General features: G+C 39.5%; 43 protein-coding genes and 3 pseudogenes. 10 read left to right on the top strand and 36 right to left on the bottom strand.

Going from position 1 to position 51624, the window contains the following annotated elements:
* Positions 1 to 552: 552 nt before the first annotated feature.
* Both AAEZ00_RS15925 and AAEZ00_RS15930 read right to left on the bottom strand, forming a co-directional pair.
* On the bottom strand, positions 553 to 930 hold the full coding sequence (locus AAEZ00_RS15925) for a helix-turn-helix domain-containing protein (RefSeq protein ID WP_124013267.1): 378 nt from the start codon (positions 928 to 930) through the stop codon (positions 553 to 555).
* Entirely contained in the window at positions 927 to 2276 is a 1350-nt protein-coding gene (locus AAEZ00_RS15930; protein WP_351089047.1) for a type II toxin-antitoxin system HipA family toxin, read from the bottom strand. The genes AAEZ00_RS15925 and AAEZ00_RS15930 overlap by 4 nt, the downstream gene beginning before the upstream one ends.
* A gap of 206 nt (positions 2277 to 2482) precedes the next feature.
* On the opposite strand from AAEZ00_RS15930, the gene AAEZ00_RS15935 reads away from it, so the two are divergent.
* The gene (locus AAEZ00_RS15935; protein ID WP_192115893.1) at positions 2483 to 2629 is read left to right on the top strand and encodes a hypothetical protein; all 147 of its coding nucleotides are present in this window, start codon (positions 2483 to 2485) and stop codon (positions 2627 to 2629) included.
* 486 nt (positions 2630 to 3115) lie between these two features.
* Here the strand turns inward: AAEZ00_RS15935 and AAEZ00_RS15940 are convergent, their stop codons facing one another.
* The 7 genes and pseudogenes from AAEZ00_RS15940 to AAEZ00_RS15970 form a co-directional block, all read right to left on the bottom strand.
* Positions 3116 to 4447 carry a hypothetical protein gene (locus tag AAEZ00_RS15940; RefSeq protein WP_351089049.1) on the bottom strand — a complete coding sequence of 444 codons (1332 nt, stop codon included), beginning with the start codon at positions 4445 to 4447 and terminating at the stop codon, positions 3116 to 3118.
* A 752-nt stretch (positions 4448 to 5199) separates the two neighbouring features.
* Positions 5200 to 5469, bottom strand: a complete 270-nt coding sequence (locus tag AAEZ00_RS15945) for a Txe/YoeB family addiction module toxin (RefSeq protein WP_124013264.1) — start codon at positions 5467 to 5469, stop codon at positions 5200 to 5202.
* Positions 5462 to 5716, bottom strand: a complete 255-nt coding sequence (locus AAEZ00_RS15950; RefSeq protein ID WP_124013263.1) for a type II toxin-antitoxin system Phd/YefM family antitoxin — start codon at positions 5714 to 5716, stop codon at positions 5462 to 5464. The genes AAEZ00_RS15945 and AAEZ00_RS15950 overlap by 8 nt, the downstream gene beginning before the upstream one ends.
* A 103-nt stretch (positions 5717 to 5819) precedes the next feature.
* Positions 5820 to 6029, bottom strand: a complete 210-nt coding sequence (locus tag AAEZ00_RS15955) for a hypothetical protein (RefSeq protein WP_351078829.1) — start codon at positions 6027 to 6029, stop codon at positions 5820 to 5822.
* A gap of 446 nt (positions 6030 to 6475) precedes the next feature.
* Positions 6476 to 6583: pseudogene (locus tag AAEZ00_RS15960) on the bottom strand (IS982 family transposase); the annotation flags it as partial.
* Between the two features lie 339 nt (positions 6584 to 6922).
* A complete protein-coding gene (locus AAEZ00_RS15965; RefSeq protein WP_351089051.1) occupies positions 6923 to 8233 on the bottom strand; it encodes a type II toxin-antitoxin system HipA family toxin in 1311 nt (436 codons plus the stop codon).
* Positions 8233 to 8514 carry a helix-turn-helix domain-containing protein gene (locus AAEZ00_RS15970; RefSeq protein WP_351078835.1) on the bottom strand — a complete coding sequence of 94 codons (282 nt, stop codon included), beginning with the start codon at positions 8512 to 8514 and terminating at the stop codon, positions 8233 to 8235. Before AAEZ00_RS15970 ends, AAEZ00_RS15965 begins: the two co-directional genes overlap by 1 nt.
* Before the next feature lie 906 nt (positions 8515 to 9420).
* Between AAEZ00_RS15970 and AAEZ00_RS15975 the strand changes: the two genes are divergently transcribed.
* From AAEZ00_RS15975 to AAEZ00_RS15985, 3 genes are all read left to right on the top strand, one after another.
* Positions 9421 to 9711, top strand: a complete 291-nt coding sequence (locus tag AAEZ00_RS15975; RefSeq protein WP_351089053.1) for a helix-turn-helix domain-containing protein — start codon at positions 9421 to 9423, stop codon at positions 9709 to 9711.
* Positions 9712 to 9713: 2 nt separating this feature from the next.
* Positions 9714 to 11042, top strand: a complete 1329-nt coding sequence (locus tag AAEZ00_RS15980) for a HipA domain-containing protein (RefSeq protein ID WP_351089055.1) — start codon at positions 9714 to 9716, stop codon at positions 11040 to 11042.
* Between the two features lie 128 nt (positions 11043 to 11170).
* Positions 11171 to 11440, top strand: coding sequence for a hypothetical protein (locus tag AAEZ00_RS15985; protein WP_351089057.1), 270 nt, complete (start codon positions 11171 to 11173; stop codon positions 11438 to 11440).
* Between the two features lie 85 nt (positions 11441 to 11525).
* Here AAEZ00_RS15985 and AAEZ00_RS15990 read toward each other — a convergent pair whose 3' ends face one another.
* The gene (locus AAEZ00_RS15990; protein WP_351089059.1) at positions 11526 to 11795 is read right to left on the bottom strand and encodes a hypothetical protein; all 270 of its coding nucleotides are present in this window, start codon (positions 11793 to 11795) and stop codon (positions 11526 to 11528) included.
* Positions 11796 to 12709: 914 nt separating this feature from the next.
* Between AAEZ00_RS15990 and AAEZ00_RS15995 the strand changes: the two genes are divergently transcribed.
* The 5 genes from AAEZ00_RS15995 (at position 12710) to AAEZ00_RS16015 (ending at position 20483) form a co-directional block, all read left to right on the top strand.
* Entirely contained in the window at positions 12710 to 13243 is a 534-nt protein-coding gene (locus AAEZ00_RS15995) for a hypothetical protein (RefSeq protein ID WP_192115886.1), read from the top strand.
* The gene (locus tag AAEZ00_RS16000) at positions 13240 to 14862 is read left to right on the top strand and encodes a site-specific integrase (RefSeq protein WP_351089061.1); all 1623 of its coding nucleotides are present in this window, start codon (positions 13240 to 13242) and stop codon (positions 14860 to 14862) included. The genes AAEZ00_RS15995 and AAEZ00_RS16000 overlap by 4 nt, the downstream gene beginning before the upstream one ends.
* A complete protein-coding gene (locus tag AAEZ00_RS16005; protein WP_351089063.1) occupies positions 14828 to 17707 on the top strand; it encodes a site-specific integrase in 2880 nt (959 codons plus the stop codon). Before AAEZ00_RS16000 ends, AAEZ00_RS16005 begins: the two co-directional genes overlap by 35 nt.
* 12 nt (positions 17708 to 17719) lie before the next feature.
* The gene (locus AAEZ00_RS16010) at positions 17720 to 18976 is read left to right on the top strand and encodes a hypothetical protein (protein ID WP_351089065.1); all 1257 of its coding nucleotides are present in this window, start codon (positions 17720 to 17722) and stop codon (positions 18974 to 18976) included.
* 340 nt (positions 18977 to 19316) lie between these two features.
* The gene (locus AAEZ00_RS16015) at positions 19317 to 20483 is read left to right on the top strand and encodes an Arm DNA-binding domain-containing protein (RefSeq protein WP_124013251.1); all 1167 of its coding nucleotides are present in this window, start codon (positions 19317 to 19319) and stop codon (positions 20481 to 20483) included.
* A gap of 127 nt (positions 20484 to 20610) precedes the next feature.
* Here AAEZ00_RS16015 and AAEZ00_RS16020 read toward each other — a convergent pair whose 3' ends face one another.
* Complete coding sequence (locus AAEZ00_RS16020; RefSeq protein WP_351089067.1) at positions 20611 to 21807, bottom strand: J domain-containing protein; 1197 nt, start codon at positions 21805 to 21807, stop codon at positions 20611 to 20613.
* Positions 21808 to 22303: 496 nt separating this feature from the next.
* Here AAEZ00_RS16020 and AAEZ00_RS16025 point away from each other — a divergent pair, with 496 nt between their 5' ends.
* A complete protein-coding gene (locus tag AAEZ00_RS16025) occupies positions 22304 to 22498 on the top strand; it encodes a hypothetical protein (RefSeq protein ID WP_124013250.1) in 195 nt (64 codons plus the stop codon).
* A gap of 61 nt (positions 22499 to 22559) precedes the next feature.
* On the opposite strand, the gene AAEZ00_RS16030 is transcribed toward AAEZ00_RS16025, so the two are convergent.
* From AAEZ00_RS16030 to rfaH, 25 genes and pseudogenes are all read right to left on the bottom strand, one after another.
* A complete protein-coding gene (locus AAEZ00_RS16030) occupies positions 22560 to 23789 on the bottom strand; it encodes a type II toxin-antitoxin system HipA family toxin (protein WP_351089070.1) in 1230 nt (409 codons plus the stop codon).
* Positions 23782 to 24108 (bottom strand): helix-turn-helix domain-containing protein, encoded by a 327-nt coding sequence (locus tag AAEZ00_RS16035; RefSeq protein ID WP_124013248.1) that lies wholly within the window; start codon positions 24106 to 24108, stop codon positions 23782 to 23784. The genes AAEZ00_RS16030 and AAEZ00_RS16035 overlap by 8 nt, the downstream gene beginning before the upstream one ends.
* Before the next feature lie 209 nt (positions 24109 to 24317).
* Positions 24318 to 24473: pseudogene (locus tag AAEZ00_RS16040) on the bottom strand (hypothetical protein); the annotation flags it as partial.
* Positions 24474 to 24570: 97 nt separating this feature from the next.
* Complete coding sequence (glmM, locus tag AAEZ00_RS16045; RefSeq protein ID WP_351089072.1) at positions 24571 to 25920, bottom strand: phosphoglucosamine mutase; 1350 nt, start codon at positions 25918 to 25920, stop codon at positions 24571 to 24573.
* Between the two features lie 456 nt (positions 25921 to 26376).
* Positions 26377 to 27264 (bottom strand): UTP--glucose-1-phosphate uridylyltransferase GalU, encoded by an 888-nt coding sequence (gene galU / locus AAEZ00_RS16050; protein ID WP_351089074.1) that lies wholly within the window; start codon positions 27262 to 27264, stop codon positions 26377 to 26379.
* Positions 27265 to 27383: 119 nt separating this feature from the next.
* Positions 27384 to 29318 (bottom strand): polysaccharide biosynthesis protein, encoded by a 1935-nt coding sequence (locus tag AAEZ00_RS16055; RefSeq protein ID WP_351089076.1) that lies wholly within the window; start codon positions 29316 to 29318, stop codon positions 27384 to 27386.
* Positions 29319 to 29624: 306 nt separating this feature from the next.
* Positions 29625 to 30173 carry a sugar transferase gene (locus tag AAEZ00_RS16060; RefSeq protein ID WP_351089078.1) on the bottom strand — a complete coding sequence of 183 codons (549 nt, stop codon included), beginning with the start codon at positions 30171 to 30173 and terminating at the stop codon, positions 29625 to 29627.
* Positions 30174 to 30182: 9 nt separating this feature from the next.
* Entirely contained in the window at positions 30183 to 31142 is a 960-nt protein-coding gene (locus tag AAEZ00_RS16065) for a UDP-glucose 4-epimerase family protein (RefSeq protein WP_351089080.1), read from the bottom strand.
* Between the two features lie 3 nt (positions 31143 to 31145).
* A complete protein-coding gene (locus tag AAEZ00_RS16070; protein WP_351089082.1) occupies positions 31146 to 32195 on the bottom strand; it encodes a DUF1972 domain-containing protein in 1050 nt (349 codons plus the stop codon).
* A gap of 54 nt (positions 32196 to 32249) precedes the next feature.
* Positions 32250 to 33368 (bottom strand): glycosyltransferase family 4 protein, encoded by a 1119-nt coding sequence (locus AAEZ00_RS16075; protein WP_351089084.1) that lies wholly within the window; start codon positions 33366 to 33368, stop codon positions 32250 to 32252.
* Positions 33355 to 34044 carry an acyltransferase gene (locus tag AAEZ00_RS16080; RefSeq protein ID WP_351089086.1) on the bottom strand — a complete coding sequence of 230 codons (690 nt, stop codon included), beginning with the start codon at positions 34042 to 34044 and terminating at the stop codon, positions 33355 to 33357. The genes AAEZ00_RS16075 and AAEZ00_RS16080 overlap by 14 nt, the downstream gene beginning before the upstream one ends.
* Positions 34045 to 34070: 26 nt before the next feature.
* Positions 34071 to 35327: a glycosyltransferase gene (locus AAEZ00_RS16085; RefSeq protein WP_351089088.1), complete on the bottom strand. Its 1257-nt coding sequence runs from the start codon at positions 35325 to 35327 to the stop codon at positions 34071 to 34073.
* Positions 35327 to 36208 carry a glycosyltransferase gene (locus AAEZ00_RS16090; protein WP_351089090.1) on the bottom strand — a complete coding sequence of 294 codons (882 nt, stop codon included), beginning with the start codon at positions 36206 to 36208 and terminating at the stop codon, positions 35327 to 35329. The genes AAEZ00_RS16085 and AAEZ00_RS16090 overlap by 1 nt, the downstream gene beginning before the upstream one ends.
* A gap of 580 nt (positions 36209 to 36788) precedes the next feature.
* A pseudogene (locus tag AAEZ00_RS16095) lies at positions 36789 to 37565 on the bottom strand (IS5 family transposase).
* A gap of 432 nt (positions 37566 to 37997) precedes the next feature.
* Complete coding sequence (locus AAEZ00_RS16100) at positions 37998 to 38633, bottom strand: DUF1919 domain-containing protein (protein WP_351089092.1); 636 nt, start codon at positions 38631 to 38633, stop codon at positions 37998 to 38000.
* 739 nt (positions 38634 to 39372) lie between these two features.
* On the bottom strand, positions 39373 to 40506 hold the full coding sequence (locus AAEZ00_RS16105; RefSeq protein WP_351089094.1) for an EpsG family protein: 1134 nt from the start codon (positions 40504 to 40506) through the stop codon (positions 39373 to 39375).
* Positions 40507 to 40536: 30 nt separating this feature from the next.
* Positions 40537 to 41766, bottom strand: a complete 1230-nt coding sequence (locus tag AAEZ00_RS16110) for an MATE family efflux transporter (RefSeq protein WP_351089096.1) — start codon at positions 41764 to 41766, stop codon at positions 40537 to 40539.
* Positions 41763 to 42854: a glycosyltransferase family 4 protein gene (locus AAEZ00_RS16115; protein WP_351089098.1), complete on the bottom strand. Its 1092-nt coding sequence runs from the start codon at positions 42852 to 42854 to the stop codon at positions 41763 to 41765. Before AAEZ00_RS16115 ends, AAEZ00_RS16110 begins: the two co-directional genes overlap by 4 nt.
* Positions 42855 to 42873: 19 nt before the next feature.
* Entirely contained in the window at positions 42874 to 43422 is a 549-nt protein-coding gene (rfbC, locus tag AAEZ00_RS16120; protein ID WP_351089100.1) for a dTDP-4-dehydrorhamnose 3,5-epimerase, read from the bottom strand.
* On the bottom strand, positions 43423 to 44298 hold the full coding sequence (gene rfbD / locus AAEZ00_RS16125) for a dTDP-4-dehydrorhamnose reductase (protein WP_351089102.1): 876 nt from the start codon (positions 44296 to 44298) through the stop codon (positions 43423 to 43425).
* A 1-nt stretch (position 44299) separates the two neighbouring features.
* A complete protein-coding gene (gene rfbA / locus AAEZ00_RS16130; protein ID WP_351089104.1) occupies positions 44300 to 45169 on the bottom strand; it encodes a glucose-1-phosphate thymidylyltransferase RfbA in 870 nt (289 codons plus the stop codon).
* Between the two features lie 75 nt (positions 45170 to 45244).
* Positions 45245 to 46324, bottom strand: a complete 1080-nt coding sequence (gene rfbB / locus AAEZ00_RS16135; RefSeq protein WP_351089106.1) for a dTDP-glucose 4,6-dehydratase — start codon at positions 46322 to 46324, stop codon at positions 45245 to 45247.
* Positions 46325 to 46585: 261 nt separating this feature from the next.
* A complete protein-coding gene (locus AAEZ00_RS16140) occupies positions 46586 to 47563 on the bottom strand; it encodes a Wzz/FepE/Etk N-terminal domain-containing protein (RefSeq protein ID WP_351089108.1) in 978 nt (325 codons plus the stop codon).
* A gap of 41 nt (positions 47564 to 47604) precedes the next feature.
* A complete protein-coding gene (locus tag AAEZ00_RS16145; RefSeq protein WP_351089110.1) occupies positions 47605 to 50100 on the bottom strand; it encodes an SLBB domain-containing protein in 2496 nt (831 codons plus the stop codon).
* A gap of 526 nt (positions 50101 to 50626) precedes the next feature.
* A complete protein-coding gene (rfaH, locus tag AAEZ00_RS16150; protein WP_351089112.1) occupies positions 50627 to 51139 on the bottom strand; it encodes a transcription/translation regulatory transformer protein RfaH in 513 nt (170 codons plus the stop codon).
* Positions 51140 to 51624 lie beyond the last annotated feature (485 nt).

Consider the following 51624-nt stretch of genomic DNA (forward strand, 5'->3'; position numbering starts at 1 on the left):
AAGAAGTCTGAAACAGAAACAAGAAATGCAGCTTAAAATTTAAGTAAAGAGTGCCAACTACCTTGAAAAACACCGGGTGCAATAAAGACACTTACAGTTACCAGAGTTAGTTCAAGCTCTCTCAAGCCTAGAATAGCAGCCATTAGCAAGAGTAATTTATTTCTATGTTTTAGCTCAGTTGTTCGGCCAAAGTTTCGGCTAATCAGTGGATCATACAGTTCACCATTAACCAGTGGTCTAACATTCATAAACGCAAATATAGTTATTAACTTGCGTTTATACTGGGCTTTATTTATCTAAATGGCAACCGATAAAGCAGCAAGGCCGCATTATTAGCGGCCTTGGGATTAGGGATATAGGAAACGTTCGTCAGAAAAAAGCTCATTAAAGGGGGTTGGGTTTAAATATTTTATTTATTCGATTTCTCTCAGCGCTTTTTTTACTTCAGTTTCAGCGCTGTCTAACTCTCTTATCGCTTTACGAATATCATAATCATCTTCTACACCGGACTCCTACAAATCATCATTTCGATATACTTTTGCGCCAGAACTGTCAGTTGCGCTTTTTATAACCGATGATTTCACCCTGTAAAAACTTATCTCTGGGTAAGACTAATAACTCCAACCCAACCCCCCTAAGTGCTTTGCCTAACACTAAAGCGCTAGCTTTCGATTTATCTCCTTCAATCTCAGATAATGCCTTCCTTGTTATGCCAACCATTTTGGCATATTGCTCTTGATTAGCGAACAGCATTTCAGTACGCAATCTCTGTAAAGCCTTACCCGTCGTGATCTGACTGGTCATAAGCTCAATGCAAATACTTTTCATAAGCTCATCTTTGACAGAGCTCGGCAATTTTTGACGCTTTGCAGCAAGTGGTAGTCGGCCATGACGATTATCTTGGGCTAGCATTTTGGCCTTTTCTGTCATAGTAATTTCCAAGTTTTGAATTTCTTCTCTAAATGTTCATACCCCATACTTGGGGAAGAGAGAATAGATTGGGGAACACCTCGGTTTCCAAGCCTTTGCTTGAGATCAAGTAATTCTATTGCTGTCTGAGCCAATGCATCTAAAAGCGCTTTTGGTTCAATAAGATCAGCAAGACTATCGGCGATGTTAACAAAATCATATTGTCCACCTAATTCAAGTCCTCCTCCCCATACAAAAGTCCTTGATATCACTTCTGGATCGGCTTTCATGGGGGCAAAGTCATAAATAGGCGCCAGGGACACACAGTTGTTCTGCTTGATGAATGACGTATTACGACCGTGATTATCGGAATTACCAAAAGCAATATTAAGCAAGTCCCTGCGAACCCACTCGATAACAAACGCTGCGATTCCATTCTCTGCATCGAGAAACGTTGTTGTTTCACTGTTATCGTTTTTTAAAGTAAACACTTCTATTAAAGCGCGGATCACCTCGCCATGCTCCATCATAGTAGCAGGAGCAATATCTAACACAGAGTAAACTGACTCCATACCAAGCAGTTGCTGTTTATTGCCTATTGTTGCAACATCAAACCTCGGCAACCAAAGTGATGGACCTCGCTCGCTCTCTATCAAGCGCATTTCATCAGTGGGTATAGTATCGAAACCAAGTGCTTTAAGTTCGTGATAGAAGTGAAACTCAGCCCTTAAAATATCGTGGTCGATACTTGCGCTTCCTCTTGGAAATTTGACTAAGTATCGGGTGTCTAGATTGCTTGGATTATCCTGAAAGGTATCGATCCACACTCTGTCATCTGGATCACAACGAAGAAGTAATTTAGGCGCAGCACCACCTGCACCAGACGCACCGCCAGCAGCGGCTCCATTGGCCTGTGCGTATTCGATAAAGTCGACTTCAAGCCTACAAACATCGTCAACGCTAAACGTTACCGGTATTGGGTTAATCATCGTTTTAGGTACCGACTCCTTCACCCTGATATTGCCTATCGGTGCGATAGTACCTTGAGATAACAAGATAAAATTCCTGGTAAACTTATCTTCATCGAGCAAGCGCAGTGTTCGTAGCCAGTATTTACGACTTGAGCCTGAGGGAATAATGTCATCTAAAAAACGAAACCAGTTTTTATGATTTCGATAGGGCATGCTGTCGTTTGGCAAAGTAACGCTGGCTGCTGTTTCTGCAAAATCATTATAGTGTCCAAACACATGATCTATTTCATAGTCCAGCCGACAAAAGCTTGGCTCAAGGTGTTCAGCAAACTCGATAGTCGCAACATCATGCCACTCAAAAGCGTAGTTAATTTGAATCGTAATTGCTTTAGACATTATGTATCCATTTCGGTTCAATAATGAGTGTAAAACCAATTTATTGAAACAATATTAGCACATTAAATAGCTATTACATCATTTATTGACACGATTTCGACTCAAAAAATTAAAACCAGTTTGTGACTACAGAGCGCCTTAAGTCACCTAGATTCTGTCAAACAATCGCAAATGAACACCGTTTAGCCCGTTAAATAAGTGCATTTGTGGGCAGTAAAAAGCAAATAGCCACTGCTCGTTGTGTTGAGGCTAACATGGAACATGCTCAATCAATCGTCTTTATCGATCTTGAAAACGCTAGAGGTGAGGAGTCTCCCGAGCCAAAGCAACAGCCCGCGCAGCTCTCGTCGTAATAGAACGTCTTACCCCAAAAGGGAAATAACAAAAAACCTTAAAATCAATAGCTTAACAAAATATTTCGAGCCTATTTTACCGATATCCCAACCATCCTCTACCATTTGACTTTATTTGCTTTTTATCCGTACTCATACACCAGTGAGACTGAAAACCACTCAAACATCAGCCATTGAGACACATTTTTCTGAGGTTGTTGGATGAGACATTCACGTGGATGGCCTCAGCGTAAGTCAGATGGGATCTGTTTTATACTCTGGTAAGCCCATTTATCGATGACTGAAAGCCATGTGGCTTCGCAGAAAAAGGCTGACGTTCAGTCACGGCAATAGATTTTTGCTGCGACTTAACGTCAGGCCGAGTGGACATCAAAACCCAGTTGGACGGAGTGAGGCCATTACTCACTGTGACATCAATCCCTCGCATAGCGCTCAATGATTATGCACACACTACAATAAATGGTTTAATGCTTAGGCACTATGACGTTAATAAGTATATTCAACGTCATAGAAGCCTAAATTCATTACATCACTTCCTTTTGATAACGGACTGAGATCAGGATCAGCCATTCGACTTTGTTCAACCGCTAACCTTCGCCATTCATCCAACGTTTTTTTATCACCATAACTTGTCGCCAAAAATTGGATATACCGATCACCTAATACGTTAATACTCGCGTCCAGCGAGGGGGTGAAACTGAAGTTAGGTATGGTTCCCCTGATCCCACCATGCAACCGCCACACTACACCACCATCACCGTTTCTCCCACCGAGGACTATTTGACCAAAAGCAATGTCATCACTGGCATTAGAAAAATCATATTGATAAGGGGCTTGTTGGCTGCGTATTGTTTCATATAATGAATATGCCTCTTTAGAAAACGCGTTATTAACATCCAATACCATTTCGCTTGAAGCATTACCTTGCTGATCCAGCTTACGAATGGCCGAATTGGCAGAATAACCCACAGTGTCGTAAACATTAATTTGTTTAGTTATATTAGATGACACGTAATAATGTCCTCCAATAGTCGGATAAATAAAGATGGGCTCATTGGCGTAGTTATAGCTATCCCAGCCACCTGAAGAATAAGCATGTATATCATCTTCACTGCTATTTATCGGATCGTTAACCATGACTCCTTCATGAGTAAAATCATTGAGACTTAAGGTGTATTCATCCAGATTGGTTAAGTCAATCTGTCCAGCTTGACTCGATTGATGATCAGCTGCCACTAACTGAATATCTATGGGCCCTTGCACATCACACCATTCAAGAAAGTAATCTGCCGTATAGGGTGTTAAATATCCCTGTCCACCGTTGATATTAAGTTTGCTATCAGGGGAGGACTCAATCAAATTTTGAACAAAAAATGTGACATCCTTGCAACCACAATCAGGTGCATAGCTCAAATTAGTGAAATGAATGACACCTAAATCTCCCCCTTTCGTATCCATAATGGTATCAATACTCAACGTTCTAAAACCATAATTGCGGGTAAAATAATTCAGCGCAACCGTAGTGATATGTTTAGCATCACTCGGCCATGCAGTAGTTAACAGACCATTTGAGTCTGTTACATGCTCTGCAATCACGTCGCCTTGTGCATTATGAAAAAGAACTTCTACACCCGCTTTGGGCGATTGTACATTACATTTATTCGTCACAACGGTATTGAGCGTAAGTTGTGTATTGATTGGATTGTTTGATGGTTCACCCGAGTTGGTGGTTCCTGCATCATCGCCGCTGCCTCCACCACATCCTAATAATAGTATTGAGGTGAATGACGAAGTTAGCATCCATTTTGTCGTTCTCATATCTCTTCCTTAATATGATCGAGCTGAACAGTGAAAGGGAAAGCCCCATCAAAAAGTTCATGTTAAGTTTATAAAAATAGGAATAACACCGATTAAATACAGAGTGGCCACACCTTCGTGGAATACAATTTAAGACTCCCTGTTTGGCGAATAATATAACTGATACTAATCGTTCACCCAAACGATTTGTTGTCAATTTGATTTCTATTTGTTAAATTCTCGTGCAGCTTGCTTCATCGTCCAGCGACTCCCGCCGATCAGTCGTATCAATTAAACCACATCACAGGTGAGGTTTAGCGGATACACACTGTCATTAAGCATAAACTGCAATGGCACTGATACTCACCTCTTCTTTATTAACCAGACAAACTGGAGTTTAACACTAGGTTGGGGCGTACCATTTGATTAATGATTACGGGCAATAAAGCGTCGGGTAAGCTTCAGGAAAGGCCGCTCCCCACAGAATTATGGTTTTCTGGTATTTTTACATTGGTCCTCTTGTATTCCATAACCAGAACAGGGTTTCCTCTGCGAACTAACTGTCATAACCGCTTCTTTCTTGTATTTAACCTGATACATAAAGGTTTAATAGATAAGAAATGTTAGATCACGCTGCTTTTTAACGATAATGCTACCATCCACTAAACTCGCTTTAGTATAGAGTAAGACTCTGTCAAAAAAGGTCGATTTTATCATGACGATAAAACCTACCGCTATCAACGTTATTTAGTTGCTTAGCGATGAAGCTAATTTTAGTAGTGGTAACGACACGAAATTAGCGTGATAGCGTGATCATCAACAGCATAAACAAGCCTATTTGTGTCATCAATACGACGCGACCAAAAGCCAGATAAGTTTTCCTTTAGTGGCTCTGGTTTACCTATGCCCTCAAATGGCGAACGTTTAACATCATTGATCAGCTTATTAATTCGCTTTAGTGTTTTCTTGTCTTGAGTTTGCCAGTACAAATAGTCATTCCAAGCATCGTCAGTCCAGGAAAGTAAACGCATGCGACTACTCATCAATTAACTCTCGTGCTGTTGTTTTACCAGCACGATACTGCGCTATGGAACGATTTAAATGCTCGGCATTTTCAGGCGAGCGAAGTAAATGAACTGTCTCCATAAGACTATTGTAATAGTCTAGAGACATAACCACTGCATCTTCCGAGTCACGGCGAGTTATTACGGTTGTGTCAGCATCATTAACGACACCGTCTAAAACGGCTTTGAGACTGTTTCTAGCTTCAGTAAAAGATACGATCTTCATATGAACCTCCACATGTACATTTAATTGCACAAGTATAGCCTTATACGTTTAAGTTGTACAGCTAATTGGACATGTGATATTGATAAGGCAACTAACGTTTTAGTCATTTATGCATTGCACTGTTTGCATCAGGCAAAAAATCATAGTTTATTTGAAGCGGTTGTGGTTCTTTCGTATAGGCTGGAATGTTTACCACTTCTACTTTAATCTTCTGTTTTGGTTGATATTTTCTCCCTGGTGAAGTACAAACAGCGTTTCTATATGTTGCAAAGCGACTTATCGATAACGTTTGCTCTATTGCTTCATGTGGCATTGAAAGTCCTAAGATCGATTAATATTGTCGATACCGTCAGTTTTGTACTAATATGACTCTGAGCGCTTTGGATATTCCTGCTTCGGCAGCCCACCAAAGACATAATAAGATAAAGATAAAGATTAAGCCTACGACTTCTGTTGTGGGTTTTTTCGTTTAAAGGGATCCAGCACCAGCTTTTCTGGCAACATGGCTTTGGCCGCTAAATGCGATAATTCATCCAAAGTAAACTCACTGAATTTTTTACTCCGACTAACCTTTAACGCAGACAGACATTCGATCGGCTTAGTTTACTCAACATTGGGTTGCAAATAACCATTATAAGTTTGTTGCGTAAGTTTACTAAAGGGTGATTTTTAATGCCTATCGTATTAAAATACTTATCAAAGTAAACTCGCTGATTTACACGAAACCAATATTCAGACGTTAAGTCACCTCAGATCGATTTAAGCCATAACAGAAATCGCATTGAAATCGACATCAGAGATATTACATTGTGGCTTACTTTCTTTGAGTGGATAGGCGATTAAACCGCCAACCACATTCAACAAAAACAACTAAACGATTGATTTAAAACTACTTTGCGCGAATAGGTTGGGCCTATTTTACCGAGAGACCAACCAAAAACTAATTCACTGATTTAAATCAACTTTTTACCATCACTCATACACCGGTGAGACTAAAAACCGCCAAAACATCAGCCATTGAGACGCCATTATCTGAGGCTGTAGGATGAGGCATCTCACGTGGATGGCTTAAGCGTAAGTCAGATGGGAGCTGTTTTGTGCTCTGATAAGCACTCTGGTGGGGTTTATTAGGCAGGCAAATGAAGCACCTATTATGTATGAGTATGTATGAGTGTTATTTAAGCGAGACCAACAAGAAGCCAATTGCTAGTTAAGTAGTCGTCTAGATCTATCCTTTAAGCCATCAATAATCGTATCTCTTATATGCACTGGAAAATCTTGAGGTAACTGAGAGTTAACTTTAGTGATGACTGAGTCAACTGAATTGGCTATCTCATTCATGATGTCCGCCATAGTTGCAGGATCAAAACCTACGGCTTTTGCGGTTTGAATAAAGTGCCTTGGGAAGATCTGTGCTATTTGGTACTTCTTACCTCTTGTCGCTTTGAGGCCCATAGCCAGCTTTGCATCGCAAATATTTACCCCTTTACCGCCGAGCACAGGATACAAAGATAAAATATCGTAAAAAGAGGTTAGTCGATATCCGCCACCCGCCTCAATAAAAAGTGAGAAATTTTTAGCGTGACCGTCGGTTGCCGCTAATAGCCAAAACAACACCTGAGACTTCATGAAGTTAACTCGATCTTGCTCTGAATTGGTGGAGCCTAATAGAGATGACATAATCTGCTCAATATCGGGGCCGCCGTGGCTTTCATATTTTCTCGCTAGCGGAATATTTAATGCTTGGCAAAAGTCCTCTTGGGGCAAACGCATAATCCATTTACCATCAGATGAGAGCCTACGGTCAAAGCGTTCCACAGCAAGCGCCTTAACATCACCCACCTCAATGACCGAGCATTGCGGTACATCTAAGCCAAACTCCCTCACAATCATCATACATAAGTATTCGTTTTCAACGCTGTCAGACATATCAAGAGTATGTGAATGACTCGGTATCGAACCTATGGGCAGCTTAATGATGTGTGTTGTCGGGGTTGCTTTAATAGGAAGCCGCCACTGTCCATCTAGATTAAGTAAGGCGGTTTTTTCTTGGGCACCTGCAATCGATATTCGAAAGTCATCTTCATCGGTTAACATGCCTAATGGAATATCCGACTGATAACCCTTTAACACTCTTTCCAATTCTTTATCTGATAAGGGTTTAGACTCAATCTTTTTGATATCAAACGGCTGTTGATCATGTGGTACAAGTTGCAATGCACCGACACTGTCTTGGCCGACTTTAGCCAATAAATCGAACGCTTGGGTCGATTTAGCATTGTGGCGAGCAACAATTCTGTTTCTCACCTCTATATTATCTGGGAGTAGATTATCGAAGAAATTGTAAACCTCATCACCTTTATACGCTTGCTTACGCAGTGGCATAGACAAAGAGATGGGACGACTACTGGAGGTATCTAACCATTGCTGTTCATACTTAAACAGATGGGAGCCTGTGGTCGATTTAGTTAACTCTCCGACTAGGTAACCATTCATATAAACATCAAGGATAGCCATTACCACTCCTCCTTCCATTCTTGCTCAGTCGGTATAGCGTTATCATCTACAAGCTCACACCCTAACTCTGGATTTCTAACGTTAATATCTAGCTCAAGGTTTAATGCCGATAATATCTTAAACAGTGTTTCTATTTTAGTAGAGTCAGGGTTCTGCTCAAAGCTAGAAACCGTATCCTGACGAATGCCGACCTTACTAGCCGCCTTACTTTGCGATAGCTTCATATTTAGCCGCGCATCTTTAAGATACGCGCTAAGCTGCTTTGAGTTCGTCACCTTCATAATCACTTTACCTATATAAACAGTTCCAATAACACTTTACACGCTATAGCAGGTAAATCGAGTTTTACACGCTATAACCGTTAAAATACTATTTACACGCTACAGCCGTTAAATATGTGATGACATACTAACGCGTGTTGCCATAAAAGAGACTGACCAAAAAATATGAATGAAAAAAATGAAATACCAAGGGGGAGTTTGCCCATAAGAATATCAGCTTACAGACCAATCAAAGTGGTACTAAAGTGGTGACTAAATGTATTTTACACAAACAAAGGCACAAGTAACATACTGAATTAAAAATACAATTAAAACTCGCACCACATTCAGAATCAGAGTATAGAGCAGAAATTACTAACCTTTACAAAGGGTTACAAGCCTTCACTTACCGTCATGTAACTATCAAACAGGGTCATGACGGTAACTCCAAACCTTCTAGAACCTTTATTAAACGTCAGTTCCCTTCAATTTTAAAAATCGAAATACAAGTCATTTGGCGAGTCCCAACAAATAGTGACATCCAAAATAGTGACTAAACAAATTAAAGGAGAAAAATTGGAGGTAATAACACATAGCGGTAGTTGTTACATTATTGAGCATAATCCAAATCTTTTCGAATTAACACTCGCTGAATTTGCAGTGATTAGAACAGGAGCGTACTCGCCCCAGCGTATAATTGAGATGAGAGACATATTAAAGCAACTCAACAAAAATCAACATTGAAATAGATTGCCGCTGTGATGATTGTTTGTTAACTAGTCAAATAATCACCACTATCGGTTATTTATTAATGATACATTTCACGAGAGTAATATAATCACCTTTATCGGTGAATATATTTAAAAGTTACTGGAATCGGTCTATAATCACTGAAATCGGTGATTAATTTTTAGTAAGGTTCGATTGATGGCTAAGAAAGTAACAGCTTCGAAAATGCCTAGCTCTGCATTCATAGATAATGCAGAAGTTCTGGGCCAACTCATCAAAGCAAAAAGAACGGAACTCGGCCTAAAATTAGCAGACTGTGCCGCGCTATGCGAAATTGGTATTAATACTTTATCACGTATTGAAAACGGAAATTCAAACTGCACTTTATCAGCGGTATTTTCTATTTTAAACGGATTAGGTATTAAGCTAACCTCTAAAGAATTAACCCCTTTAGAAAAGATATCATCACCTCACGATGACTGGGTTTAGATATGACAAAAGCTTACACATACAGGCTAGGCATCAAATACGCTGATCAAGTGATTGGAAATTTATCTTTAGATAACACTACCAACTTATTAAAACTTAGTTATTCACCGCAGTGGCAAAACGAAGGTTTTGCTATCTCACCCCATTTATCACTGGATAATCAACACTCACCAGAAGTCGCTTACAACTTTCTAGATAATGCCTTGCCTGAAGGTGAAGCAAGAAAGCTATTGGCTGAAAATCTGGGTATTTCAGAGAAAAATGTTTATTCACAAGTCCGTGCCATTGGAAATGACTTAGCAGGCGCTGTGACATTTTTACCGTCATTAGAAGAAGAACACAACCAGCCGTCTTTTAGAATACTTGAAGAAGAAGAGTTAATTACAAGACTCGACAATAAAGAAGAATTTGGCCTACTCATATGGGACGATAAGCCACGTCTCAGCGTGGCCGGAGTTCAAGATAAATTAAATGTTTTTATTGATGAGAAAGGCACTATTGGCTTTGGTGATGGCTCACTCTGTTCTACCCATATTTTAAAATTTGAAAAGAGAAACTGTCCTAATCTCGTCTTGAACGAATTCTTTTGTATGAAGCTCTCTAGTGCAGTTGGATTGCCAACTGCTGATGTTGAGTATAGACATTTTGGACCGCACCCATCGCTCATCGTAAAACGATTTGACCGCAAATATGTTGCCAACTCCAACAAAGTAATGAGACGTCATGTTATCGATGGCTGCCAAGCATTGAATTTACCAAGAGACTACAAATATGAGCGAAACTTGGGTGACGGAAGAGATGTTCAACATATTCGAGATGGAGCTAGCTTAGTAAAGCTATTTGAATTCACTGAACATATGTCTTCGCCAATTGAAAGTAAGCAATGGCTTATAAACTGGCAACTGTTTAATTTAATGATCAGCAACTACGACAGTCACGGCAAGAACGTTTCACTATTCTTTGATAGAAATAACGCACGATTCACTCCAGCTTATGATCTCGTCAATATCGCTTTGTTCCCTCAATTTAAACACATGTTGGCGATGGCTATGGGAGATGAGTTTGACCCCAATGATATTCACGCGTATCAACTGGCTGATTTCGCAGAAACATGTGGTATCGATAAGAAACTGTTATCTAGGTTATTGACTGAATTGGCAAATAAAGTGATAAAACAACTATCTACTGAATCGTTGATTGAAAGTCTGAAAACTCAATCTCATTTTTCTGCTAATGATATAAAGTATTTTCAGCAACTGAGTGACAACATACTTACAAGAACCGAGTATTTAAAAGCTCAAGCAGTTGAAATACCTTATATTGAAGTATAGAGACGTCCACTTAGTGGGATCGTGTTTTTACGATTTACTCAGTCCAATTAGTGGAATAGGTTTTTTTAGGGGGGATTACCAACGAACGTAGCCAACACTGCTGCGGATCCAATTAGGAAGGATATAACATGCAATTTATGATGCGACTCGCACCTATTACCTTTCCAATAGCCATTCTGGCAGGCCTTGGTTGGTGTATTGGCATTGCCTTACTCGAACAGCCACATGGCTTAGGCTATGCAATTACCCGATATTGCATGATGATATTTGTGGTACTCGCCCCTGGGCTTACGCTAAAGCTCACGTTCTTCGTGATTGTCAGCCTAGGACGCAAACAGAGGCTAATCGCGCTTGCACGCCCAACGTGTAGCCTGAGTTATGAAGAATCACTTTATTAGTTCAGAGTATTGGCCTTTTTCGATGGTAAACGCAGCCGTATGCCAAAAAAGCCAATCAGGAGAAACTAGCCTACCCACCATTTGCTCACTTACTGTGGGTAATTGGGACAATGGGGCAAAGCTTTATATCGCAAGCTTTAGAGGATAAATAGATGAAGCTCTCGAGCCCAATAATTTGCAGAGCCACAGCTTCCATGCCAATGACTGCCGTTGTCGGTACACGCTTAACAATGGCCTTCATCCAGTTAGTACGATTATATTTTCCTTGCCAGATAATATCTTCACTTTCATTAACAGCATGAATGTGGAAAACGTTCTTGGCTAAATCGACACCGACTCTTATCGTGTTTTTCATAAAAACCTCACTGGTTATAAAAAAGACTCCTGCTGCTAGTTTACTCTATTGTCAGCATATGGGACGAATGGGTGAGGTTGTGTCCATTCCATTGCTTACCGATCAACCATATCATCCATATCAGCCATATCAGCCATATCAGCCATATCATCCACAGTATTTAAAAGGTCAAGAAGTTAACATTATTCAACAACAGCCTAAGTAAGAAACTAATTAATAGTCTGCAATTACCATAGGCCTGTCAAAGACTCCCAAGCAAACTGGTGCACAAGATCGACAAACAAAAACAAAAAAGGTCGAGACCTTGATTTTATGTTGTGCAGTGAATTGTTGTTTGTCGTCAAATCGACTTTAACGCAGCTCTAGCGGATCTTGCGAATAATCATGCCTCGACTAGAAATACCGTAATCAATTATTCGTATTGAAAAATTTGTGCTTTTGCACGGTGCAATCCACGATTGCTAATGTTAAAAAATACTATGATGGAACCGCTTTTTCCACAATGTGATCAGGTAATTTTCGTTGTATTAGACTTTTAAAATCAACAAGGTGTAATGCCATTTCATTCAGAGATGCCAATAATTGGTTCGGGGGATACTATCAATTGACTCTCCACGACAAGCTCAATGACAATCTATAAGTGCATCCACATCAATTTAAATTCATCATCCCAATCAATTTATCTTTCGCCAAAATATGAATCAAAATCACCTAAATCGTTTATTACACAATAAAAAACAACATTTTTGTTGTGTAATATCATGAATAGTAAAGGATTTATTAATAAATATAAATAGTATATCTATTGTAATTACCAATAATTACTGTACAAATAGACAGTAAATAAGAGACGTGAAAAATTAATTTCGGTAAGCGTCATCTATATGCGCATGAAGAATAAAAATATGATAAATATGAAAACAAAACAGCGCTTAATTAACAGTTTTACCCTTGAGTACCATCCTTTGGTCGCAAGTTTACTCCGCGAGGAGATAACGGTGCCGTCCCCCGCCGGCGTGATTGACCATCTTCATGAGCATGAAATACATATCTTGCTGAAAACAATAACTCTGTATGTCATATCTGTAACTCATGAGCATTTTCTACTTTTAACGCCCGAACCATTGTTTGCTCTACTGAGACAACATCCCTGTGCTCAATCACAAAAAGTGAGCTTATGTGAATACCAACATTCAGCAGATAACATCGAGCAAACAATCACGACATTAATGTTCACCCTTCCAGCATTGCAAAACAGCTATCAATCTTCACACCTAAAAACGCTGGCTTCTAGACTCAATAATGCTAAGTCAACCCATTCGATATCAGCCAATACTCTGCCAAAGAAAAGCCGCTTAGCACTATTTGCAGGGGTATCGCCATCTGCAATACGGTTAGACAACAAGAAGCTAGCCCGCAATGACGATAAGAGCAAAGGCAAAGCATGAGTAAACTAAGTGCTATCAAACGTAAAGCACGTCAACGAAATAGCGGTGGCGTCTTCCCTGAGTCGATGAGCGTAGCGTTAACATTACTTACCGCTCTGCATCGATTAAAATCGCAAAGACACCCTAGCGTTAACAAAAAGATCAGCCCTTACGATCGACATTTGTTTTATTTTGTCTATCTTTGGCTCACTGGCGAACTTGTGGACTGCAAAACTATTGACGATATCCCCACGATAGACATTCTCACTGGCAGTGAACCATGCAGAGCCAATGCACTACGGCGAGTGCGTATGAATAATATTTCATGGGTCGAGTATGCATTGGCACACGACACACAACATGGCATTAAATGGCAGTGGCAGCCGTTACCGAACGGGCTCAATGCTTACTTTAGCCATGCCTTAACCCAGTCTATCGAGCATTGGGATCTATCCGTTCATGAAAAAGAGGCTTTTATTGATTGGGTAACGACAAAATGGCGAACCCCACCCTCATTATCAGGCCGATACCGCATGCGCCGTGATGGACTTTTTGGTTACTTCAAAACGTTAGCCAATCTTGATAGTAGCCTATCGACACTCAGTAAACGAACATTGCTCGGTGAAGCAGGATTGCATCATCATTCTGCCAGTGCCTATCAATCCCAAGACAGCGATCAGCTACGTTACGAGATCTTTCACGCACAAACTCGATATCTCGATAGACTTCGTCAAGTACTGATGGATCCGAAGCTCGAACCGATGCTCAATATACCGCTTCCTATTACCGCCAATGAGCGTTCGCTGCTACATAAAAATGATCCGCTACCCGAGCATTTACTCGTTGCAGGCCGCATTGCAGAGTTTCACCTCGATCTCACTGAAGCAACCAAAACCTATGTCAAAATGCCAGCACTTGCTATTGGTTCACAGCGGATGTTGGAGGTGGATAAAGTAAGGCATTTTTTCCGTTATTTACATCAGCAAGGGCGACAGATAACACACCCGCAGTACACCACGAGCGCCTTACGCGAGTTAGTCAATTTTCGCGCAAACGAACTTGCATTACTGTTCATCGTATTAACAGGTGCTCGCCCGACGCATGCGATTACGCTTGAACAGGCTTACTGCTTTAACTTTCAATACGCTATTGTTAGCGACAAGGGACGCTGGCGCAGTATTATGCTCCCAGATTATCTGCAGCAAGCAATCCAGCGATTTGAGTTGCTCAAACAGCAACTTAATCAATTTTTCCCAAAGTTTACCCCCTCACCAATGGTGTGGTTTGAGATCAATGAAATGGGTGAGCAGTTGCCGCTCACAGCAAGAACACTGCGTCACTTTATGATGCTGAATTGGTCTCAATGTTTCCAAAACGATCGTGTGGTGCCTTACCAACTTCGCCATTTTTTTGCTCAGCATGCGAGAGCGGCACTCGATCCAGTTTTATCCACTCAAGATGTTGATCAACTAATGGGACACTCCTCCTTCGGTGAGCACCTTGGCAGTGATATGCATTTCCCCGCATCACAAAGAAAACTCAAAAAACACCTTAACGGCATCAGTGATTTTTTACAGCTAGCGCCAATCATGGAGGAGTCGAGATATGTTCAATTACAGTACATTACAGCGCTACTATGATGACTTGGGGCTAGTGATAGAAAAACGCAGCGATATCGATTGGGTATGTCTACAGATTGAGCAACACGCCAGCCAACGTCAACTCAATGAAGTCAGTCTCAAGCAAATAAATAATGCCATAAGCGACATTCCAACTGGGCGACAACGTCGGCTCAAACGAGCAAAAGCTCAAGTCTTACAATTTCTTTATGAAGTCTGTGATTGGGTGCTGCCTCTAAAAGAAGAGGCGCGGTGTCAAGATCGTGCACTCGAGTGGATGCGTGAAATACAAATCTTCAACGACGATGCTGGCAGAGTACTACGAGGCTACTCTCAGCAACGCCAGCGCTTTCTCGCCGCCCCCAAAAGTAGATCTCAGAGTGAATTAGCTTGGTTACTGGTCGTGCTCTACATAGAAGTAGCGCCCCTGCCATTAAATTACTGGCAAGCGGTGCTCTGTAGTACTGATCCAATCACATTTTTTGAAGGTCAATATACCCTAAAGGTGCCACACCCAACGCCTATCGCGGCATTTGCTAACAACACTCAGCCTAGTTTTACCCGGTTACCACTGCCACTGTTTGCTTATCGGCTATTACAACAATATATGCTACAGCAAACTCAGGAACCAACAAAAAGTGCCCTTTTAAAAGCATTAAATAGTGCATTATCTGCGCAGCCTTATTATCTTGCTCCGCGCTCAGAAGCGAAGTGGCAACGAACGTTTCAGTCATTGTGGCACCATCATTATCAAGTACCTGCCGAACTGTTGCGCGATATTTCAGATCCTCTACGCCATGTTGCGACGTTACCTCAACATTTCAGCCCAACGTTGCCACTCGCAATCAAAAAATCACTCTACCAACCTATCGTATTTCAGCGACAAGAAAACCAAGATGCCATTCATTCAAAGTCGGGGAAGCCTCATTGGCCACACAAAGAATTAATCAAATCTTACCGCCGTAAAAAAAACGCATCCGCAGTAATCCCATTAGTGCCCAGTTGGACTCAAGATAACATCTTGCCTAAGCTTCTGTTTCATTTCTGCGAGTCGTTATTTATTGAGGGCGGAGTTAAACGTGACAACCTACCAGCAGACACAGTCGACCGCTACAGCAACTTTTACAAAAACCTTGCTCCGTTAACGTATCAAGCGGCTTGCGAGCCCGATAAATTAGCACTATGGGCGCAGCAAGCATTTGAAACCCTTAATGACAAAGACTCTCAGGCCTGGCATTTCTACCAGTTTTTACGCAGTGTGTCCCAACAGCCATTGACCGATCACCTTGATTTGAGTCAATTTGAAAAGCCTAGTTTACCTGCTCGAGTTGATCCCTTTCGGCTGAGTGTTGCTCAGTTACACCTAGTTATCGAGCACTTACTATCTTCATCAAATGGCCACGCTCTGCAACGACTGTTTGCCAGTGTCGCAGCCTTATTTGGCTTCTATGGTGCGTTACGTCGTGGCGAGGTATTACGCCTTCGTGTGGGGGATATTCGTCAAGCCTTCAATCAGAATAACCATTTTCAGCTCACCATCACAAAAACTGCTGAAGGCCGAACTAAAAATCGACAAACTCGCCATGTGTATATTGTCATGCCTGAAGTGGCAGCCAAACTTGTACGTATTGTCATTAAAATCCATGCAGAGAGTGATCACGCACAACCGCTATTGGCATTATGTGGTGAATCCATTGCGTCACGCGCAAGCCATTATTTATACCCGGTAACACAAGTGCTTAAAGGGTTGTTTGGCCAACAGGTACGCTTCCATCATTTACGTCACTCAGGTATTGAACTCACCTATCTGCAAGGATTGCATTTAGCCTATGAACGAGAAGATAACCATTTGGCCTGTTTGCTCGATGATAGAGCGATGCAAACAATGCTGACTAAACAGAACTGCTTAGCACGCTTTAGTTTTTGGCTAGAGGGGCGTGATTTTAGCGAGATAAACGACTGCTTGCTTTTTGATGTGATTAGCGCCCAATTTGGCCATGCCCACTATGCAACCACACGGCGTCATTATTTACATGGACTTGAGCGGATCATTCCACTATTTAAGCCACACAAATGTCACTACAGTCGTGATGAATTACGCTTCATTTTAGATATGCCAACCGGTTCAAATGATATATCCAGGGTGCTTGCTGAACTTAGTCCTCAATACGCCTCATTGCCTGAACAAGCTAAAAAATGTTACCGCCCCTACTATAGCGAAGCGCAACTGCTAAAAAGAATCGTCCCAAAACAGCCAGCATCCATGCTTAAACAGCAATGGGATGACAATGAATGGTTAAAAATTTGGACTGCTAACGCACCAAGACAATGGCACAACGGGCAAGTATTTCATCTTATAAATGGTCAAGCAATGCGCAAGTTAACAACTGGAGAGCTTACAATGAGGTCCCTGAGCCAAGCGTGGATGCTGTTGGGGCAACACCAAGGGTTAGTGTTGGATAAAAAGCAATGTACCGCGATGAAGCACTTAGGCGGAGCAACGATTGCTGAAGCGTTCATAAGTGAACACTTAGCAAGACCGGATGAGCCAGGCAAGCTAGATATTGTATTTAATTGCCCCTGCAACCAACGAACACTTAAAGCATTTCAGAGCTTATGTCATCAAGGGTTTCTCAAATCATTCAATGCAAAATTGACTTTAGTGCAAAATCGAAAAAGCCTTAACAGTCATAAGCTTGAATTGATCAAAAGCCACTTTGCTCGCAAGCAAGACACAGTGTTGCATAACGTTATACCAGTTGGTGACACCAGTCTTAACATCATATTGCACACACCATTTTCAGCAATAATATTCAAACGCCCACTAGCGCAGTATTTTGCTGATCTATTAACTATCACGACTTAAAAGGATCCCACCATGCCAAAACTTGAATTCAATGCAGACCGTAAACAAGGCATTAGCCACCTGGTTAACGCTATCAGTGATAGAGATCCTATTCCTTATGTCACTGTGGTGATAGAGAACAAAGAACTGGGCTATTTAATCGGAGGTCAGAGCGATTTCCCCTCTATGGTTCAATTGCCACTTAGCAGTGACTGGGGACTCAAAAAAGGTCAATGGTCGTTATGTGCAAGTAGCTTCGGTACATGGTGGCGGGCTGAACTAGATAACACGTTAAATAGAAACCCAATCACTATCGAAGTCGAGTATGGTAAACAGCAAAAGTTACCGATACTCAATGCCCTGATGGCACAAGTATCTCGTCTATACATTCAAGCTAAACCGCCAATCGAGGAGCATCTTGCTTTTCTTGAACAGCATAAAAACCAAGCTTACCAGTCACTACCTACTGATTCGGCGAGGGTGATCCTTGACGTCGCCGAGGCCCATCAGCCGTTTGATGTGTTTGAGCTCAATAAAGAGCTACAAAAAGTCCGTATTGAGCGTGACAACAATATTCAGACCTGTGCGCTACCAGAGAATATGGAAGTAACACATGGCATATTGCTGAACAAAGATAGCGTGGTACAACTAGAACGGATCTGTCATAACACTGATGCAGAACAGATCCTGTATTATCTAGATGATGAACGCGCAATATTTAGTGATGGTCACAGCGTGAACTCAAGCTCGTTAGCATCACTGCGTGAATATCGATTAAAAAAAGAAACAGCGTATCGGGTCGAGGTAAAAATTTTCATCAACATTTATGATTTTAAAGAAGATCTCAAAAAATATTTGTCGATTACGCCACTCAAAAAAGCCAATCAAGCACTACTCTATATCGATAAAGACTATGTCATGCTTGCCAGCTTAGTTGAAGAGACCGGCAGTAACCGTTTTATTCGCACAAAACACATCGATTGTCACAAGCCCTCGTTATACAGCATCAATCTGAGTCAGCTAAATCATGTGCGAATTAAAGATATTACCAATGCTGAACAAATGAAAATCGCGGTATTAATTAATGAGCAAGGAGGGCTAAAGTTGGGGTTTTATAACGACAGAGATAATGCCGAGCCTTACCAAAGTATCACAGATATCGAATATGCTTCCCCGAAAATGGAACTGGTACTGCAGTCGAAAGCCAGACTAGAGATCATGCTAAAACAGCAGAATGCTGATGGCGATACACATAGCCAGGATGATTTATTTGGTTTTAAGGATGTTTGATTTCGGAATAAAACGGGCGTGCTGCATTATGTTGATGTGTTGTTTGAATAAGTACAATAAAACACTGGACAAATACACAGTACTGGGTATATAACTGGAACTGGTTAACGAATAAGCTATATTTTTAGCCTATTGGGAAGACACACTGAGGTGATTGACTTGCGCGTTTTGTGAGTTGAGTTACCCTTAAATAGCAGTTGGGAGAGAGTGGCGGCAACCACTCTCCCCCGTACCGGCTGCACCGACCTTTAATCAGAACCCAGCCGATGGCTAAATTCTAACGAATTCCATTGGGTAGGGACAGATCTATTTAACGATCTGAGATCAATGGAGGCCTTTCATGGTCCATATTCGTATTCGCCCCAACGGGCGTATTCAGTTCGATTTTCATCTTTATGGCTGCCGTTTTCGTGAAGGCAGTCAATTGATGGCCACCCCTAAAAACCTCGCGACAGCCAAAGCCACACTCAAACAAATGAATGCGGAAATTGATTTAGGCACCTTTCAATACCGTGATTATTTCCCCAAGAGTAAAAAAGTGGTCAAGTTTGAACAACTGCAACGCGCCACTCACCCCGACCGTCAACACCCCTTCTTTGATGAATTTGCGAACCAGTGGTTTGAACGAAAAAAAGCCACCTGGAAAAACAGCTATCGAGATACGGTGCGCAGTGCATTGGATAAATACCTTATCCCCCACTTCGGCAATACATTAGTCAACGAACTATCGCTGTCACAGGTGGATTACTTCCGTCAGGACTTAAGTGAAGGAGTAAAAGAAGACGGTTCTCGTTTGTTGTCTAATCGGCGAATTAATTTTATCCTCTGGCCTTTGGTTGCCATTATCAGCTTAGCAGCAGAAGAGTATAAGTTTGAGTATCCACTGAGACGTTATAAGGCCTTCAAAGAAGAAAAAGCGGAATCGAATCCGATGACCATCGATGAGGTCCGCAAGTTTCTTGTGAAGGTTCCACAAAAATGGAAAGACTATTTTATCATTCGCTTCTGGACGGGCATGCGCAGCTGTGAGGTGCATGGTTTAGAGTGGGACCACATTGATTTTGACCATCGATTAATTCGCGTTCGTCAAAATTGGGTTAATGGTGAAGTGGGTGATGTAAAAACACCAAAATCACGCCGTGAGCTTAAGATGTGTGACACCGTATTTGATGCGTTTAAACGTATTCAAGCCGTTAAAACCGGACGATCTAACTTTGTATTTATCGCGCCGACAGGCTTACCACCTTCAACGCATTTTATAAGTCGTAAATTGTGGTTCCCCACCTTAAAAGCCGCAGGCTTAAAACTCCGTCGACCTTATGAAACACGCCATACCGCCGCAGTGCTGCATATTGCGGCTCATGAGAACCCGCTTTACATTTCGCACATGTTAGGACACAGCGACACACGACTACTGTTTGAAGTCTACGCCCCCTATGTTGCCAATGCTTCTCGCCTTGATGGTAGTGCATTTGACTCATTGATGAAAAGCGAGGGACTGGGCTAAAAAACCTTAGCCACTATAGACACTGTGACAAGGTCTATAGTGGCTTGGATTAAGACCCCATCATAATAGATGAAGTGAGTATGCCAAACGCTTAAAACGTCAGCGATGACATCTCGACAAACAAAATCTAATCCAAAAAGCCTTCAAACATTCCATAATTCATCATGTCATTCAATTCCTGTTGATGGATCCGCTCACTTAATTCTTTACGCATGGCCTGCACAGTCGAAACCTTGCCAACTTTAGCGAATAATGCTTCAGCTTCAATGATCAGCAGATCGCCATACTGTTGCAACGTTTTTGCGCGCGACGCCTTCCCGCCACCGCCAAAACGACGCCAAATTTCCGATTTAATGTCGTTGCCATGCTGCATAAATTGATGTTCTTGGTTTAATGACACTATTTTTGAATATAACGCGGCTTCAACTCGCTTTATCATGTCCTCGTCTGCTTTAAGCTTATACTCAGGCAGGTGTTCTTGCGCCATCATCAACAACGCGAGCGCATCTTTATCTTTTTTTGCTTGGGAAAGTTGCTGCATTAAGTCCTTCTTTAAGGCTTTTTGCGCAGGATCTTGCTCCTTATCGGGATGAAATTGATTGGCAAGTTGACGGTACAGTTTAGTCATCGCTTTATTTTCAAATAGCGCTGAGCTCATCGTCTGGTCAGATCCACGCTTTTCGAATGAAAAGTCATCTCCCATATTACCCCAGGCGGGCTCATCCCACTCACCTTCATCCTCACCTTCATCCTCACCTTCATCTTGTGCTTCAGCCTTATGTCTTTGGCTGAGCATTTCTTCAATATAAGCTTGAAAGTCTTCAGGATTGTGGATCATGTCAGTCAGCTCATCATCACTTAAAGGCAACCACTCACCGAACATGCCAAACAGATCTTCCCGTAGAGCCTCAAGTTCATCATCACTCACCGTTTGCTTTGGCATAGCCGATTGAAAATCAATCAATAACGATGTAAAAAGCTCTCGCAAATCAGTTGTGCCAATGGGATTAAATGGGTTGGCCTCAAGTATAGTGAGCTCTTCTTCAATCCAACCATAAAGTTCAACCCTTTGGTTACCCTTAATCGTTTTGCGTGGCACAAACGTTAGTAAATGTTGGACCCACTTTCCGGTCGCAGCACACACAACATGCTCTTTTGACTCGATTAGCGGTTTAAACTCTTCATAAAAACCATCTAATTTTGCGCGATAGCGTTGATTACGCACTTGTTTTTTCTCAACATCTTGCCACAATTTGTCGAGCTTTTGCCACTGTTTGTTAGATGTGTTGAGCTCAGAGTTGTCGATAATGGTCATTAATGTCATGCAGAGTACCGTAGTTAAACTTATTTTATTTAATTAAGTGTATTATCAAGAATGATATCGTTTCATCAACCTTGACGCTAGGTTCTTGGTGACTAAATGTATGTAACAGTTACGTACAGGGCGCAGTAATTGTCACCACCGTTTACTTTCAATTTCCCCCTTTGCAGCGCCCCATCTCCTGAACAATTAAAAGCGAACACCTGGGTTCCGGCTTTAACAGCGTTACCGGAACGACGTAATCGAGCAGCGCCCTAGAACCTAGCAGCCAAGCAGCCAAGCAGCCAAGCAGCCAAGCAGCCAAGCAGCCAAGCAGCCAAGCAGCCAATCTTATTAATTCACTTTAGTGTTTTCTTGTCTTGAGTTTGCAAGGCATAAAATGTTTGTTGAACTTGGCCGATGCCACATGGATCACTGACTGATTTACCGCCCAAATTGCATGAGCGGATAAATGAGGAAAACTTTCTTAAAATATGATCGATATAAGGGATGGTTACAGATGGTAAACGCAGCCGTATGCCAAAAAAGCCAATCAGGAGAAACTAGCCTACCCACCATTTGCTCACTTACTGTGGGTAGTTGGGACAATGGGGCAAAGCTTTATATCGCAAGCTTTAGAGGATGGATAGATGAAGCTCGAACGCCCCAAGGAATGGGGCAACCAGGGGCAATGATTGACAAAACAAGTCACTAAACATAATCTTCAACCCAATATGACCGACGCCTATGCATTTCTGTACGCGTCGGTTCTCATTTTAGCGTAGCGGTATGCTTCGTAAGTGTGTCTCGATTGCTTCAATCATCGACTTGGTAAGTGGTAAATGCGCTTTTTCTTTCGCCCATACCTCATGGAAGCCTGCTACGGTTTGCTTGGCGGTATCTAACACCAATTTTTCTGGCAGCATGGCCTTAGCGGCTAAGTGTGATAACTCATCCAACGTGAAATCGCTGAATTTTTTGCTACGGCTAACCTTGAGCGACGCACTATCATCTGGGATATAAGGAATGGTCGAGACAAAGTCATAAGCAGGTGCAATCGATGCGGTGCGCTTGTCTTTATAAATCACAGACCAATTTTTCAAATGCATATCGGCATTGCCAATTAACGTATTGAACACTAACCTGCGAGTAAATTCTGCGATGTCCTCGTCTTGACCTTCGATGCCGATAACCTGAGCAATATTCCGCATGCTCGCTTTTTTGTATTTATCTTGAGGATAGACACCAAAAACTTGCGCAAAGTCCTCAATGTGCACAGCTTGACCATCTGCACGGTCAAAACGCTTGATCGCAAAAGCCTGAGCATTTTTAAAAGAGCTGCCATATTTGCCAATGCCTTCTGGAATATTGGCAATCTGGTCAATGGCAAGTAGCTGAGTCTCTGGCACCTCCATTCCCAACATTCGAGCCAATTCCATCATCGAATATTCATTTTCTGGCACAGCCTCAAATCGAGACGACGGCAATTTCACAATCCAAGAGCCACCGGTGCCCGTAGCAGGAATGGTCAAACCGCCGTTTACTTGTTGTACGGCTGAAAACTTCAACTGCACACCCGCCAATGAAAAGCGCATTGGAGCTTCAATTTTCGTTTCACCTTCAATGTCTTGATGCACATTAGGCGGCAGCGCTTCACCATCGGCCGGTTCAACCGTGATCGCGCCAGCTAAATCCTGCCCTAGCACCCACAATAGAAAAAATTCCCGCGCAGGGTTCACACCAGCACGCTCTGCCAGGTAATTACGCATGGTTTCTTCTGGCAAAAGATTAGAGAAAAATGGGGTTAACTTGGTTTGGGTAGGTTTGAAGTTGGTCAGCAAGCCACCTAGCGAATCTTTAAAGCCAAGCCCTAACACGGGCCGTGATTCGTCATTAATGTACGGATCCATAAAGGCAAATAGCGTTCTGTCATTGCCCACATTAGTGATCGTTGCGATGGGTTCACCATAGAGCAAAACGTTTAACGTAGAGACATTATTAGTCATCGTCGTCTTCCTCTAACTGGTATGCTGGCGACATTTGCTCACTTTCATCGCTAAGACCGTTATTATGAGTACCGTTACTACTTCGAATGATCGACTTGATGGCAGGAACAGACTTTTTAGGTGCGACAAATAACTCTAGGTCGAGTACACGGGCAAGTGCAATCAAACTGGACATTCTTAAATCAACGCCACCAGACTCGATTTTCGATATATGGCTTTGCGGTACACCCGAACGAGCGCTCAGCTCTCTCTGGCTAAACCCCTTACGTACCCGAGCGTCTCGAAGGCTTTCTAATATCTGCTCTGTTACATAGCTCATTTCAATACGTCTTAATGCATCACTAAAGAAAAATTATATATAAAAACATATCACCCTAACCAAAATAACACAAGAGTGATTAGTTATTGTATATCATAAGAGCTATTATGATGCGTAATTATAGATAAACTATAGCGCACTCACTTGCTGTAGGCAGATGGGAAAATGGGCAGTCATTAGAGTAGCGAGTTTACAAAATACCTCGTTTTAAGAGCCGAGTCGTTGATCACATTCGCTCGGTGATATCCCGCTCCATCCAGGATGAGGTGCAGCTTGTGATTGAGTGGGTATTTATCTCTTAATTGCCCGAAAAATTGCACTATCGTTTCGCTATTGACAACAACACGAACAAATATCATCGTAATAGATTTTTGTTAAACAAAAAGTGCACATACAAAAACAGGTGACTGCTAAGCAAATCACCTGTTTTTATGTTTCATTTGTAGCAAGCTGTAATATAGCCTAGCCACGAACCGCTTTAGCGATATGCTCTGCTTGTGCTTTTGACATTTCGATGTCGGTAGACTCTACCATTACACGGATGAGCGGTTCTGTGCCAGATTTGCGTAGTAGTACGCGGCCGTTTTCAGCGAGTACCGCTTCAGCTTCAATTACCGCTTGTTTTACGGCGTCAGAGGCGAGGATTTCATTGGCATTGTTAGCAATTAAACGAATATTGAGCAGCACCTGGGGTAACTTATTCATGCCAGATACTATCTCGGCCAACGATTGTTCCGATTGTAATACCGCTTGCAGCACTAATAACGACGCTACTACAGCATCGCCAGTGGATGCATGATCAAGATGTAAGATATGCCCAGAGCCTTCGCCGCCAATGCGCCATCCGGTGGCTTTTAATTGTTCAACCACATAACGGTCGCCCACTTTGGCGCGTTTAAACGGAATATCCAGTGCTTTTAAGGCAATCTCAAGGCCGAGGTTAGACATTAACGTGCCAACCACACCGCCTGCCATTGTGCCTTGCTGTTTAGCCGATTTGGCTAAAATATACAAAATTTGGTCGCCGTCTACTATGTGGCCATTGTGATCAACAAACATAACCCGATCAGCATCACCGTCCATCGCAATACCTAAATCAGCTTCATGTGCCATCACCGCCGTTTGCAAACTGTCTAAATGGGTCGCGCCGCAACGGTCATTAATGTTAACCCCATTAGGTTTATCATTAATGCTAATCACCTCAGCACCTAACTCACGGTACACATTGGGCGCAATATGATAAGCCGCACCATTAGCACTATCGACCACAATTTTAAGCCCTGCTAAGGTTAAGCCTTTAGCAAACACCCCTTTGCAAAACTCAATGTAACGTCCCGCAGCATCATTAATTCGGCGCACTTTGCCTAACAATTCAGACGAAACACATTCCATCGCATTGTGATTAAGGGCTTGGTCGAGTAACGCTTCAATTTCAAGCTCCTGCTCATCATTAAGCTTAGTGCCATCATTGGAGAAAAACTTAATGCCGTTATCATAAAAAGGATTATGTGATGCACTAATCACTACCCCCGCATCCGCTCTAAAGGTCGAGGCTAAATACGCCACCGCTGGCGTTGGCATAGGGCCAACGAGTGCCACGTTTACGCCCGCAGCTGATAGCCCAGCCTGCATAGCCGATTCAAACATATAACCGCTACTGCGAGTATCTTTACCAACCAACACTTCTTGGGTACCAGTAGACGCTAAAACCTTACCCGCCGCCCAGCCCAACTTCATTGCAAAATCAGGGGTGATCGGAAACGTGCCGACTTTCCCACGCACACCATCGGTGCCAAAATACTTACGAGACATAAAAACTCCAATATAAAAATTTAATCTAGTACCTAGGGCGGACTACGTCACTGCTAGGTTCTAGATTCTAGGAACTCGCAGGCTCGCCAGAGAGCGGACTGCGTCCTGCTAGAGTCGCTTCGCTGCTAGAACGGACTTCGTCCTGCTAAAGTCGCTTCGCTATGCTGTTTTCTTTTATAGCCTCTAGCCGCGTAGCGTCCTAGAAGCGCAGCGCTCTAGGCTCTTGCTATAGATTTTATAGCCTCTAGCCGCGAAGCGTCCTAGCAGCGCAGCGCTCTAGGCTCTTGCTATAGATTTTATAGCCTCTAGCCGCGAAGCGTCCTAGCAGCGCAGCGCTCTAGCCTCTAGCCTCTAGGCTCTAGTCTCTAGGCTCTAGGCTCTAGGCTTTTAGCCAATTCCAAAAAGCAAAAAACCAACTACACGAGAGTTGGTTTAAAAGTACATGATAATTAAGTGTTACTGTTCAAGCAGAATTTTTTCAACGCTTTGTTTGAAGTCTGCGCCTAGCTTTGCATCGCGTAGACCATATTCAACAAAAGCATTCATATAGCCTAGTTTGTCACCGCAATCGTGCGACTTACCGGTCATGTTAAAAGCTTCAACCGTGTCTTGCTCAATCAACATATCAATGGCATCGGTTAACTGAATTTCATCTCCGGCTCCGGCAGGCGTTTTCGCCAGTAAACGCCAAATCTTTTCAGACAACACATAACGGCCCACTACGGCTAAATTTGATGGTGCTTCACCAACATCAGGCTTTTCAACCATGGCTTTAATTTTAGCTGAATCACCTGGGGCGATATCTACACCACCACAATCAGCAATCCCGTATTTATTCACATCGTCTTCAGGTACTGGGGCCACCATAATTTGGCTGGCAAATGTCGCTTGATAGCGCGCTATCATCGCAGCTAAGTTTTCAGTTTTTTGATTAGCGGTATATTCATCTAACACCACGTCGGGCAATACAACTGCAAATGCATTATTGCCAATACATGGGTAAGCACACAACACCGCGTGACCTAAGCCTTTGGCTTCACCTTGACGGACTTGCATAATCGTCACGTCTTTAGGACAAATCGCCTGTACTTCTTCAAGCAACTGACGTTTAACGCGCTTCTCTAAAGTGGACTCAAGCTCATAGGATTTATCAAAGTGGTTTTCAATGGCATTTTTACTGGCGTGAGTCACCAGCACAATCTCTTTCACACCGGCAGCCACACACTCATTGACAATATATTGAATAAGCGGCTTATCAACCAATGGTAACATTTCTTTTGGGATCGCTTTAGTGGCTGGCAACATACGGGTACCAAGACCAGCAACAGGAATAACAACTTTCATTTAAAATCCTTGTCAAAATAAGCCTGGATCTAACATTTAGATTCAGGCTAACCATATAGTTAGTGATTAATTAGCGATTAATTAGCGATTAATTAAATGCATCAAAGTCATAATAGAATTTAAGATGCAAAATTAATGACTTTTTTGGCAGCGGCAAGATTTTTAGCTTTTTGCTGATAAACTAAATCACAAATACCATCAGTAGGCGCAAAACCTGTAGGGGTTTTGAGTAAAATGTCACGAATAGCTTCATGATTAAATTCATGACAAGCCAAATCTAAACGATCTAAAATCACCGAATAATCAGCCCATGTTAAATACAATTCATTTGCAGTCATAATCCGTTCATGTTCAGTACCCGTTACATCATCACCAATAAGCAGTTCTTCGTATAGTTTCTCACCAGGGCGTAAACCACTAAACTCGATTGAAATATCACCTTCGGGGTTTTTATCACTGCGAACTTCATAACCACTTAAGCGGATCATTTTTTCAGCTAAATCAACAATCTTTACTGACTTACCCATATCCAGCACAAATACATCGCCGCCCTTGCCCATGGCTCCAGCTTGAATAACTAATTGTGAGGCTTCAGGTATGGTCATAAAGAAACGAGTAATTTCAGGGTGTGTGACCGTAACCGGCCCCCCATTAGCGATTTGAGTTCTAAACAAAGGCACCACTGAACCCGATGAACCGAGCACATTACCAAAGCGCACCATACAAAAACGCGTTTTATTTTGCTCACGAGATAACGCCTGTAATACTAATTCTGCCATGCGCTTAGTCGTACCCATCACGTTGGTCGGACGCACGGCTTTATCCGTTGAAACCAGCACAAATTTCTCAACCTTTGCTGCAATCGCCGCTCTAGCGGTATAAAGCGTACCAAATACATTGTTACGCACGCCTTCAACCACATTATGTTCAACTAAAGGTACATGTTTATACGCAGCAGCATGATAAACCGTTTGTACCCCAAACGACTGCATAACAGCTTGTACTCGATTTTCCCGCTGAACAGAACCCATAATAGGTAAAATTCTAACAGCTAGTCCGAGCTCTTTTGCTGTGGCATTTAATTCACGATCAATGGAATATAGGGCAAATTCAGACAACTCGAAAAGAACTAACTTTCTAGGCGACTGCTTTAAAATCTGTCGACATAATTCAGACCCAATTGAACCACCGGCACCGGTGACCATGACCACTTTATCTTTAATATTGGCAGACAAAAGGTCTTCGCGAGGATTTACTGCGTCACGGCCAAGTAAGTCATCAATTTCCACTTCTTTAATATCACTGTAAAGCTTGGTGCCATTAACTAAATCTGCCATTGCGGGAATGGTCAAGATTTGAATGGCTAACGGTTCGAGTCGAGTGAGTATCTCTTGGCGCTTTGCACGACTAGCACTTGGCATAGCAAGTAACACTTTAGTTGCCGATTTTTGTTTAATCAATTTACGGATTATAGAAGGTGAATGAACATGAACCCCTTGAATAACAGTACCATGCAAGCACACATCGTCATCAACAAAGGCAAATGGATAATATTCATGACTTTGTACTAATGAGGTCAATAACTGCCTACCACTCACGCCAGCACCATAAATAATCACCGCCTCGCCACTGCGCTTCATTCCAGAACCGACAATAGATCGAACGATCGTTCTTGAACCGCCAATAAACACAAGTGAAAATGCAGCATAAATCAGTGGAACAGTGCGGGGGATATTCGCTTCAGCATAAAAAGACACTAGCACTAGTGAAATAGTTGAAACAGTAATACCGACTAAAATAGCTACCAGGGCTTGTAATCCCATGTAACGAAGCACTGCACGGTACAAACCTAATTTAGCAAAAGCGACTAAACTAATCGGCATAACAACTAAAATAACAGTCCAAAAGGTACTGTTACTCAATACACTGATATCATCAAGTCGAACTAAAAGGGCGCTCCAAAAAGCACAAATTAAAAATAACGAATCGATCGTTAAACTGACCAAACGTTTTTGATTACGGGGTAAAGAAAATATACGTTGCAAAAAATCCATTTTTAGCTCCAAATTAATCAATTTCATAATGTATTACATCTTACAACACGGCTAGACTACGGGAAAAATGAGCTGGGTGAGTTTAGCACAAGATGCTTTTATCTCTGTGCAATAAGGCGTAAAGCTAATGATAGCGTTAAGCCAGTTAAAACTATCATAGCAAATAACGACTCAACAACCTTTTGATAAATGATGAAAGAAGCCGCTGAGACACCTTTTTCACTGTTTCGGTGACATTGAGACACAGTGAAGGCAAACAACCCTAATCAGGTTAATCACTTAGCAACTGATCACCAATAGATAGATCTATTTTACTGCATCACCAGAACCGCTACCCGTAACAGTCATCAAAATATACTTGAAATAACTTTTTATGTTGAGCGTATCAATCATATGCTTATCAGTTTTTGCTAATAACACTGGCGTTGACATGTCAATATTTTGAACTTGGGCTAAACCTGTAACACCCGGTAAAACATCGTAAACACCTAACGAATCACGCTCTTTAATTAACTCTTCTTGGTTAAATAGGTTAGGACGCGGGCCAACTAAACTCATTTCGCCTTTAAAAACGTTAATTAATTGCGGTAATTCATCAATTTTGGTTTTACGTAAAAAATCACCTAACTTAGTAATTGAAGCGTTACTTGCCAAGTGACTTGCGACAGATTGAGTTTCGACAGACATAGTGCGGAATTTAATCAGTTTGAATGCTTTTTTATTTTTCCCAACACGAGTTTGAACAAAAATAGGCGAACCGGTATCAAAAATACCAATAATTGTAACGATAAGTAGAACAGGCCATAGCAACAACAAGCCAAAGAAAGCTGCTAAAAAATCGATGAGACGAATCATGTAAATACTCTATTTATTTTTATTAAGAAGAAAAGCTTCTGCGGTTTCTTTAAAACCTTCTTCAAGCGTTTGTGGTGGGACCCAGCCTAAGGTTTCCTTAGTATGTGTGATATCTACCTGTAGAGAGCCTAATAGTCTATTAACTAGATCTGCCTTACCTACTAGCTTACCAAATAAACGGTAACACCATAAAGGTACTGGCAGCAAAGTTCTCGATTTCCCAAGCGCTTGTGACATATGCTTTACCATTGACGCAGTAGAGATATCGTGATCGTCAGAAACCAAAAAGACTTGATTAGCAGCTTTAGGATGTTCGATACAAGTAACAATAAGATCAACTAGGTTTTTAACAGAAACCAAGCTACGCATATTTTTAGTAATGCACCTAAAAGGAAGCGGGAAACCTTTTGATACATGATTCATTAGTGATGCAAAATTAGCTTTCACACCTGGTCCATAAACTAGGGTTGGACGAATAATAACAACCTCTAAACCTGTTTCTTTACTGAGCTGTAATAGTTGCACTTCAGCTTCAGATTTTGATTGCCCATAAAAGTCTTTAGGAACTCGATTGTCACTTGATTTGAATGGTTTATTCAACTCAGTTGACTCGCCGTTAACCTTAATACTGCTAATATAAATGAACCGCTTAATACCTGATCTAACAGCTTGTCTAGCTAAATTCATCGTACCTGAAGTATTCACTTTTCGATATTCAGCTAACGGCTCTAATGCTTCGTCACTCATAATATGTGCTCTAGCTGCACAATGAATAATGACATCTCTATTTGTCAAAGCATCATTATAATTAGTGTCTGCATCAATTTCATTTTGAAAAAAACTTAAACCCTTAAAATCATTAAAACGACCGTTATTAGATCTACTTATTACATGCAAATCATAACCAGATAATTTTTCGAGCATATTCAACCCAACAAAACCAGAGGCACCAGTTAACAGTAACTTCAAAATTTATATTCCCCTGTACAATGATTCATATTGGCCTGCTACTATTTCCCAAGTGTATCTTTTCATCGCGATATCCTTCATCTTTTCATTACCTGGAGACAAACATGTATCAGAAATCAATTTCTCCAAATCGTTAGTCGTGGAAAAATAGAAGGCAGCATCCTCAGTAGTAAACCGATTGAATACACAATCAAAAGCATAGATTTGCTTACTAAAATGCATTATTTCGACTAAAGATGGATTTGTACCACCAACAGAATGGCCATGAATATAACCTTTACAGTTATTTCTATAATTAAATAAAACGTTCAAATCATAAACAGGGTCAATTATTTCAATATTTTCGAAAACAGAATACTTGACTTTTAATTGTTCGCCATAAGAACTAGCACCCCAATTACCAACTATTTTATAATTAACATCTGAATTAGAAAAAGCTTTCAAAATCATTTCAATATTATTTTCAGGTTCTATTCTACAGACCGTAAAGAAATAATCAGAACAATTACCATCAACATTTGAAACTAAAGCGTGCTCTCCACCATAGGCGATGACTTCCGATTTAATACCATACTCAGCACTAATATAGTCTCTTATACCATCATTATCAGCCACAATTACATCTGCATACCTTACTGCCATTGCTTCTGAAAATTTGAGAAATCTTTTAGCAAAACCACTCCACTTATCTCTTTTCCATTCGATACCATCAACATTTACAATCACTTTTGAATTAGGCAACAATTTATAAAAAGGTAAGAATAAACAACCTGAAACACCAAGAACAACAATAACGTTCGGCTTAGTAAACATTGTATGAATCATTGATATGATATCGTAAAAAATACTGGAAATACCATTTGCAGAAATAGGTAAGTATATCAACTTAGCACCATTATGATATTTTTTCTTGTGTTCATAAGACCTAGATGAGCAATAAACAGAATATTCAACATCATCTGATTTAGACTTAACTATATTATCAACAAGAGTCTCCCAACCACCGTAACAAGCCGGTAAACCCACAGTCCCCACAATCCCTACACTAATCATATTATATCTCGTAAAGTATAACTAAAAGTAACCTAAACCCAGTTCAATAAAAAACTAAACTAACGAATAAAACTCATCTTGAATAAACAAAGCAAAGCGATCTTGATATATTTTTGAGGTGAAAAGTTTGCTGTGCTCAATTGCATTGTCAGAATACTGTCGCCATAGTCCGAAGTCATTGTGGAGAAGACTAATAAAACCAACTATTTCAGAAAGGTTTCTAGAATCTATTAAACAACCAACATTGGAATTAACTATTTCTACAGGGCCTCCAACTGGTGGACCTATAACTGGACAACCAAAAGCCATAGCCTCGAGTAAAGACAACCCAAACGTTTCAATACAGTCATCAGGAATGGAACAGTTCATGACTAGCGAAGATTGTTTATAAATTTCTATTAAGTTATGAGGTTTAATCATAAATTCAAAATTTGTAGGTAAAACCCGACTTTTCAAATAAATTCTTAACTCCTCTTTGCTACAATTGACAGCTGCTATAAACTTAAAATGCGGCAATAGAAAAGAAACAGCTAAAAACTGATCGATTCCTTTGTATATTTTCAATGAACCTACGAATAAAACAGTTCGATTTTTAAATTTACTTCCTAAGTCCAAGTCAAGACCATTACTTAATATAAAATCGCGTCTTAAACCGTTATACAACATTTTTTTTGTCGGTGAATTAATAGCTGAATTTTCTAGAACATAGTTAGAAACAAATAATACAGAATCAGCACACTTATCGACCACAAATAACAAAAAACGCTTTAACAACAGAGGGTTTATCATAGTTTCATGAATGTAGTATATTGTATTGTTAGAAAAAAGTTTCGAAGATAAGCCTGCTCCAAATGGCAAAAGCGTATTAACTAAGACTATAGAGTCCTCACCTTTCAATTTGTTACAAATCAAGTAATATGAAAGCACTATAAATGTCGATAACTGTGAGACTAGATAAGAAAATAATTTTAAATAGCGATTAGAAAAAACAAAATACCGTATGTTAACTTTCCTAGCCTGAACATTAGATAGAAAACCTTCATGACAACTAGTTAATACTGTTTTCTCATACTCAGTATGATCTAAAGAGCTTATTGCATCACTCAGTACACGAGGGCTACCGCTATTGTCATTTAACAAATGTACAAAATAAATATGTTTATTTTTTGCCACTTATTCTATCCCCTAGTATCTTACTTGGCACACCACCAATAATAACATTATCCGGATAGTTACCTTTGACTACGGCTCCTGCAGCAACTACGCATCCATCACCGATTCTAGAGCCATCAAGCACAGTTACCTTAGCACCTATCCAACAATTAGCTCCTATAATAATACCTTTTCGGTTCACTCCCTGATTTTTAATTAAAGTTGCTGAATGTGAGAAGTTGTGATTTTCGGGATGAACACTGAAATACGATCCTATGATAGTATCATTTCCAATCAAAACACCTCCAGCACCACCAATATGAGCAAACTCCCCAATACCTACATTATCACCAATATGAACTTTCAACCCTAAATCAGTAAGTGAACCGCTCACTTGAATGAATGAGTATGCCCCTATAGTTGATGCTTTCCCAACCTTTATACCTGAATGCCCCAAAGCATCTAAGGTGCAATAGTCTTTTATAGTTGCGCCTTTACCTATATGAAGGTTTTTACGACTTTTTAGTTTTACACTTTTCCCTATAAATACACTTGGTAACAATCTCAAAACTCCTCTCATAATTCCCACTCCCTGAGATACAGAAACAAAGAATAAGTCACTTGAAGAAATCTTTGGGTCTAATAACAAATGTCTGCCCTTTATTTTGTTGTAAAACCATTCAACCAAATTACGCATATTTCCCCCTGCAGATGACGTGGAGATTACTCTGCGAGTAATTCGTCATATATCTTATTAAAACTGTTGATTTTTGCATCCCACTCAAGAGTATCGATGTTATTAAAAATCAAATCTGAACAACAATTAAGTAAATGACGGTTGAAATATATCTCTTTAACTTTACTTGCATAGTTACTAATAGTTAGTTCATAATTTTCTATATCAACTAAGAACCCCATACCATCAGCTAAAGTATCGCTCATACCATTTTGCTTCAGCGATATAGTTGGCAACCCAATAGAAAATGCCTCATAGACTACCGTTGTATTCGCTTCTGACAGGCTACATAAACAATGTAAGTCACACTGTTTCATCAGCTCCATCACATCATCCCTCGAAATGTTCCCATGCCATACAATCAGATGAGAAACGCCTTTCGTTATTGAATACTGTATAAGTTCGTCTTTTAAGTGACCATCACCAACAATGTTAAGACACAATTGAATTTCTTCATTCAAAGAAGATAGAACATCAATTATAAATTTCAAATTTTTCCGATAAAACAAACTGCCGACCACAACTAATTCAAGTTTTGACTTTCGAAATCTGTTATTTTCCCCGCGTAGAGAAAAGTCTGAATTGCTACAACTTTGCTCAGAGAGGACCATCGATTTCTGGATGTTTTTATTAAATAAATTCTTCTTATTTTCATTGTTACAAAAAACAACCACATCAGAATTAGATAACGCAACCTTTACTCTTCGTGAAAAATTTATTTGAAAGTAATTAACTATATTTTTAATAAAAAATGTAAGCTTGGCCTTCAATGGCTGGGGTTTTAAAAGCGCAAGTTTAACATAATTAGCCCCACCAATAGGCCCCCAAACATGAGGCCTAGGAATCTTCCAAAGGTATCCAGGCTCTCTGAATCCTATAGGATTCAGTTGATGAATAATATCCACGTCATATAAATCGACTACTTTCAAAGCTTGCTTATAAGCTTCGCGCTGCCAAAAATTAAATGCTATATAAAATGCATAGTTCAAACCTTTTTTATTTAAAATATTAAAGGCTCTAGATATCATGGGTGGACAAACTTTTATAGGCACTATATTATTAGATTTGTTATTATCGAAAAACCTGTCTACTTCAGATGTATCCCCCATATGCTCGCCAGAAACACCATATAAGACGATTATTCTATTTTTAATTGAAAGTCGTCTAACAAACTCCCAGCCTACATTAAATTCTGACCCCTTGGATGGAGATAGTGCGTAAGCGGATATTAGTATTGTCTTCATTATTTACCTATAACCCCTTTTACTTTTCTAATAATAAAGTTTTCCAGCAACCAAGCTTTAAACAAACTCTGCAATAATAGAACCCTAAAAAAACCGGCCCGGTCATATTTTCTGTGATAGTAAATAACACTTTCAACTAGATATTTGCGCATGTTTCGACTTGATAATTCTGAAGATATCGTTTTTGATACCAAATGCTCGTACTGAATAGTTCTTAACAAAAAGTTATGTTTCCCAACCAATTTCAATTTCCTAGATAAAATAACCTCTTCCATGTACAAAAACGTTCCATCATCAAAATTACTTATTAAGTCAAGCGTTTGCTTCTCAATCATAAAAAGTGAACCAGGAACACAATCAACCATTAATGTTTCCGATCCATTATCAAATACGTACTTCTTATTATCACCCAGAATCACCTCTAACGTAGCGATTGAAGCTTTGACACTATCGCTATATGTTGGTATTTTCCAAGCCATGTGAGATGATAAAACACCATTAACCCTCATTGCTGGAGCAGTTATTCCAACATTTGACATGGCACGATGCAAAACAGACCATCTATAAAAAAAATCAATTTCAGTGACAACTAAATCATTATTACTTATAACAACCAAGTCATCATTTTTTATATCGGATAGGATAACCCCTAAATTATTACCTCTAGCATATCCTAGATTCTCACCAGATTGATGCACATCAACATTGGGAACACTACAAAAAAGCTCTGTTAAAATTTCAAAAGAATTATTTCCAGAATCATTATCAACTATTACAATACTTAAATTAACACCCTCCTGGTCCAACAACTTAGTTACGTATGAAGCGGTATCTTTATAACTCTTATAGTTAACTATAATGATCCAAACATTTTCTCTCATGCAAAAAGAACCTCTATTATAGTGCCAAATACAAATTTATTAAAAATCACGCCTTACGGCGTTGATGAAAAACTGACTATAGCTACAACAACCCCAAGTGTTTGAAACAACTAATAAGCATATTTTTGACTAGCTATGTGCTCCAGGGCAACCGCATGAACGTTTTTCACTCACAAATTGTCCTATAAATATTCAATAATTGTACGGCCGTTAAGCTGAAAACAAGCGCGGATTAATGCAATCGAGTCCACCTTCATCACATAGGTGGATTATTGAGCACTCATGCGGTCGCCCTGCTATGTGCTCCCATTAACTTTGTGTATTGCTTTACAACAACCATATAGTCACCGATTTGACCGTATCTCGTAGGCTAACCAGTTGTATAAAGAGACAACTGAGCTTTACATAATGAACGAGGTAGATTTTCTATTATTTAAATTAGCGATTCATCATGCTAACTTTATGTTGTATATAGGTTACGTTATCACAAGAACCAACATTTAGTCTTATGGGGGGTTATTGATCAAATCCTAGCATTAGACGCAACTACTCTAGGTGTTTCATCGAATTAGGCAGCTTGCTACCTTACTGGTATTCCTAGTCCTATGACTTTATTCATTGCTTTTACACCCGCTAGAGCTTCGCCTAGCTGACCGTTGTAGTCCCTAAAGCTAAGTTTAGGGCTAATCAACTGCTTATATCGATACATCGCTGTCTCAGATAGTGACCTGCCGTAGTAATCATTATCCTCTTTCCATTGCGACAATTGGTTACTCATAAGCGCTTTTGTGTCATATGCACCATCAGCTGAAACCTGCGCTATGTGCCTTCTCAACGGATTGAACAGTGTGGGTAGCACTTCATTATCGGCAACGTTTACTAGGGAAACTTCAGCTGACACAACCTCATGTGTATTACTATCCACTGCTAGGTGTAACTTGCGCCAGGTACGACGGTTTTATTTGCCATGCTTACTGGTTTGCCATTCACCTTAGCCATAAACTTTGAGGCCTGTTGAATCAATCACGACATGTGCCACAGAAACACGACTCTGTGCACGATACTGAATTCGTTGGTTTTAGCTCGCTTGCTGATACAGCTATAACTCGGGGAGTTTAGAGGTACATTCATAGGCCAAAATAATGAATTAATAGATCCTTTGAGTGCTCGCAACGACAGGTTAAATACGCTTTTACCAACCTGTGCAGTTTATATCCTCACCACGGCGACCATGATGTCCGGTGCAGCGCCAAAATTTAATGGCTTATTCATCAATTCAGAACGTCAGTGAACAACGGTTAACAAGTGGATTGTTGCACTGAGACCAATTGGTAATTTTATGCGTAGACTTTCCCATTTTACTGCTTCCACGTCGCTATCTTGGGAGATCAGATTATACTAATATAAAAATTCATTCGATTTAGGAAATAAGGCCTCTTGACGAGGTTACGAGTTTCTAACCTTTTCGCTACAGCTACTAGCTACGGTTTTCGTCATGTATTCTTTCAAGGCAACTTGTTTAATCTGCTATCTCAACTTTTCGGGTAACTAGTCTAAACACCAATATCGTACAAAATTAGAGCTCACCGTCATAGTGAACTAATATTTTAGCCATGATTTATAATCGAGTATATTTTCAATTATGTGTGTAACCACCAAAATTTCAACTTCTCCATGCTGGAATAAACAACAAAGAAAACAATATTAGTAAAACACAAACAACTCAACCGTAAAAATTACTTTTAACGCTAAAACAACAAGAATTAAAACTGTAATGGTAAGAAAATTTTTATTTTCGCCAAAGTTTATTCATAAACGATAATGGCGATGTTGTTTTTAAAAAGCTTTCCCATTCAGCATTAATAACGTCTGCATTTTCCCCTTTCAGTTTTAGATTCGACTTCACATTATAATGTTTTGCTGAAAGTACTATTTTCCTTTTAAAACTTAAAGAATCAAAATCATTGATTAGCATTTCTGTACACAAATCCCTATCGCAAAACTTTATTACCAAATTATCTCGATTTAATCGAGATAACCTTCGAGACCACTTATCTAATGCTTCTTTATTATTTTTATAATGTAAAAAATGAATTTCAACCCCATCGCCAAGCAGAGCAATAGGATAAGAATTAAAAGTACCATTGTTTATCAATTCTTGTTTATATTTAGATTCTGAAGGATCGATAAAACACAATTTGCTATCTAAGTAGAAATTCAGATTTTGTAACATATGAATATAATCAGGAGAAAAAATAAACAAACCAACAAAAGGACTATTATATGTCATATCAAAATACTTATAGACAAACCCTCCCCAGCAGTTATCACTGATAATAGAAAAATCATTTCTATATAATTTTTTAGCAAGAAACCGACCTCGCCTCGCTTCCAAGTTCCTCTTGACGTTTCTAAAAATATTCATTGTAATCAATTTTACCTTAAAAAATTATAAGTAGATTCAAATTCCAATTCAAATTCCAATTCAAATTCCAATTCCAACTCAAAGTGTAATTGGAGTTGGAGTTGGAGTTGGAGTTGCAGCTGCACTATATATAGATTTTTGTTTATATATAGAGAGAACTTCTATACAAACTAAATAAATGAGGTTACGCCAAAAGTACGGCAATATTATATCTATTCATACCGGCAGAAAAAACAACTAGTGATATTGTAGAGTCTATATTTATCAAGGCAGTGATATATTAATAATGGAGTTAGTGGTTATTTAACCTTTTAGGGTTATAAGTTCAGTATATATTTATAAACATAACTTTGCTTACATACATCCAGATCGGACTCAATACGTAAAGAACTTTGCTAGTAATGTACCATAAATTGCATGCATTAATGAATCTTATAAATATCAAAAAATAATCTATTACTATCCGATTTATTACAGTACGGTGATAATTTAGTTAATAAGGCACACTCATTTATTATTAATTATCAACAGGAAGCATTACTGGGTGTAAAGTCACTGACAATAGTTAACATTCTTTAGCTGGATGATAAATTTAAATATTTAGTTGTAAGAAAAGCTATTAAGGAAAAATGGTTGCCATATTGTTTAGTATAAAATTATTCGTATAACGAAAACCCATGTCTCAATTCGATTAAACTGCTTTAGAGAGTTATATAGCTATAACCTTCTAATTAATAGATCAACCCCAATAAGATTGATATGGAGAACTTCCAGCGGCACCTATATACACTGCCATACAAAACCACAGTAAATACAATAATACTATTGGAGTTAAGATAACTCCTTTCCTCTCTAATATGGACCCACTTTTAAACCCAGCATATAATACTGCACTCATAACCACAAATTTCATCCCGTAAAAATACATCATTCCTCTTCCGAGAGCGAGGAAACCAGTTGATGCTACGATTGGATAAATTAAACATCCTATTAAATAAGAATTAAAGACAACAGATGGCAATGAACGACTATTCATAGCTATAAACTTGGTACCTCTAATTATTAAATAAACATCTGTCAATAGCGATAGTATCAATCCTATACTGATTCCATCATTCACATTTTCAATAAAAAGATCTTTGCTAAATGCAAGGTAACCACTATAGCCACCAAATATAGGCAGCTCCAATACCATATCGACAAAAAAAGAAAAAAACTGTACTGCAAAAAAATGACTTAATAAGGTGAATAATATTATCGTGTAACGATACTTGTACAAACTAGACTTATAAAGTAAAAACATTAAGGGGATAGCTAATAAACTACTGCTGTGAAATATAACTGCAACCATAGTATTTAATATAGAATATTTATATTTCTTATTTGCTAGGTAATATAATGCAAGAATCACTCCTAATAAAGCAATTGACTGCCTCATAACATTTAAGGATTCAATAAATGAAAGAGTTGTAAAATAAAAAAATATTAATAATAGTCCGCTCCCCTTTGCAATCTGAACTATCTTTAACAGCAGAACAACTTGAAATATTGAGCAAATAACGAATAGAGATTGAGATGGTAAGCTGAAAAAATGCAATATCTCAATTAACGTATAAAAACCAAATTCGTAAGCGACCTGAGATGAATCGGATACAAAAAACTGATCTACATAATATTCTTCATAGGTTGGAAAGTCACCACCAACATTATATCTAAAGCCAACTATAATAATAAAAAATACAATAGGGTATGTCTTTATCATTATAAAAAGAGAAGAGCAAACCTTAGTATCTTTACGTAACTTAAAGTCTATATATTGCCAACAAGATAAAACCACAAACAATGTAAAATATAATAAGAACGAAAGTTCCATAATTTATCACTCGACTAGTATTGTAGTAGCCTAACCACTCGATTTCTTAATGCGTGCATGAGCAAACACCATGAAAGTTACGCCTAGCAGTTCAGCTATGAAAACACTTATTAAAGCACCTTTATACCCTAAATACGTAACAGAGAAATATATCGTTATTAACACTGAAAGGAAAACTAAAATGTTCGCCTTAGTCGTTATAACTTCTAAATGCTGGGGTATGCTATATTGTGTATCTATAAAAATGGAAACTGACATAACCAAAAATAACAAAGTACAGATTGTAATATCAATGAATGGAAATGTATAACCTTGACCAGTTAAAAAAAGAATAAAATAAGGACTGAATAACAATGAAAATATTGCTAGAACAATAATTATAACTGCATATTTCTTATCAAACTGACGATGAAAAACATCAGATAATCCTTTCTGATATGAAACTATCGCTTGAGGCATGATAAATCGACATACTGTTGATGGCACCATAGCTAAGATACCAACTAGTTGCTTTAAAATATTCAATGAAACTAGATCAAACTTACTCAATAAAATACTTACAATCAACTGATCACCATATTGATAACCAGCCCCAACTATTGAATTAGTAAAAAAGTATCTTACACCAAAAATATTTTTTTTGAGTACATAAAAATCAAACTTCTTTATCTTTATCATAGGATAAATGTGTATAAAGGTTACCAAATTTACTATTGCAAATGAACACGTCATTAAGTATGCGTATAGTGCTAAATCAGCATTACTTTCAACAAATAGAAAAACAAGTAAAAAAACAACACTCTTAATAGCAATATTTCGATAGAATAATATTTTATACTTTTGAACTGCAAAAAAATACCATTCAAAATTAATTGAAACGGATATTATAGGTATCAAAAAAGATAATGCAACGGTGGAGTTAACATCAGAGACTATATTAAATACTAAGTACAGCATCAAAAAAAAAGCAAACACCAAAAACATAGCGAGAATTTGAACAATCAAAAAATCACCGAAAATATTATTTTCATTCTCATCTTGAGAAAACTGACATTTCGTATATTCGCGAATAAAATATTGCATCAACACTAAACTAAATAAAGATATTGTTAGTTGATAAAGAACATTTACAAGAACATATTCACCATAAACATCTTGGTCAAAAGCTCGAAACACAATAGGCAAAGTTAGCAAAGGAAAAATGGCATTAACAATATTAAATCCAAATGGGTAACTTAATTTAGATAATAAACTTTTCACAATTCATTCCAATCAATAACCCTAAGATTCCTTTCAAGGTCAAAGTTACCCTTAATGAAATCCATTCTAATTAGCAATTCATTATCGACAGAACTATTTTTATTTTCAATTATATTTCCTAATTCATAAGCCAACATTTCAACATCATTTTGGTCTATAATCTTGCCTAATTCTCCATTTTTAGTGACCGCCTCAACACCGCCTACACGAGTAGACAGAATGTAGCATCCCATATATGAAGCTTCTAATAAAGCTAATGAAAAACCCTCCCATCGAGACGGCAAAACGAAAACTTTTGAACGAGCGTACAAATCAAAAAGTTCTTCTCGACTTAAGTTGCCAACAAATTCAACTTGATTGTCTAGACTAAAACCCTTTATCAAATCTGTACACTTTTCATTTTCTACTGGGCCAGCAAATACAAACTTCCATTCATTTGTATATTTCAGTTTGGATATAGCCTCAATCAATAACTCATGATTCTTTTGAAACGCTCCAATCCTACCAACAATTAAAAATATATTCTCTTTTACAATAGTATTACTACATACCGTTTCAACAAATATCGAATTAGGTATATACACTATTTTACTAAATATTGAATCTATATTATTTAAATGTTTTTTCAATTCTTTTTCTTCAATTGATATAATACTAGCATGTCTAATAAATAGTTTTAATACATTACGCTTAATTGTATTATTCTTAAACCATAACTCTATTAAATTAACTGTATCCTCTGATATATCTAGTTTTATGTAGGTTTTTATCCCAAAAAGTTTCATGAGAATAGTTAATAAAATGGTTGTTTTTTCCATATGATAAAAATTTACAATACTAACTTTGTCTTTAAATAATATAAAAATCAGCTTACAAATAAATGACAGATAAGTACTAGCGACGATAGGAACCAACTCAACAAAATCATCATACTTATTTTCGACTTCACAGCCTTTTTTCCAATAAATAATTTTTGACTTTACGTTCTGAATCTTACTCATAGCCATTGGAATCATACCAACATCTTTTGTTAGATGAACAGGCTCTAAATTTCTAAAAACAGTAACAAAGTAATTTTTTCTTCTCATTTGAGATTGTTTCCCAGAATCAAATATTATTTGTGTAGTCAATTAAACTGATAGCATTTCTATCTTTATCAGATAAAGTAACCCCCACAACTCTAGGCCATATTATGCCTATGCTAGTATCATTCCATGCTATTGAAATTTCGGCTTTAGGATTATAGTAATCAGTACACTTGTAAACGAATTCAGCCTCTTCACTTGTCACATAGAAACCATGGGCAAAACCTTCAGGTACCCAAAGTTGACGCTTATTCTCTGCCGAAAGGTATTCACCCACCCATTGCCCAAATGTTGGTGAACCTTTTCGAATATCAACAACTACATCAAATACTTCCCCAGATACTACACGTACTAGTTTACCTTGGGTATTTTCAGTTTGATAATGCAAACCCCGTAAAATCCCTTTTTTTGATTTTGAGTGATTATCCTGTACAAATACTGTTGGTTTGCCGGTAACTAACTCTTCAAAGAGCTTTTGGTTCCAGGTTTCCATGAAGAAGCCGCGTTCGTCACCGAATACGGTTGGCTCTATGATTTTCACATCTGGAATTTTAGTATCGATTACTTTCATTTATGAATACTCTTTAATTCTTGTTAATGCGGCTTGCCAATCACTTTGCTCAATGTCAAACGCGCTATCAATTTTATGGCAATTTAAGCGTGAGTTTGTAGGTCGCTTAGCAGGTGTTGGATAGTCTTGAGTCATTATTGGGTTAACTTGAATTGACTGTTTCAAAACACCTTGTTCTAACGCAATGTCGAATATCTTTTCAGCAAAAGTATGCCAGTTTACATGAGGAAAACCTGAATAATGGTATATCCCATAGGCTTGATTACCGTCATTTATCTGTTTCGAGATAGCCACAATTGCTTTGGCAATATCACCTGCATATGTCGGGCCACCGAACTGATCAGCAACCACACCTAAGGTATCTCTGGTTTTAGCAAGGCGTAGCATGGTCTTTACGAAATTATTGCCATGCTCACCAAATACCCAGGCAGTTCTTAGTATAATATGTCGTGAACACGCTTGTTCAACAGCATGTTCACCGGCCAGCTTGCTGCGACCATACTCACCTTGAGGAGCCGTCACATCAGACTCAACATAAGAGTCAAGACTGTCACCAGCAAAAACATAATCTGTTGAGATATGTATGATGGCGGCATTAATTACATTCGCTGCAACCGCAAGGTTATGTGGCCCATCACGATTAATACCATATGCCAATTCACTTTCTTGTTCGGCCTTATCTACCGCGGTATAGGCAGCAGCATTGATGATGATATTTGGATTGAACTCTGCGACGACTTTATTAACTTGAGTAGCGTCAGTGATATCGAGCTGATCACGATCTAATGCTAACAAGGTTACGTCAGACATTGTGCTTAGTTGGTCAACTAAACAACTGCCGACTTGGCCATTCTTGCCTGCTATTAAGATCTTCATATTATAATCCGTTCGCTAAATGAGCTAAATATTGACCATAGTTGTTCTTCATCATCGGTTTAGCCAATTCAGCTAGTTGCTGCGCACTTAACCAACCATTACGCCAGGCTATTTCTTCTAAACAAGCCACTTTTAGTCCTTGCACATTCTCAATAGTCTGCACAAAAGATGACGCCTCGTGTAAGCTTTCGTGGGTACCCGTATCGAGCCATGCAAAGCCGCGACCGAGTAACTCAACATTTAAGTTACCCTTGGTTAAATACATTTCATTCAAGGTGGTTATTTCTAACTCACCACGATGTGATGGCTTAACTTGTTTTGCCATTTCGACAACGCTGTTGTCGTAAAAATATAACCCTGTGACAGCATAGTTCGATTTTGGCTTAGTCGGTTTTTCTTCTATCGATACGGCTTTCATGTCTTGATCGAATTCAACGACACCAAAACGTTCTGGATCTTTGACTTGATAGCCAAATACTGTGGCACCATCTTCTCTATTAGCCGCATTATTGAGTGTTTTACTAAAAGATTGTCCATAAAAAATATTATCACCTAAGACTAAACAGACGCTGTCTTTACCGATAAATTCTTCACCGATTAAAAATGCTTGTGCTAGGCCATCGGGTGAAGGTTGTACTGCATACGTTAGATTGATCCCAAAATCAGAACCATCACCTAATAAACGCTTAAAACCTTCATTATCTTCTGGCGTCGTAATAACCAATATGTCTCTTATCCCTGCGAGCATTAATGTTGACAGTGGATAGTAGATCATTGGTTTGTCATACACTGGTAATAACTGTTTTGATACACCACGAGTTAATGGATATAAACGTGTCCCTGAACCGCCCGCTAAAATAATGCCTTTCATAGTAAATGAGTTCCTAGATAAATAGATCCTAGGTTAAAGAAAAACTAGGACATTAAAACAAAGTAATAAAAGAGATTAAATGCCTAAGCGCTCGCGTTTGTAAGTGCCATCTTGGACATGTTGACACCACTCTTGGTTAGTTAAATACCATTCTATGGTTTTGCGCAAACCCGTTTCAAAGGTTTCTTTTGGTTGCCAGTTAAGCTCATGGCTCATTTTACTCGAGTCAATCGCATAACGACGGTCATGACCTGGTCGGTCGGTGACGTAAGTGATCTGCTCAGCGTATAACGTGTTTTTAGGCACTAGTGTGTCCAAAATACTGCAAATGGTATTAACCACTTCAATGTTTTGTTTTTCGTTGTGGCCGCCGATATTATAAGTCTCGCCTACTTTACCGGACGTCACTACTTTATAGAGTGCACGTGCATGATCTTCGACATAGAGCCAATCACGGATTTGATCGCCTTTACCATAGATAGGAAGTGGTTTGCCTTCTAACGCATTTAAGATCACTAATGGTATTAACTTCTCTGGGAAATGATAAGGGCCATAGTTGTTAGAACAATTAGTCACAATTGTTGGTAAACCGTATGTGCGTAACCACGATCTTACTAGGTGGTCACTTGATGCTTTAGATGCTGAATAAGGGCTGCTTGGTGCATAAGATGTTTCTTCAGTAAATAATGGCAGCGTTTCATTAGAGCTCAGGCCATCTTGATCATCAGGATGAGGTAAATCACCATATACTTCATCTGTTGAGATATGATGAAAACGAAAGGCTAGCTTGGCCTCAGTTGATAATGCGTTCCAATACTCGCGAGTGGCTTCAAGTAATGTATAAGTGCCAACGATATTGGTTTGAATAAAGTCAGACGGTCCGGTAATAGAACGATCAACGTGCGATTCTGCCGCGAGGTGCATCACTGCATCTGGCTGGTGTAGCTTGAATACACGGTCTAATTCTACTCGATCGCAAATATCGACTTGCTCGAAAACATAACGTTCACTTGACTCAACACTCACTAATGATTCAAGATTACCGGCATAGGTTAATTTATCAACATTGATGACGCTATCTTGAGTGTTATTGATGATATGACGCACTACTGCAGAGCCGATAAAACCCGCTCCACCTGTGACTATAATTTTCATTTGTATGTTTCCGAGAGGTCTTGATTAGCCTAAATAGAGGTCGATTTAGGCTAGATGAATTGAATAGATTCAATTTCCGATCTCAGCCTTATAAATCATGGTGAGACACTTTTTATCCATTTTGAGACAGGTCAAACTTCGCAAACCTACATAAAACCTAGGTTTTACGGTTTTCTTGAAAACCGTCCCAATAGGCGGCAAAAGAGTTGAGCCTAGATTGCTAGAGCGCTTCGCTGCTAGAAACTATAAAAGCAAAGAGTGTTAATCTTTTCTGACAAAATACCGAATTAACACTAACATTACAGCCAACATTCCGCCTAGCATGGTGCCTAGAACACAGATTAATGCGCGCTTCGGTTTGGCTTTTTCTTCTGGAACAAACGCAGGATCGATGGTTTTAAACACATACTCATCACGCACTTCTGCAAACATGATTGTTTTTGTTTGTTCTTCTATTAATTTGTACAAAATTGTGCGTATATCCGCGACATTCGTTTGTTGTATCTGTGTTTGTAAAAAAGCTTTACTTCGATTGGCTTCAGCAACATCACGTTGCTTCATTTCGTTATTGATGTCCGCAACTAACCAATTAACCCATTGCTGTGCAACTTGAGGGGATAGATGCTCTACTGACACAGTAACCATGCCAGTATCTTTTGCCGCATTAACGGCAATAATTTTACTGAACTCTTTGTAAGCTTCTTGCATTGATGGCTCAGGTTTAAAAGGCAGCTGAACTTCACGTAACCATTTATTGTCGGCAGCGTTGTATACATCTTCATCATAACTGATGCTGTTATCTGCTATGTTCCATTTTTTAGCCGCCATTAAGTCAGGCAAAATATTGTGATTTTGAATAAAGTCACTGGTAAATTGACGTGATTTCATCACCTCAATTGCCATTTGGGTTTTATCAACACCACCACCGCCACCTAAGTTGATGCCAGCCATACTGGCTAGACCACCAAACTGTCCGGCCAGCGCACCTAAACCACCGCCACCTTGCTCTGAGTCAGCAGGCGCTAATAGCGCTTCTGACTTATAAATATTCGGCTGATTAATGGCAAAAATAACTGAGCCAATAGCAAACACTGCAGTGATGGCAATAATTAACCACTTACCTTGCCAAATTACAGAAAAAAGCTCACGAAGATCGATTTCGTCGTCTTGAGCATTTGTCATCGGTTGTGAGGATGGAAAATGTGCGTCTTGCTTATATTTTTCAATTTCTTTAGACATTTAGCACGATCTCATTATTTAGTTTTTGAATACGTCTCGCTTTATAGCGTTGCGACTGCTGCGACGGCGATTGCGCTATTGTAGATAATAGTGGTTACCTGCTGCCAAAGCGTGAGGCTATCTTTATATTCTGTATCTAATGGCACAATAATGGTGTCGCCTGGTTCCATTTGATCATTATTACTAAACCAGTGTGATTCATATGGCATAGCCACTGAGCCGTCTGCTTTAATAATATAAATTCGATCGTCGTCTGCACGTTTGCGTGAGCCACCTGCCATTGCTAAATACTGGTCAAACGTTACACCTTTTTTAAAACGATGCGTACTCGGATGTTGAACTTGGCCCATTATCGACACAACTTGCTGTTTAGGCGGAATATAAAGTGCATCTTGGTCTTCTAGATTTAAGTTGGCATCTTCAATACCTAACTCTAATGCGGTTAAGTCTACAATTAAACGCCCAAGTACCGTTACATTATCAAGCTCTTTGAGCATTAGCTGTGCATCTGCATAGCCAACGGTTGGCGTATCTTTTGTTAATGCTTTAGACGCTATTTCGCGACGAAGTTCATCAGATAATTTAGCTAACTCTTGTTGCTCTTTATTTTTAACTGATTGTCGTAAAAATACTGCACTTTTCAACGATGCATTGTCCGTGTAGCCACCAGAACGTGCAATAACATCTTTTAATGTCTCACCGCGTTGAATAGAGTATGTTCCAGGGAATTTAACCTCACCTTTAATCGTTACCCAAGTACTTTCTTGCCAATCTGGTAACATTCTTATTGTCAGCATATCTCGGCTTTGAAGATCCACATCTTGTGCATCAATATTATTTAGTATGTTGTTTAAATTGAGTTGAAGGTGTTCTATATTAAAACCATCGGTTTTAGATACGTTTTGACGCGTTAACTCGGCGGTCATTGTATATGCGCCTTCTGATAACCCTCCCGCGGCAATAAGTAATTCTTTAACGTTTGCATTAACTGTTAGCGGATAATCACCAGGAAATCGTACATTACCATTAATACTCACTATTTTAGTTGCGTCGCCAAAGCGACTCTGCTTCTTTAGCTGATCAAGAATAGGCGTTAATAGTTTTTGACGATCTTCATAATCAAAAACTAAAATGGTATCCCGAGGTTGTAACAGCAAATCAAATTGTGATTTAGGGTTGGCGATTGCTTTACCTAATGCAATACGATGAAGTTCAATGTCGCCACGTTGATTAATTTCACGTACCAGCAATGCATAATCGAGGTCAGCCGTTATGGTTAAATTACCCCAAATTGATGGGAGTAAATCAGCAACTGTTAACTGGTTAGTCCATTGATACTTACCAGGACGAATAACTGCACCCGCAATAGAAATAGCATTATCGATTCTATTGGATGCGGTTTTTACATTTAACACATCTCCATTTTTAACGACTGTCTCTAAACCATTTTTTGCTGTTAAATCTACGTTGATAACAGTTTTAACCGCTTGGTCACTGTAACGCTCTACGACACTCGACTTTGGATATGCCCCTGGATTTAACCCACTGGCCATTTTAATCACATCGGCCATGGTTTCGTTATTTTTAAGTTCGTATATAGCCGGTCGACGCACTTCACCCATTACACTCACTAGGCCAGTTGTTGAAGGAATAAACACAACGTCGCCTGATTGTAAGCGCTTGTCTCCAGATGCATCTCCACGCATAAGCAAGTCATATAAATCTAGCGTTGCAACGGTTTTACCCGCTCTTTTTAATTGAATATTGCGTAATGAACCGATTTGATTTATACCACCAGATACAAACAATACTTGAGTAATAGTGGATAAGCTTGAAACGGTATATGAACCGGGCTTGTAAGCATCACCTGCAACGAAAATTCGTATTGAACGTAACTCGCCCATAGTAATATTCGCGTCAATACCAATCATGCTTTGAGATATTTTATCTTGTAATAAACTTCTAGCTTCTGAGAAGGATAGTCCGACTAATGATATTGGCCCCAAATCAGGGAACTGTATCGCGCCATCACGACCAACAGTCAGTTGATAATTATTATTTTCTTTGCCATATAATTGCACATTTAATGTATCACCTGGGCCAACCATATATTCAGCAGGTACCGGAACATCTGATACTGGGGCAAATGTTGTTGGCGAACCGGCAAATAAGTCATAACCAAATGGTTTCAATTCAGATTTATGTTCCGCTTCTCTTTCTTCAACACTCAATGTTGTTTTTGTTTCTTGTATATTTTTTTCGTCTTCTAATTCTTGTTGATTCAGTTTTACATCAACATCCTGCTCAGTCCTAGGTTCGACTAATTGTGGGTTTTCTATTTTCGTTGTTGTAGAAGATGACGATAATATCGAAGGGTCAATGCCATATTGTTTTGCTATACGCTCCTGCTCTGCTTTGGACAATTGTTTAAACTGCTCAATCATTTGCGGTGTTGGGGTAATAGCATGCGCTTGGGTGGTTAAAATAATAAAGGCTGTCATGCCTGCTATCAATGCGTTTTTGGTTTTATGTAACACCAGGTATCTCCAATATTATTATTGTAATTAAGGTTCTAGGCCGCTACGCGGATAGTGCGCTTCGCTTCTAGAGCGGACTTCGTCCTGCTAGTATCTAGGGACTCGCAGGCTCGCCAGAGAGCGGACTTCGTCCTGCTAAGAACAGCTTCGCTGCTAAGATTTTATAGCCTCTAGCCGCGTAGCGTCCTAGCAGCGAAGCGCTCTAGGCTGTCATCGATTTAAAGGCACGCTACCGCCCATAGATTACGGCTTCCAAAGTGCCCTTCGCTGTGCGAAATATTCATTTTTATTGGCTAAACACCATAGCAGTCAATAATTGAGCGCGAGATTATACTCAAAAATCGACTTAGATGCTTGAGTAAAAGTCGCTAACCGTGGTAATTTTTTCTAAAATAGCACCCACATCGCCTGAACGGTTAAAATTCAACCTCTCAAGCTTAAAATCGTTCAGTTAATTGCCTATACTCATTTTACGAATGGACAATATCCTACAAAAAACATCGCGATTGTCTGCTACTTTAGCCATTTAAGTTGCTGGGTTATTTTTTGATGTAGCTTGTAAATTGGTAAGTTCGACTAAAATTCGTTTCTGTTGTCCCATAATGTTAAATAACACATGGCAACGTTTATCTGGGTTGTTCTCATCGAATATGGCTTCAAGGTCTTTAAACGGTCCGTCGACAAATTTGACTTTATCGCCTTTGCCTAATGGTTTTACCTCTTCTGGTACATAATCTTGAACTCGTCGTTTAAGCGCTGAAACAATTCTGTCGTCAATGGGCGTCATCACTTCTCGACAACCAACAATGCGGTTAGCGCCACGGGTATTGTGGATTTTGCTCACGCTAGTGATTTGAGGATCGAAATAGATAAATAGGTAGCTAGGGAAAAGAGGCGCCGTAACCATTTTTTGCTTGTTACGTACGGTTTTTTGCTGGGTGATCATAGGTAAATAACTATCGACTTGTTGCAACGCCAAATTTTGCTGTGCACGTATTTCATGACGCGTTTTGCAATACAGTAAATACCAAGATTTCATTATGACTCGCTTGTTTAAATTTGCTCATTAGTCTGAACATGTGACATCCCATTCACGACCCAAGATAGTAGCAAAATTCCTTACCTATTTGAATGGATTTTTAAGCCTTAATGCCTATAAATACTGCGTTTAAGTCATTAATTGGTTTTATATTAAGCAAAAACACTATCAATTGTGATCTGAATCTTGGAGTAACTAATTGATTTATCATTCGACGTACACTTGACGTCTTTAACACACGCAGTTTGGTTAATTTTATTTTATGTTTCATCGCACTGGCATGTTAAGTCTATTCTAGAAAGGGCTGCGCGGCTAGATGCTAGGAATAGGGCGCCTGCGGCTGCTAGGACGACCTGCGGTCTTCGAGGACGCTTCGCTGCTAGATGCTATACAATCTTAGCAAAAGCATAGAGCGCCGAGCTGCTAGGATGCTAGGAATAGAGCGCCTGCGGCTGCTAGGACGACCTGCGGTCTTCGAGGACGCT

It is taken from the genome of Shewanella sp. S1-49-MNA-CIBAN-0167 (assembly GCF_040310145.1).
Classification (GTDB): Bacteria; Pseudomonadota; Gammaproteobacteria; order Enterobacterales; family Shewanellaceae; genus Shewanella; species Shewanella psychromarinicola.

What these genes read in the sequence shown, in the direction of transcription:
- AAEZ00_RS16060 (WP_351089078.1), bottom strand. Translation starts at nt 30,173, where the DNA reads ATGATTCGTCTCATCGATTTTTTAGCAGCTTTCTTTGGCTTGTTGTTG.
- AAEZ00_RS16035 (WP_124013248.1), bottom strand. Translation starts at nt 24,108, where the DNA reads ATGAGCTATGTAACAGAGCAGATATTAGAAAGCCTTCGAGACGCTCGG.
- AAEZ00_RS16010 (WP_351089065.1), top strand. Translation starts at nt 17,720, where the DNA reads ATGCCAAAACTTGAATTCAATGCAGACCGTAAACAAGGCATTAGCCAC.
- AAEZ00_RS16055 (WP_351089076.1), bottom strand. Translation starts at nt 29,318, where the DNA reads ATGGATTTTTTGCAACGTATATTTTCTTTACCCCGTAATCAAAAACGT.
- AAEZ00_RS16115 (WP_351089098.1), bottom strand. Translation starts at nt 42,854, where the DNA reads ATGAGAAGAAAAAATTACTTTGTTACTGTTTTTAGAAATTTAGAGCCT.
- AAEZ00_RS15970 (WP_351078835.1), bottom strand. Translation starts at nt 8,514, where the DNA reads ATGAAGGTGACGAACTCAAAGCAGCTTAGCGCGTATCTTAAAGATGCG.
- AAEZ00_RS16000 (WP_351089061.1), top strand. Translation starts at nt 13,240, where the DNA reads ATGAGTAAACTAAGTGCTATCAAACGTAAAGCACGTCAACGAAATAGC.
- AAEZ00_RS16025 (WP_124013250.1), top strand. Translation starts at nt 22,304, where the DNA reads ATGGTAAACGCAGCCGTATGCCAAAAAAGCCAATCAGGAGAAACTAGC.
- galU (WP_351089074.1), bottom strand. Translation starts at nt 27,264, where the DNA reads ATGAAAGTTGTTATTCCTGTTGCTGGTCTTGGTACCCGTATGTTGCCA.
- AAEZ00_RS15990 (WP_351089059.1), bottom strand. Translation starts at nt 11,795, where the DNA reads ATGAAAAACACGATAAGAGTCGGTGTCGATTTAGCCAAGAACGTTTTC.
- rfaH (WP_351089112.1), bottom strand. Translation starts at nt 51,139, where the DNA reads ATGAAATCTTGGTATTTACTGTATTGCAAAACGCGTCATGAAATACGT.
- AAEZ00_RS15940 (WP_351089049.1), bottom strand. Translation starts at nt 4,447, where the DNA reads ATGAGAACGACAAAATGGATGCTAACTTCGTCATTCACCTCAATACTA.
- AAEZ00_RS16030 (WP_351089070.1), bottom strand. Translation starts at nt 23,789, where the DNA reads ATGACTAATAATGTCTCTACGTTAAACGTTTTGCTCTATGGTGAACCC.
- AAEZ00_RS15995 (WP_192115886.1), top strand. Translation starts at nt 12,710, where the DNA reads ATGAAAACAAAACAGCGCTTAATTAACAGTTTTACCCTTGAGTACCAT.
- AAEZ00_RS15980 (WP_351089055.1), top strand. Translation starts at nt 9,714, where the DNA reads ATGACAAAAGCTTACACATACAGGCTAGGCATCAAATACGCTGATCAA.
- AAEZ00_RS15945 (WP_124013264.1), bottom strand. Translation starts at nt 5,469, where the DNA reads ATGAGTAGTCGCATGCGTTTACTTTCCTGGACTGACGATGCTTGGAAT.
- AAEZ00_RS16105 (WP_351089094.1), bottom strand. Translation starts at nt 40,506, where the DNA reads ATGGAACTTTCGTTCTTATTATATTTTACATTGTTTGTGGTTTTATCT.
- AAEZ00_RS16085 (WP_351089088.1), bottom strand. Translation starts at nt 35,327, where the DNA reads ATGAAGACAATACTAATATCCGCTTACGCACTATCTCCATCCAAGGGG.
- AAEZ00_RS15955 (WP_351078829.1), bottom strand. Translation starts at nt 6,029, where the DNA reads ATGCCACATGAAGCAATAGAGCAAACGTTATCGATAAGTCGCTTTGCA.
- AAEZ00_RS15925 (WP_124013267.1), bottom strand. Translation starts at nt 930, where the DNA reads ATGACAGAAAAGGCCAAAATGCTAGCCCAAGATAATCGTCATGGCCGA.
- glmM (WP_351089072.1), bottom strand. Translation starts at nt 25,920, where the DNA reads ATGTCTCGTAAGTATTTTGGCACCGATGGTGTGCGTGGGAAAGTCGGC.
- rfbA (WP_351089104.1), bottom strand. Translation starts at nt 45,169, where the DNA reads ATGAAAGGCATTATTTTAGCGGGCGGTTCAGGGACACGTTTATATCCA.
- AAEZ00_RS16005 (WP_351089063.1), top strand. Translation starts at nt 14,828, where the DNA reads ATGTTCAATTACAGTACATTACAGCGCTACTATGATGACTTGGGGCTA.
- rfbC (WP_351089100.1), bottom strand. Translation starts at nt 43,422, where the DNA reads ATGAAAGTAATCGATACTAAAATTCCAGATGTGAAAATCATAGAGCCA.
- AAEZ00_RS15930 (WP_351089047.1), bottom strand. Translation starts at nt 2,276, where the DNA reads ATGTCTAAAGCAATTACGATTCAAATTAACTACGCTTTTGAGTGGCAT.
- AAEZ00_RS15965 (WP_351089051.1), bottom strand. Translation starts at nt 8,233, where the DNA reads ATGGCTATCCTTGATGTTTATATGAATGGTTACCTAGTCGGAGAGTTA.
- AAEZ00_RS16015 (WP_124013251.1), top strand. Translation starts at nt 19,317, where the DNA reads ATGGTCCATATTCGTATTCGCCCCAACGGGCGTATTCAGTTCGATTTT.
- AAEZ00_RS16020 (WP_351089067.1), bottom strand. Translation starts at nt 21,807, where the DNA reads ATGACATTAATGACCATTATCGACAACTCTGAGCTCAACACATCTAAC.
- AAEZ00_RS15950 (WP_124013263.1), bottom strand. Translation starts at nt 5,716, where the DNA reads ATGAAGATCGTATCTTTTACTGAAGCTAGAAACAGTCTCAAAGCCGTT.
- AAEZ00_RS16090 (WP_351089090.1), bottom strand. Translation starts at nt 36,208, where the DNA reads ATGAGAGAAAATGTTTGGATCATTATAGTTAACTATAAGAGTTATAAA.
- AAEZ00_RS16100 (WP_351089092.1), bottom strand. Translation starts at nt 38,633, where the DNA reads ATGAATATTTTTAGAAACGTCAAGAGGAACTTGGAAGCGAGGCGAGGT.
- rfbB (WP_351089106.1), bottom strand. Translation starts at nt 46,324, where the DNA reads ATGAAAATTATAGTCACAGGTGGAGCGGGTTTTATCGGCTCTGCAGTA.
- AAEZ00_RS16140 (WP_351089108.1), bottom strand. Translation starts at nt 47,563, where the DNA reads ATGTCTAAAGAAATTGAAAAATATAAGCAAGACGCACATTTTCCATCC.
- AAEZ00_RS15985 (WP_351089057.1), top strand. Translation starts at nt 11,171, where the DNA reads ATGCAATTTATGATGCGACTCGCACCTATTACCTTTCCAATAGCCATT.
- rfbD (WP_351089102.1), bottom strand. Translation starts at nt 44,298, where the DNA reads ATGAAGATCTTAATAGCAGGCAAGAATGGCCAAGTCGGCAGTTGTTTA.
- AAEZ00_RS16070 (WP_351089082.1), bottom strand. Translation starts at nt 32,195, where the DNA reads ATGATTAGTGTAGGGATTGTGGGGACTGTGGGTTTACCGGCTTGTTAC.
- AAEZ00_RS15975 (WP_351089053.1), top strand. Translation starts at nt 9,421, where the DNA reads ATGGCTAAGAAAGTAACAGCTTCGAAAATGCCTAGCTCTGCATTCATA.
- AAEZ00_RS16080 (WP_351089086.1), bottom strand. Translation starts at nt 34,044, where the DNA reads ATGCGTAATTTGGTTGAATGGTTTTACAACAAAATAAAGGGCAGACAT.